Source organism: Labrys sp. (in: a-proteobacteria) (genome assembly GCF_047605565.1).
Taxonomy (GTDB): Bacteria; Pseudomonadota; Alphaproteobacteria; order Rhizobiales; family Labraceae; genus Labrys; species Labrys neptuniae.
Window position 1 is genome coordinate 1 of the sequence record NZ_JASGFM010000043.1, and the last position, 56,169, is coordinate 56,169.

A 56,169-nucleotide genomic window follows, 5' to 3' on the forward strand; every position below is an offset into this window, starting at 1 on the left:
TGTCGGTCCGTTCGGCAAACTGCCTGAAGAACGACAACATCGTCTATATCGGCGATCTGATCCAGAAGACGGAAGCGGAAATGCTCCGTACGCCGAACTTCGGCCGCAAGTCCTTGAACGAGATCAAGGAAGTGCTGGCTCAGATGGGTCTTCATCTGGGCATGGAAGTGCCCGGCTGGCCGCCGGAAAACATCGAAGAGCTCGCCAAGCGCTTCGAAGAACATTATTGATCTGGCGCATCGCGCTGCCAAACTTGAAGGAACAGGGCAATGCGTCACGGCAAGGCTCACCGCAAATTCAACCGTACCGCCGAACACCGCAAGGCGATGTTCGAGAACATGGCGGCTTCGCTCATCAAGCATGAGCAGATCGTCACCACGCTTCCCAAGGCCAAGGACCTGCGTCCGATCGTCGAGAAGCTGGTTACCCTCGGCAAGCGTGGCGACCTGCATGCCCGCCGCCAGGCCATTGCGACGCTTCAGGACGAGACCATCGTCCGGAAGCTCTTCGACGTGCTGGCGACCCGCTACAAGGACCGCCAGGGTGGCTACACCCGCGTGCTGAAGGCCGGCTTCCGCCATGGCGATTCCGCGCCGATCGGCGTGATCGAGTTCGTCGATCGCGACGTCTCGGCCAAGGGCCAGGACTCCGGTCCGGTCGCCGAGGACCAGGCCGAAGCGGCCTGATCGTTCGATCGCGGATCCAGAATTTGAAGGGGCGGTGCGCAAGCGCCGCCCCTTTTTCGTTTTTGCAAGGCAGACTGGAAGTCCGCGCTCCAGACGACCACATTTGTACCATTGGCTTTGCGCATGATCTGGTCCAGAAGGGTCTGCGAAACCGATCAAGCCGTACCACTCGGAGTTCATCCATGCGTCGACTGTCCTATGCCGCTTTCGTGCTTCTGGCGGGCCTCGTGCCGGCGCAAGCCCAGGATAGCGTCGTTCCCGAAAGCGCGGCACAGGTGAAGCTGTCCTTCGCCCCGGTCGTGAAGAGCGTCACGGCGGCGGTGGTCAACGTCTATGCCCAGCATGTCGAGAAGGCGCAGGCCAATCCGATGTTCAACGATCCCTTCTTCCGCCAGTTCTTCGGCGGCGGAGCGGCACCGCGCGAGCGGGTGGAGCGCTCGCTCGGCTCGGGCGTGATCGTCGCCAAGGACGGCATGATCGTCACCAATTATCACGTGATCGCCAATGCCACGCAGGTCCGTGTCGCCCTGTCCGACAAACGGGAATTCGATGCGGACATCATCCTCAAGGACCAGCGCGCCGACCTCGCCGTGCTCCGCCTCAAGGGGGTGAAGGGTGACCTCGCCACCCTCGATTTCGCCGATTCCGACAAGGTGCAGGTGGGAGATCTGGTGCTCGCCGTCGGCGACCCCTTCGGCGTCGGCCAGACGGTGACTTCAGGCATCGTGTCGGCGCTGGCGCGCAGCCAGGTCGGCCAGTCGGACTTCCAGTCCTTCATCCAGACCGATGCCGCCATCAATCCGGGTAATTCCGGTGGCGCGCTGGTCGATCTCAACGGCAAGCTGGTGGGCATCAACACGGCGATCGTCTCGCGTTCGGGCGGCAATATCGGCATCGGCTTTGCAATCCCCGCCGCCATGGTCAAGGTGGTGGTGGCCTCTGCGCAGGCCGGTTCCGACCGGGTCTTGCGCCCCTGGATCGGCGCCAGCATGCAGAGCGTTTCGTCCGAGATCGCCGAGTCGCTATCGATGGAGCGGCCGAGCGGCGCCCTGGTGACCGAGGTCGCCAAGAACGGGCCGGCAGCCGAGGGGGGCCTGCAGACCGGCGATGTCGTGCTGGCCGTCGACGGCGCTGCCGTTTCCGATCCCGACGAGTTTGGCTATCGCTTCGCGACCAAGCCCCTGGGGGGCGAGGCGCAGCTCGATGTGCTGCGCAAGGGCGAGCGGCTCAAGGTTTCGGTCAAGCTTGCGGCTGCGCCCGAGACCACGCCGCGGGACGAGACCGTGCTGCAGGGCCGCTCGCCGCTCAGCGGCGCCACGGTCGCCAATCTCTCGCCGGCCATGGCTGAGACCCTGGGCATGCCGCTCGACACCAACGGCGTGGTGGTCACCAATGTCGAGGACGACAGCGCCGCGGCCAATTTCGGCTTTCAGAAGAAGGACGTGATCCAGGTCATCAACGGCCAGAAGGTCGATGATGCAAAGGCGTTGGACGCCTTGGTGCAGGAACCGCGACGGTTGTGGCGCATCACCATCGTCAGGGATGGCCAGCAAATCTCGACGATCCTGGGGGGATGATGTCGGACCTGTTTGCGGCAGCGGGACTGGAGAAGGGCGCGCCACGGCCGCTGGCCGACAGGATGCGCCCCAAGCACCTCTCCGAGGTGGCGGGGCAGGATCATCTCGTCGGTGCCGAGGGCGCGCTTACGCGTCTGCTGGCGTCGGGCTCGGTCGGCAGCCTGATCTTCTGGGGCCCGCCCGGCACCGGCAAGACCACGGTGGCACGCCTGCTGGCCGGCGAGACCGATCTCGCCTTCGAACAGATCTCGGCGATCTTCACCGGCGTCGCCGACCTGAAGAAGGTGTTCGAGGCGGCGCGCTCGCGGCGGATGATGGGGCGCGGCACGCTGCTTTTCGTCGACGAGATCCATCGCTTCAACCGGGCCCAGCAGGATGGCTTCCTGCCGGTGATGGAGGACGGCACCGTGACGCTGGTGGGCGCCACCACCGAAAACCCATCCTTCGAGCTCAACGCGGCCTTGCTGTCGCGGGCCCGGGTGATGGTGTTCAATGCCCTGGATGAGGCGGCGATCTTGAGTCTCCTCGCCCATGCCGAGGAAGTCGAGGGCAGGAAGCTGCCTCTCGACGAGGAAGCGAGGGCGGTGCTGGTGCGCATGGCCGACGGTGACGGCAGGGCCAGCTTGACCCTGGCCGAGGAAGCCTGGCGCGCGGCCAAGCCCGGCGAGGTCTTCACAGCGGCCAAGCTGCAGCAGGTGCTGCAGCGCCGGGCCCCGATCTATGACAAGTCGGCCGATGGCCACTACAATCTGATCTCGGCCCTGCACAAATCGGTGCGCGGTTCCGATCCCGACGCGGCGCTCTATTATCTCGCGCGCATGTTCGATGCCGGCGAGGATCCGCTGTTCATTGCGCGGCGGGTGGTGCGCATGGCGGTGGAGGATATCGGCCTCGCCGATCCGCAGGCGCTGGTGATCGCCAATGCCGCCAAGGATGCCTATGATTTCCTCGGCAGCCCGGAGGGCGAACTCGCCATCGCCCAGGCCGTGATCTATGTGGCGACGGCCCCGAAGTCGAATGCCGCCTACAATGCCTACAAGGCGGCGATGCGCCTTGCCAAGGAGGGGGGCTCGCTGATGCCGCCCAAGATCATCCTCAACGCGCCGACCAAGCTGATGCAGGCCGAGAGCTACGGCCAGGGCTATCGCTACGACCATGACGAGCCCGAAGCCTTTTCGGGCCAGAACTATTTCCCGGATGCTTTGGGGCGGCGCCAGTTCTACGAGCCGGTCGAGCGCGGCTTCGAGCGCGAGATCCGCAAGCGGCTGGAGTATTGGGACAAGATCCGGCGGGAGCGGGGGGAAGGCTAGCCTTCCTGGGCCGCAGGCGCCCCGCCGGCACCTTCCTCTCCTCAACACGCGACGTTTCCAAGGGCAGGCGAGACACCTGCGATCCCGGATCGGTCGCTCAGTCTGCCAATTCTGCTACTTCCTCTTCACCTTCATAGAGGTGTTGCGCTTCAAGCAAGGCTTCGTCGAGTCGTCGGCCGGCCAGATAACCTGCCAGGCCGGCGCCCTTTGCCATGCCCGGCAGCAGGCGCGGGCAGGCCTCGCTGGCGCCGATCACCGTCTGGACAGGGAAGACGCCGGCCCAGACCGGATGGCCGTAATCCTCCTCGTCGTCACCGACGCCGGCGGCGCGCACCTTGGCCGAGGCCTCCTCGATGCGCATGCCGATCACCGTGGTTGCTTTCGATTCCTGCGCATGGGTCTGGCGCAGTTCCGCAGCTCGGCCGGGAAAAAAGCGATCGACCACACCGAGCAGCGCCTTCGCCTTCTCATCCGGATCGTCGATCATGCGGGCGGTGCCGAAGCAGATCGCCGAGCGGTAATTGGCCGAATGATTGAAGCCGCTGCGTGCGAGCACCAAGCCGTCGAGATGCGAGACCGTCAGGCAGACCGGCGTACCGCCTTTGAGATTGCGCAGCATGCGGCTGGCCGAGGAGCCGTGCCAATAGAGCCAATCGCCCGCGCGCCAGTGAATGGTGGGGGTGCAATAGGGCTGCCCATCGATGACATAGGCGACATGGCACAGGAGACCGGCATCGAGCACGGCATAGACGGCCTCATGATCATAACGGCCACGATCGTGCCGCCGCTTCAATCGATTGCGCCCGGTGACGGCGAAACGCTCCTTTGTTGCTTCCTGTTCTTTCATGGTGCCTTGCTTTCAACGATGAACATGCGCAGGGTGCGTCATCGTATTGGTTCAGGAAAGATCCAATTTGGCTAAAAAAATTCGAACCAATTTGCCGGATTGGTCGACCCTGATGCCCGTCTTGCCGGGGCGGGGCCCGCGCAGGCGCGAGCTCTATATTGCCATGCGTAGACTAATCGAGACCGGACTGGCACGACCGGGCGCCAAGCTGCCGACGACGCGTGACCTCGCCAAGCGCCTCGGCCTGTCGCGAGCCGCTGCCGTTGCCGCCTTCGAGATGCTCGTTGCCGACGGCTTCGTCGAGGCACGCATCGGAGCGGGTACCTTCGTGGCGGCACAGGTACCGAAAGTCTCGGAGCGAGCTGCCAGCCAGCCTGGGCAGGTTTCAGCCTCGCCGGCCCTGCCTTGCGAACTGGGCGTGGCCAGCATCGACGGCAAGACCATGCGTGTCTTTCGCGGCTTGCTCTCGCGAAATCTCGCCCAGCCGGGACCGGAACATTTTCGCTATGGTGATCCGCGCGGCGGGAACAAGTTGCGGGAAGCCATTGCGGCCTATCTGCGGGCGGCGCGGGGCGTGCGTTGCGATGCCGAGCAGATCGTCGTCACCACCGGCACCATGCATGGGCTCGATCTCGTCGTGCGCACCGTTTTCAAGCCGGGTGACGTCGCCTGGATCGAGGATCCGTGCTATCCGCTGGCCAGGGCCACGCTGGAAGCCGCGGGCGCCAAGCTGATTGGCGTGCCCGTCGACGGGGAGGGGATCGACGCCGCCGGAGGCGAGAATCTCGGGGGCGGCGGGCGGCTCGTCTACGTCACACCCTCGCATCAGTTTCCGCTCGGCGTCACCATGACCATGCGCCGCCGCCTGGCTCTGATCGACTGGGCTGATCGCAACGATGCCTGGATCATCGAAGACGACTATGACAGCGAATTCCGCTTCTCGGGCCCGCCGCTCACCGCCTTGCAGGGTATGGATGGCGCCGGTCGGGTCGTCTATCTCGGCACGTTCTCCAAGGTCCTGTTCCCGGGCATCCGTATCGGCTATGCGGTGCTGCCGGAGGCCTTGCTCGACAGGGTGCTGCGCCTGAGGACCCTGTCCGACAGGCAGCCACCTAGCCTCGTGCAGGGGGCCGCGGCCGATTTCCTCAACGATGGCCATTTCGCAGCCCATCTGCGCCGGGCCCGGCGGCGCGTGCAGGCCGCGCGGGACGAGTTCGTTACGGCACTCCGCGATCACTGCGATGGTATGCTCGACTTTGCCGTGCCGGAGCATGGGCTTCATCTGGTGGCGGCTTTGGCTGCTTCGGCCGGTGATCGCGATCTGGTCCGCAGCCTGCTTGCCGAAGGCGTCGGGGCGCGGGCCTTGTCGCCGATGTATGTGGATGCGCCGGCTCGTCAGGGCCTCGTGCTCGGCTTCTCGGGATTTGAGCCGGACGTCCTGACGAGTGCCGCGAGGCGCATTGGCGATGTGCTGGGCGACGTCCTCAAGGCCGGTGCGCCGATCCGTTCATAGACGATCGGGCTCTTGCCCCGCCTGCGGCAAGCCATCAGCAATCTCGTAATAGTCGCCCTTCTGATTCACGCAGATATGCTTGATCAGTTTGAGGCCGGTCGGTTCGTTGAGCGTTCCCGCTGCAATGGAGATGTGGTCGCTGCCCTTGCCGTCCCAGAAGATCTGGGCGCCGCATTTGGAGCAGAAACCGCGACGCGCCGTCGGCGACGATCGATACCAGCGCAGCTTGTTGGTCGGCGCGATTTCGAGATCAGCAGGGTCACAGGCCGCATAGGCCCCGAAATGGCTGTGCAGCCGCCGGCACAGGATGCAGTGGCAAGCCCAGACGTCACGCACGGCGCCACGGATGGTATAGCGCACCGATCCGCACAGGCAGCCGCCTGTCGCTCGTATGGGACGTTCCTGGCTCGTCGGCATCGTCAACTTTCCTTTGGTGTCGCTCGTCGTCAGATCTGAGGCGGCAGGGGCGCGCTATTCTCAACACCCGCTTTGCGGATCTCGCCCGCCCTCCTGGGGCAAGCCATCGGCAAGTTCGTAATAATCGCCCTTCTGGTTCACGCAGACATGCTTGACCAGCCTGAGCCTTGTGGGTTCGTCAATGCTCGAAGCCATGATGGAAACATGACTGCGTCCGCTGCCGAACGAAAAAAGCTGCGCTCCACATTTGGAGCAGAAGCCGCGCCGGGCCATTGGCGACGCGCGATGCCAGCGCAGCCGCGTGGAAGGCAGGATCTCGAGATCGGCGGCATCGCAGGCCGTATAGGCGCAGCAATGGCCGTGTAGACGCCGGCATATCAGACAATGGCAGGCCTTCACGTCCGCCAGCGCGCCGCGCACGACATACCGTATCGACCCGCACAGGCAGCCGCCGCTGGCGCGTATCGCCCTGTCGTCGCTTTGCTTCATTGCAGCCTCCTTGAAAATTCAAAAAATAGGACTACATTTCCGGAACTATGGTTCTATTCAGGAGGCGACCATGTTTGGCTGGATCAAGGACATTCTCGGAGATTTGCTTGCGGAGCGCCAGCGCCGTGCCAATATCGAGTACTTCGATGGGCTGAGTGACCGGGTATTGCGGGATATCGGTATCGAGAGAAGCGATATTGAAAAAATTTTCGACCGGGCCGATCCTTTCTGGCAAAGGCGGCGGCGTTCTCTCGCCGATTCCTGGACGGTCCTGAAGCATTTTGGAGGCGCACGAAAACACAATGGCGCTGGCGGATATGGCGTTTGACGATGCGGCGCGGTGCTTGGCTGAGCTCGGCCACCCGCACAGGCTTCAGATTTTCCAGCTGCTGATCAAGGCTGGGGATGATGGCCTTGCCGTCGGCGACATCCAGAGGGAACTCGGTATTCCCAAATCGACCCTGGCCCATCATATCGCGCAATTATTGGCCGTGGGCCTGATGACGCAAGAGCGGCAGGGCCGGGTACAGCGCTGCCGCATCGCCGCCAGTAAGGCCAGCGCCTTCGTGAATTTCTTCGTGGCCGATTGCTGTGAAGGATTGCCGGGCATCGAGGGCCTGGAAGCCGGAGCCTAGCTGCACTGCGGCTCACCCGGGTATCGTTCAGCTTTGCTGGCTTGACACGGCAATCCAGCGCTTGGCCGGTTGCACAGGGGGCTTCTGGATAGCCGGATCGAGTTCGGTTACGGCAGGTCGGAACCTTTCTCCCGCGGGTGCCGGACGCAATGGGACGATGTCCTAATCCGGCGCCAACTGGCAATTGGGGCCAACCCACTTGTTGATCGACGTGTCGAGTTCGGCGTCCATGTTGGCGGCGCTGCAGACGGGATAACGCTCATCGCCCTGTCGGCGCATACTTAGGTCTCTGTAGCGCTGAACGACGGTATCGTGATCCGGGGGCTGGTCGCGCTGTTGCCGCAGCGACAGTTGCATCATGCAATTGGCGAAAGCATCCGTACCTTCTTGAAAGCCAAACCCTGCGCATTGGGCCCTGTGTTTTGATGTCTGACCAGCATTTCCTTGGTTAGTCGTGCTGCCGAGCGCGAATGCAGCAAGCGTCAACAGCGGAAGACATGTCACAATGCGCATTCGGTACATTCTTTCATCAGATCAGCTTTTGAAAAGGGATTGTGCCAATGCGCGCCATATTTAGCAACGACATGCGCGGCGCCGTTCCGGTCCGCTGCCCATGCAAGTCGGCCCAGCTGAGCGTTCGGCTGGCAAGCAACGCGCCTTTGGGAGATTTACGGCAGACAGGGGCGCTGCGCTGCTTTATAGGGACGCAATCCCTTAATCACGTGTCGGAACCTTGATGTCCTTTCTGGTCGAAACCCGTATCGTCACCGCCGATGAGGACGGCATGCGTCTCGACCGTTGGTTCAAGACGCATTTCCCGGACCTCGCCTTCGGCCATTTGCAGAAATTGCTGCGCTCCGGCCAGATCCGGGTCGATGGCGCGCGCGCCAAGACCAATGACCGCCTCGCCAAGGATCAGTCCATCCGGGTACCGCCGCTGCCGCGTTCCGATCCGGCGATCACCAGCGTCAAGCGCTCGGCGCAGAGCCAGAAGGACGCCGATTTCATCCGCTCCCTGATCCTGCACGAGGACAGGGACGTGCTGGTGATCAACAAGCCGCATGGCCTGTCCGTGCAGGGCGGCTCCGGCACCGAGCGTCATGTCGACGGCATGCTGGCCGCCCTGGCCGGGCCGGATGGCGAAAAGCCTCGCCTGGTCCATCGCCTCGATCGCGACACCTCCGGCGTGCTTGTGCTGGCCAAGACGCGCAAGGCGGCCTCCGATCTCGGCGCCATCTTCCGCACCCGCTCGGCCCGCAAGATCTATTGGGCGCTGGTCAAGGGCGTGCCCGCACCCAAGCAGGGCCGCATCTCCTTGTTCCTGTCCAAGCAGCTCGGCATGGACGGGGAGAAGGTGCGCGTGATGAAGCATGGCGACGAGGAGGCCGTGCATTCGATCACCTATTATTCGCTGGTCGACCGGGCTGCTAATTCGGTGTCCTGGCTCTCGCTCAAGCCGGTGACCGGCCGCACCCATCAGCTGCGCGCGCACACCGCCCATATCGGCCATCCCATTATTGGCGACCCGAAATATGGGGAAGCCATGGAGAACGTGCCGGAGGAACTGCCGAAGAAGCTGCACCTCCATGCGCGCCGCATCACGCTGCCGCATCCGCGCGGCGGCACGCTTGACGTCACTGCGCCCCTGCCGCCGCATATGAAGCAGAGCTTCGAGATTCTGGGCTTCGATACATCGGCCTATGATCCCATCGTCGACGCTCCGGAGGATTGAGACGTGAAACTTGTCCTGTTCGACGTTGACGGCACGCTGCTCGACAGCCAGCATCTGATCCATGCCTGCCTGGTCGAGACCTTCAAGGGCATGGGGCGCCCGCCGCTGCCGCGTGCGGAGATGCTCAGCATCGTCGGGCTCTCGCTGGTGCCGGCAATCCAGCGCCTGTTCGGCGACGACACCAGTGCCGACGACATCGAAAAGGCTGCCGGCTTCTATCGCGAAGCCTTCCTCGCCCGCGTCAACGATCCTGCCTTCGCGCCGCCGCTGTTTCCGGGCGCGGCGGAGGCGGTGGCCGAGCTGCGCCGGCGCGATGATGTGATCCTGGGCCTTGCGACCGGCAAGTCACGCCGTGGCGTCGACCGCATCCTTGAGAGTTTCGGTTGGGAAGGGCTGTTCGCCACCATCCAGACCGCTGACACCGCGCCGTCCAAGCCCGATCCCGGCATGGTCGTGCAGGGAGCCGGCGAAGTGGGCCTGCGTCCCGAGGATGCCATCATGATCGGCGACACCAGCTTCGACATCCTGATGGGGCGTAGCGCCGGCGCGCGCACCATCGGCGTTTCCTGGGGCAATCACCCGGTTTCAGACCTCACCGAGGCGGGAGCGGACCATATCATCGACGACTTCGGCCAATTGCTGCCGTTGGTCGAAGCTTTCAAGGTGGCCGAGTCGCAATGAGCGATCGTGATTTTTACGGCGACTGGTTCCGCGATGGCGCCACGCCCGATCCTATGCATGCCGCCCAGAAGGGCATGAAGCCCGAACTGCCTAAGCGCTTCTACAGCGAGGCGAACGTGGTCGAGCAGGACGGGCAGCATGCCGTGGCGCTCGATGGGCGCGTCGCCCACACGCCTGCCAAGTCCCTGCTGGCCTTTTCCAAGCCTGAAATGGCCGCGGCGGCCGCAGCGGAGTGGAACGGGCAGGGGAGCCATATCGACCCCTTCTCCATGCCGATCACCCGCATCGCCAATTCCGCCATCGACGGGGTGCGCACCTCGCGGCAGGCCGTGATCGACGAGATCTCCAAATATGGCGGCTCGGATCTCCTATGTTATCGGGTGGATCAACCAGAGGAATTGGTTCGTCGCCAGAACGAGGCCTGGGATCCCGTGCTGGCCTGGGCGGCCGACCGTCTGGGCGCGAGGCTTATCGTCACGCATGGCATCCAGCACAAGCAGCAGCCTCCGGAAGCGTTGGCAGCCATTGCCAAGGCTGTTGCCTGTTATGATGAATTCGGGTTGTCCAGTCTCCATGCCATAACCACGCTGACCGGTTCTGTCATTCTGGCGCTGGCAGTGGCCGAAGGCTATCTGGAGCCCGAGGCCGCCTGGGCCGCGGCCCATGTCGACGAAGACTATCAGGCCCAGCTCTGGGGCCAGGACGAAGAGGCGCAACAGCGTCGAGCCTGGCGCTGGCGCGAAATGGAAGCCGCCTCGCGCCTGCTGGCATTGGGACGGTAATCCTGGGACCGCCGGCATCCTGCCGGCTCTTCCTTTCCTGCAAGCGCAGCGGTTCCAAGAGGCCGGCAGGATGCCGGCGGTCCCAGGAAGTCCTAGCCCGCCATGCGCTTTTCACACGCTGCCAGCAGGGTGCAGAGCGCCACGGCGTCGGCGGCCAGCTTCACCTCGGCGAGGCTCGGATAGGTCGGTGCGATACGCAAGGTCCGGTCCTCGGGGTCCTTGCCATAGGGATGCGTGGAACCAGCCGGGGTAAGCGCCAGGCCGGCCGCCTTGGCGAGGGCGACCACGCGGGAGCCCGTGCCCTCCATCACGTCCAGGATGATGAAATAGCCGCCGGCAGGCCTGGTCCAGCGTGCGAAGCCGTGGCTGGCGAGCCGACGCTCGAAAGCCTCCTCCACCGCCGCGAATTTCGGGGCGATCAAGGCGCGGTGCTTTTCCATATGGGCATGAATGCCGTCGAGGTCGCGCAGGAAGCGGACATGGCGCAATTGGTTGAGCTTGTCGGGCCCGATCGTACGCCTGCTCGCATTGTCGAGATACCAGCGCACATTGGCGGGCGAGGCGGCGATGAAGGCGAGGCCCGCACCGGCTATGGTGACCTTCGAGGTCGAGGCGAACACGATCGGCCTGTCGGGATGGCCCGCCGCTGCACAGGCCTCCAGGATGTTGGCAAGATGCGGCCTGGTCTCGCCGAGATGGTGCAGGGCATAGGCATTGTCCCACAGGATGCGGAAGTCGGCGGCACCCGTCTTCATGCGCGCCAGGCGTTCGACCACGGCATCCGAATAGGTTTCGCCGCTCGGATTGGAATATTGCGGCACGCACCAGATCGCCTTGACCTTCGGGTCGGCAGCCAGGCGCTCGACTTCGTCCATGTCGGGGCCTTCGCCGGTGAGCGGCACCGGGATGAGCTTGATGCCGAAGGATTCACTCAGGGCGAAATGCCGATCATAGCCCGGTACCGGGCAGAGGATGGCGATCTCCTCTTCCTTGCTCCAGGGCTTCGTTCCCCCGGGGACGCCGCGCAGCAGCGCATAGACATGGACGTCATGCATCAGCGCCAGGCTGGAATTATTGCCGACGATGACCTGGGCGGCGGGTGCGCCGAGCACCGGGGCAAACAGGTTGCGTACCTCGGCCAGGCCCTGTAGGCCGCCATAGTTGCGGGTATCCTCGCCGGCCTCGCTGAGGTGGTCGCGATTGCCGGGCAAAGCGAGCATGCCTTCGGCGAGGTCGAGCTGCTCGGGCGCTGGCTTGCCGCGCGTCATGTCGAGGGAGAGCTTGCGGTCTTTCAAGGCCTCATATTCGCGCGTCAGTTCGCCATGGAGGGCAGCGAGGGCATCGGGGCGCAGTTCGGCCAGGCTCGACATGGCAATTTCCTGTTGAGGACGATGATGAACGTCGCACTACAGCGCAATGGCACCCGAGTCGAGCCTTTGCATCGATGGTCGGCACCAAATCACCGGCCATAGAGATATTGCGGCAGCCAGAGCGTCAGGCCGGGCCACAGATACATCAGCACCATGCAGACGATGACGATCAGCATGTAAGGCATCATGCCGGCGAAGATCTGGTTGATCGTCACATGCGACGGCGCCACGCCCTTGAGATAGAAGGCCGACATCGCGACAGGGGGCGACAGGAAGGCGGCCTGCAGGTTCACGAAGACGATGACGCCCCACAGGATCGGATCGATCTCGAAATGCTTCAGCAACGGCAGGAAGATCGGCACGAAGATGATGATGATCTCGGTCCACTCCAGGGGCCAGCCGAGCAGGAAGATGATGGCCTGCGACAGGATCATGAACTGCAGGGGCGTCAGGTTGAGCGACAGCACCCATTGCTCGATCAGGGCCTGGCCGCCGAGAATGGCGAAGACGGCAGAGAAGACGGCCGAGCCGATGAAGAGCCAGCACACCATCGCCGTGGTCTTGGCGGTGAGGAACACGGCCTCCTTGGTGCGTTTCCAGTTGAGCGTGCGGGCGCTGAAAGCGAGCAGGAAGGCACCGGCCGCCCCCACGGCCGCCGATTCGGTAGCGGTGGTGATGCCGAACAGAATCACCGCCAGCACCAGCACGGTCAGGATGGCGAGGGGCATCACCGATGAGGTGAGCAACTTGATGACCTCGAGCCGTTCCGGCCCCATGGCACGGTAATAGCGTGCCAGGATCACCGCAGCCATGGCGGCGATGATGCCGAAGGTCACGAAGAAGGCGGTCGCGGGTCCGCCCTGGACCGGGGCGGCCTGGCCACTGGAGTCCGGTGTGCCGAGCGGCTCTGGGCTTCCCAACGGCTCTGGGCCTCCCAGCGGTTCGGGCCCGCCGAGCTGTTCGGGCGCCGAGCCCAATTGCTCGAGGCCGGCTGCGGCACTGGCTTCGGTGCCGGCCTGGCCGTGGATGACCACATACCACCACACCAGGACAAGCGTGCCGGCGACCAAAGCGAGGGGTACCAGCGTGGCCGCGAAATTCTTGAGGATCTGCCAATAGGTCAGCCGGCCGGTTTCGGTGTCCAGGGCCAAGGCGCGCCGGGGCGAGAACAGGGCTCGCAGCAGGCCCGCCGGCATGTTCCGCGTGTAGAGGGCCTGGAAACGCGGCATCCAGGCCGGGACCGGCACCTTGGTCTGGTCAGCCGGCAAGGTCGGGGCGATGCGCGGATTGAGGAGCGCCCAACCGACGATGTAGATCAGATAGAGGAAGGCGAGGAAGAAGCCTGGAAACATCGCGGCGGCATAGAGCTTGACCACCGACTGGCCGGCGACCGCAGCATAGACGATGATCATCACCGAGGGCGGGATGAGGATGCCGAGCGTGCCGCCGGCGGTGATCACGCCGGAAGCGAGCCTGACGTCGTAGCCAGCGCGCAGCATCGGATTGAGGGCGATCACCCCCATCAGCACCACCACCGCTCCGACCAGGCCGCTGGCAATGCCCCAGAAGGTGCAGACGATCAGCGTCGTCACCGCCAGCGCCGCCGGCAGGCGCCGGAAGGAGAGCTGGATGGAATAGAACATCTTGTCGACCAGCGCGCCGCGCTCCATCACATAGCCCATCAGCACGAAGAGCGGGATGGAGATCAGGACGTCATTGGTCATGGCGCCGTAGCTGCGCTGGACCATCAGGTCGAAGACACGGTTGTCCATCCAGTGCTGGGCGGGGTCGTAATAGGCGTAGAAGCCGAAGAAGATGCCGAGCCCCATCAGGGTGAAGGCTGTCGGAAAGCCCATCATGATCACCACCACGATGAGGCCGAGCATGAGAAGGCCGAGTGCGGGATCGCTCATCAGGGTTGCTCTCCGCCCGGTTTCTCTCCGCCCGGTTTTTCTCCGCCCATGCCGCGCTGGCGCGCCGCCTCATCGATGCGCTGCATGGCGGCGATGGCCGCCTCGCGCTCCTTGGCATCGACATATTGGCTGTTCTCGAGCTGTTCGCCGACGACGTCGATCTCGTTGACGTCCTTGAGCCGCTCCGGCCATTGCCCGTTCCTGAGGCACAGAACGCAGCGCGTGATCTCGGCCAGGCCCTGCAGCATGACCAGGGCACCGGCGATCGGGATCACCGTCTTGAAGTGATAGATCGGCGGCCCGTCGGCGGTGACGCTCGAATGCTCGCCGATGCGCCAGGACGCGGCGGCATAGTCATAGCCGGCGTAGACCAGGGCCGCGATGCCGGGCAGGAAGAAGACGAGATAGAGCACGAGGTCGAAGCTCGCCTGGGTGCGCGGGCGCATGGAGCTGTAGAGGAAGTCGCCGCGGACATGGGCGTTCTGCGCCAGGGCATAAGCGCCGGCCAGCATGAACAACGAGCCGTAAAGCATATTGCTGGCGTCATAAATCCAGGCGGTCGGCTGGTTCAGGATGTACCGCTTGAAGACCTCGGCGCACACCAGCAGCATCAGGGCGATGATCAGCCAGGCCGCTGCCTTGCCGACCCAGGTGCTGATTGCGTCGATCCCGTGAAGTAAACGCTGAGTATGCATGCGACTGTCCGGCCGGAGGGGAAACGGAGGAGCCGATGCGGCTTGGCTGCCGCGTCGATGAACGGGGACCGGTCGACGGTACAGGTGCTTGGCGTAATGGCGAAAGCAATTGCGCGACCTTTCGACCGCCATTACGAAAAGCCTGGATGCCCGGGTCAAGCCCGGGCATGACTAAGGCAGGCGCCTCGATCCCTGAGAGCCGCGCCAGGCATGTGCCCGCAGAAGCGTCAGATCTTCTTTGCGGCGCCATTGGCCCCGAAATAGTGATCGAAGGCCATGCGCCGATTGACCACCGTATCCTGCTCCCAGCGCGCAGCGCGTTTGGCGAAGGCGATCTGCGAATCCAGGATCTCCTTGAACAGGGGATTGTCGGCCGCCTTCTTCTTCACCACCTCGTCATAGACTTCGAGCTGCTTCTTCAGAAGCGCTTCGGGCGTCTTGTAGAACTTGACGCCGTTCTTGGACTGCAACTCGGCATAATCCTGGGAATAGCGGTCGATCGCTTTCCACTGCATGTCCTGGGAGGCGGCCTCCGTGGCATTGGCGATGATGGCCTTCAGCTTGTCGGGCAGGGCGTCATATTTGGTCTTGTTGAAAAGGATTTCGAACTGCTCGGCATTCTGGTGATAGCTCTGCAGCATGCACACCTTCGAGACGTCGGCGAAGCCCAGGGCACGATCGGAGGAGGCATTGTTGAATTCGGCGGCGTCGAGCAGGCCGCGGTCCATCGCCGAGACGATCTCGCCGCCGGGCAAGGCATTCACGGCCGCGCCCATGCCGGAGAACACGTCGATGGAGATGCCGACGGTGCGGAATTTCAGGCCGCTGAGATCCTCCGGCTTGCCGACAGGCTTCTTGAACCAGCCGAGCGGCTGCGTCGGCATGGCGCCATAGGGCAGGGAGACGACATTGGCGCCGATCGAGGCATAGAGTTTTTCGAGCAGCTCCTTGCCACCACCATATTTATGCCATGCCATCAGCATGTTGGCGTCCATGCCGAAAGCAGGACCTGAGCCCCACAGGGCCAAGGCGGTCTGCTTGCCGTAGTGATAGACCATCACGCCATGGCCGCCGTCGAGCGTTCCCTTCGACACGGCGTCCAGCAGGCCGAAAGCCGGAACCACGGCGCCAGCCGGCAAGACCTCGATCTTGAGTTCGCCGCCAGTCATGTCATTGACCTTCTTGGCGTAGTCCTGAGCGAATTCGTGAAAGATATCCTTGGCCGGCCACGTGCTCTGCCAGCGCATGCTGGTAGGGGTCTGCGCCCGCGCGATGGATGGGGCCGCAATGGCGACGGCCGCGACGGCAGCGGCCTCGCCGAGGAATTTACGGCGGGACGATTGTCCTTCGCCGGTCGTCCGAATCTTGGTCATACGATCCTCCCTGGATGCAGGCCTTCGAAAGATCCGGACAGTCGGATGCGTTCATTGTTGTCGTTTTGAACGGCTCTCCATTCCGAATACGCGCCGACGGATGGGAAGCCGGCGCCAAAGGCTTGCTCAGACTATTGCACGACGATTTGTCGTCGCCAACTGGAGCTCACGTCTCGACAGGGCGATGATTTCATGTGGGCGAATGCAACTGTGCTCCGTAGACCGCCAATTCCGGGAGGTTGGACATCGCCGCTACCAGCAAAGGCGCTTCGATGTAGCTGATTACAAATTGTTAATCTTCTCATATGGCGTCGGACGTTGCGGAAGCAGGTGGTGAGCCGGATAGTTCGCGCAGGGCTCCCAGGATTTCCTTGAGCCCGCGATGCAGGGGTTTGTCGCGCCGGACGATGATGGCGAGCACGCGCGACAGGGGCGGGGAGAGCGGCTGTACGGTCAAGGCGCCGGAGGCCGCGTCGCCGTGAACGGCGATGCCCGGCAGGATCGAGCAGCCAAGGCCCGCCCTTACCAGTTCCTTGATCGCTTCGACGCTGCCGAGCGACATCACGGGACGCGGTGACAGGCCGGCTTGCGCGAACCATTCATCGGTGAGGCGCCGCGTATTGCCGCCGGGTTCGAACAGCAGTAGCGGCAATTCGGCGAGGGTGACAGGAGAAGCTGGCACAGGCAGTTGGGTCTGCGGCGGCGCGATGACCATGAAAGGGTCCTCCAGAACCGGCTCGAGCTCGAGCGAGCGGCTCGAGACGGGCATGGTAACCAAGGCAAGGTCGAGCCTGTTGTCCTCGACTGCACGGGCGATCTCGCCGGTATTGCCGGTGGTGATGACGATCTCCAGTCGGGGATGACGTCGCCGCAGGCGCTGGAGCAGGGACGGCAGCAGGAAGATGCAGGCTGTCGCGCCGGTGCCGATGCGCACCGTCCCCATCACCCCTTCGCTCTGGCGAGCCACCGCTTCGAGCGCGGCCTGCACGGCGGCATCGATGCGGGCGGCATGCAGCAGCAATTCCGTGCCGGCTGCAGTCGGCCTCGCCTTGCGGCCGACGCGTTCGATCAGCATCGTACCGAGGCGCCGCTCCAGCTGGCGGACCTGCAGGCTGACGGCGGGTTGCGTCAGGTTCAGCCGATCGGCTGCCGCCGAGAAACTGCCGAGTTCGACGACATCGGCGAAGGTTTTGAGGTGATCGAGGTTGAGCCGGTCCATATCGAAGTCGTTCTCATGTCAAAGATTTTCTTATACTTAGCATGATTTTCCAAAGCTTCCTTTATCCGAGACGGAGGAAGACAATACGGCGGGTTTCACGAGCCAGAGAGAAGATAGGATGGCAAGACGCCTGTCGCTTCAGGCAGCGTGCGTAGCAGCCGTCCGGGAAGGCGGGCGCTATCTCGCTTTGTCTCCCCGGTCACGCCTGCATCAGCGGGCCGCTCTGCGCGAGCTCGACGATCGACTGCTTGCGGATATCGGCCTTACCAGACTGGAAGCGCTGGTTGGGCTGCCGGTGGCGGGGACGGGCGATCCTGCTATGAAGAAATGCAATCAGGCGACGGCAATGACAGCGAATCGAATGGATCCAACCGCCAATGCAGCGGCCGTTCTCGTGCGGGACGCCCGTGAGAAGGACATGACAGCGGTGCAGCCAATCTATGCCCGCCACGTCTTGCAGGGGCTGGCAAGCTTCGAGGAGGTGCCGCCGAGCCTGGAGGAGTTGGTTGCGCGCCGCCATGGCGTCCTGGCCCAGGGACTGCCTTATCTCGTGGCCGAGATGGAGGGGCGCGTGGTCGGCTATAGCTACGCCACGGCCTACAGGCCGCGGCCGGCTTATCGCTACACCGTCGAGGATTCCGTCTATGTCGCCCCTGACATGGGCGGGCGGGGCATTGGCCGCCTCCTGCTCGAGGAACTGATCGCCCGCTGCGAGGCTGGCCCCTGGCGCCAGATGCTGGCCGTGATCGGCAATAGCGGCAATGCCGGATCGATTGCCTTGCACCGGCGCCTGGGGTTTTCGGAGGTGGGAGTCTTGACGTCGGTCGGCTTCAAGTTCGGGCGCTGGGTCGATACCGTGCTGATGCAGCGTCCGCTCGGAATCGGGAACGGCGGGTTACCCTTCGACGGCGAGGCCAGGCGGTGATTCCCCGCCACACCGTGCTCTGCCTCGGCCTGTTCCAGTTCGTGGCCTGGGGCGCGACCTATTATCTGGTCGGCGGCTTTGGTGAGCGGATGGCAGCCGACCTTGGCTGGTCGCGCGACATCGTCTATGGCGGCTTCGCCCTCGCTTTGTTGGTGATGGGGCTGGTTTCGCCGCTGTGCGGACGGCTGATCGATCGGCATGGCGGTCGCGGCATGATGGCGACCGGATCGGTGTTCGCATCCTTGGCCTGTGTCGGGCTCGCCTTCAGCCATTCTCTGCCGGCCTACTTCGCCGCCTGGCTCGTCCTGGGCGTTGCCATGCGCTTGACGCTCTATGATGCCGCCTTTGCCGCTCTGGCGCGGGCCGGTGGAGCCGAGGCGCGCCGGGCGATGGCGCAGATCACGCTGCCGGGCGGGTTGTCTTCCACTGCCTTCTGGCCATTGGGGACGGCGCTGGCCGACAGCCTAGGCTGGCGAGGAGCCGTGCTCGTCTATGCCGGCCTGATGCTGGCGACGGTGCCGCTTGCCTTGACACTGCCTGCCGTCCGGCGCCCTGTTGGGCCGGTGCCCGATGTCGACACGTCCCGGCAGAGGGCTGACCGGCCTGGTTCGGAGCTCCTGCTCGCCGGTGTGCTCTACGCGCTGATCACCACGATCATGAATTTTCTGAACGCCGGCATGTCCTCCCACATGATCGCCATCCTGGCGGGGCTCGGCCTCGCTCAGGCCTCGGCGGTCTGGGTCGCCACCCTGCGGGGCATCGGCCAGTCCTGCGCCAGGCTGGCCGAGATCCTGTTTGGCACGCGCCTGCATCCGCTCGCGCTCAATCTGCTTGCATGCTCCCTGCTGCCGCTTTCCTTCGCCGCCGGATTTGCCGGTGGCTATTCACTCACGGCGGCCATGCTGTTCGCACTCGGCTATGGCGCCGGCAACGGCCTCGCAACGATCACACGCGGCACGGTCCCGCTCGTCCTGTTCGACCATCGCGCCTATGGGGCTGTCACCGGCCGCCTTCTCGCCCCCAGCTTCGTCGTCTCGGCCGGGGCGCCGGTCATCTATGCCCGTGCGATCGACTGGTGGGGTCCCGAGGGAGCGCTTGCTTTCTCGCTGGCGCTGGCCGCCGTCACTCTGGCTGCGGCTCTCCTGCTCAAGTTGCGTTTTGCGCCGGCGAGCGCCGGTTCCTGTGGAATTTCCCCGGGGAATGGCCGAGCACGGTGAAATCCGGGCGATATCGCTGTATGGAACAAGGCGCGGCAGGTTCCAACAAGAGCCGCGGGAAGCGCCCTTCATGAAGCATATCCTGGCCGAACTCGACACGCGCCGCACCCAGGCCCTGCTGGGCGGCGGCGAAAAGCGCATTGCCGCGCAGCACGCCAAGGGCAAACTCACCGCACGCGAACGCCTGGAACTGTTGCTCGATGCTGGCTCCTTCGAGGAATTCGATGCCTTCGTCGAGCACCGCGCCGTCGATTTCGGTATGGATCGCACCCACATCGCCGGCGATGGCGTCGTCACCGGCTGGGGCACGGTGAATGGCCGCAAAGTCTTCGTCTTCGCCAAGGATTTCACGGTGTTCGGCGGCTCGCTGTCGGAGACCCACGCCAACAAGATCAACAAGATCCAGGACATGGCGCTGAAGAATCGGGCGCCGATCATCGGCCTGTTCGATGCCGGCGGTGCCCGCATCCAGGAAGGCGTGGCAGCGCTGGGAGGCTATGGCGAGGTCTTCCGGCGCAACGTGCTGGCCTCCGGCGTGATCCCGCAGATTTCGCTGATCATGGGGCCTTGCGCGGGCGGGGACGTCTATTCGCCGGCCATGACCGACTTCATCTTCATGGTGAAGGACACCAGCTACATGTTCGTCACTGGCCCCGACGTCACCAAGACGGTCACCAACGAGACGGTGACGGCCGAGGAACTCGGCGGCGCATCCGTGCATGCCGTACGCTCCTCCGTAGCGGATGGCGCCTATGAGAACGATGTCGAGGCTCTGCTGCAGATGCGCCGGCTCATCGATTTCCTGCCGGCCAACAATTGCGAGGGACCGCCGGAGATCCCGTCCTTCGACGATATCGAACGGCTCGAGCCTTCGCTCGACACGCTGGTGCCGGACAATCCCAACAAGCCCTATGACATGAAGGAACTCGTCACCAAGCTGGCGGACGAGGGGGACTTCTTCGAGATCCAGTCGACGTTCGCACGCAACATCATCACGGGCTTTGCGCGCATTGCGGGGCGCACCATCGGCATCGTCGCCAACCAGCCGATGGTGCTGGCCGGCGTGCTCGATTCCGATGCCAGCCGCAAGGGCGCGCGCTTCGTGCGCTTCTGCAACGCCTTCGAGATCCCGATCGTCACCCTTGTCGATGTTCCCGGCTTCCTGCCCGGCACAGCGCAGGAATATGGCGGCCTGATCAAGCATGGCGCCAAGCTGCTGTTCGCCTATTCGCAGGCTACGGTACCGCTGGTGACGGTGATCACCCGCAAGGCCTATGGCGGTGCCTATGACGTCATGGCCTCCAAACATGTCGGGGCCGACGTCAACTATGCCTGGCCGACGGCCCAGATCGCGGTAATGGGGGCCAAGGGCGCCGTGGAGATCATCTTCCGCCAGGACATGGATGACCCGGAAAAGATCGCCAAGCACGTCAAGGGCTACGAAGACCGATTTCTTTCGCCCTTCGTCGCCGCCGAGCGCGGCTATATCGACGAAGTGGTCCAGCCGTCCCAGACACGCAAGCGCGTGGCACGGGCCCTTGCCATGCTGCGTAACAAGCATGTCGAGGCTCCCCGCAAGAAGCACGACAACATCCCGCTATAGTGAGGCGGCCCTATCGGTTATTCTGCTTGCCGTAGGGGAAAATGACAAAACATGGTGAATCCCGCGCGCAGCGTTTCCCGCAGGCCTGCCCTGCGAAGCGCGCCTCGCAGGGCAGGCCTGCGGCAGCGGCATGGCTGAACCCTGAAAAGGGTTTGATATCAGATAGATATCGGGTGTAACGGATCGGCCTCTTTACATCGGCTCTATCGTCGACCCCTTGGTGGCCGCCAAGCCAGAAGCTGTGAATGATCGGATTTCGGCCCGACATTGCCACAGGATTGTGGCGAACCGCACATTCTTTGGCCATGTGCGGCCCTTAGGGTGAGACTCATTAACGCCACTTTGAGTGGTCCAGGCTCAAATTGGCATCATGAGGCGCCGCGAGTTTGGCGCAAACCAAGGCAAGGCACGACACTATGGTGACGTCACCTATCGCAACTCTGATTCAACCCGCCCTGGAGCGCGGTTCGATCGAGGATTCCGAAGTCCAGCAAATGCGTCAGCGTTGGCAGGACGGCGTGCAGCTCCAGGCCGCCGATGCCGACGCACTCTTTGCGCTTCAGGGCGTACTGGCCGGGCGCAACAAGGGTTTCAACGCCCTCTTCGAGGAAATGCTGACGGCTTTCGTCCTGGATCGCAACGAGCCAAAGGGCAGTATTTCCAAGGAGCAGGGAGCCTGGGTGCTTTCGATGCTCGATGGCGGCGAGGGACTGGTGGCCAATGCCGCCGAGCTCGGCCTGCTGATCCACCTGGTCGAACAGGCCGACAGCGTACCGGATGATCTCGCCAGCTTCGCATTGCACCAGATCCAGCATGCCGCGATGACCGGTGAGGGACCGGCCGCCAAGGGCCGCATCCATTTCTCCCGCGTGATCGATACGCAGGACATCGCCAACATGGCCCGCCTCTTCCAGGTCGAGAAGGGCGCCAAGCGTCGTATCGTCTCGCGCCAGGAAGCCGAGATGCTGTTCGACATGGCCGAAGGCTGCAACAGCGAGGACCCGGCCTGGGACGGGCTGTTTGCCGAGACCATTCAGGCCCATCTGCTGGCGACCAACCAGCCGAGCAATACGGGCGGCCGTTCGCTGGCTACGCCCGTCGTTCTGGCCGATCGCGATAGTGCCTGGCTGAACCGGCGCATCCAGCACGATGGTCGGGTGAGCCGCGCCGAGCGGGCCCTGCTGGCCCTGGTCGACCCGCGCCAGATGGCAGCGACCAACAATTGGGAGCAGTCGATCAGCCAGATGATCTGATTGGCTCGATCCACTCGAATCCATCTCATCGAATGCCGGCCCTTGGGCCGGCATTCTGCTTTTTCGGCAAGGTGTTGGCTGCCATGGATGAATCTCGGCATCAGCCTGTTCATCCCAAATCTTATCGCCTCGTCTTATCTGCCCGCCAATTTGCGCAGGGCGGCGCGCGCCTGCTCGTTGAAGCTTGAAGTGATCGGGCCGTCATAATAGCCCCGGGCCTTGAGCTTGAGCAGCATCTCGGAATGGAAGCGTGGCGACCAGGCCTTGGCGTTGGTCAGCAGCTCGTTGAGTTCGAACTCGGAACCGCGCTCCAGGGCCTTGAAGGCATAGTCGGCGGCTTCCATCGGATTCTTCGCCGTGCCCCGTCCGTTGTTGTAGTAGGAGGCGAGGCTGGCCAGGCTGTTGGTGTCACCGAGATCGGCAGCCTTCTGGTACCAGCGCAGGGCCTCGGCATAGTCCCGCTTCACGCCCTTGCCGCCTTCGTAGAGCAGGGCGATGTTGGCATGGCTTTCCACGTCGCCGCGGTCGGCGCCCTGGCGATACCAGCGCATGGCCTCGGTATAGTCCCGGGATACACCGAGCCCGAGTTCGTAGAGATAGCCGATACTCACATAGGAATTGGCATAGCCGCCATCGGCGGCCTTGCGGAACCAGCGCAAGGCTTCGGCATAATCGCGCGGTACGCCGCTGCCCTCGCGATAGAGGAAGGCGAGATTGTGTGCCGCGGCAAGGCTGCCGGCGGCGAAGGCCTGCTGATAGGTGGCGAAGGCCTCGGCGTGGCGCTTGGCGGCATCGAGGGCGCGCCCATACTGGAAGAGCAGCCGCCTGGTGCCGGGATATTGATGCAGGGCGTCGTTGCAGGCCGCGACGGCCCGGGCGGCATCGATCTGCCCGAACAGCACGCCGGCACCGACCCGGTCCGGATCCAGCGGGCCGGCGGCCAGCCTGTCGCATTCGGTTTCAGGCGGCGGGGCCGCCGGTCTCACCGGGGTGACGGCAGCTGCCTGCTTCTGGCCGGCGGCGGGATCCGACGCCGTCTGCGGGACGACAGGAGGCGCCGTCTTTGTCGTCGCCGGCACCGACAGCTCCTTGATGCGTTTGTCGGCCAGTTCGCCGAAGAAGGTGTTGGCGTAGCGCTTGCGGAAAGTCTCGAGTTCACCGACATCCGTGCTGCCCCGTAGCGCTGGCCAGACCTGTGCAGCCTCCCCGAAGAGCGGATCCGTCGCGGGAGAAGCACCGGCCGAGGCCGGTGCTTCCATCAGGGACAGGACGCCACCGCCGAGCGATCCGTTGACGAAAGGCTGCTGCTGGTTCCCGGTATCGGACATGACATCGTCGCGCACATTACCGAGCATGATGCGGACATCGATGCCGGGTTCGACGATGCGCTTGATCAGCGAGGCAGTGAAGGGACTGTTCAGACCGTCGCCGTCGGCGGCCACGGTGCCGGCGGCGGCTGAATAGGCAATCAGGGTGTTCGTGCCGGCTGGCTCGACGCGGGCCAGACCGCGCGAGACTGCTCGATTGGCGTTGCTGCGGCTCATGCGTGGCAGAAAGGGATTGTTGCGGCAGGCATCCAGGATCACCAGCTTGAGGCGAGAGGCTCCTTCGATCGAGCGCAGAACCCTGTCGAGGGTCACGGCTTCGTCCTCGACGTCCCGGTCGGTCGCGAGGCGGGCGTCCACCGGCAGGAGATAATTGACGCCGTTGAGTTCCATGCCGTGGCCTGAATAATAGATCACCGCCACGTCCGCCGTGGTGGCCTGCGTTTCGAAGGCTCGCAATGCCTGCACCATGCCCTGGCGGGTCAGATCGTTTTCAGGCTGGATGATGGTGAAGCCGGCCTGGCTCAATGCTGCCTTCATGCCGCTGACGTCATTGGGCGGATTGGTCAGCATCACGGCATTCTGATAGCGGGCATTGCCGATCAGCAGGGCAACGCGCTTGTCGGCATGGGCCACGCCGGCTGAGCCCCACAGGCCGACGAATATCGCGACCGACAGCACGGCCCTGATATGGACGATCCTCATGCGCATGTGGTCCCCACCACCCCTGAAGCCAGTCCGGATCTTAGCAAAGGGGCAGGGGGCGTAAAGCGAGGAGGGAACAGCGTTGTGGCGGGAATCCTCAGAGGCCCCGCGATCAGCGGTGCACGCCGCCTGAATCTCCCCGCGGGCTTATTGCGTGCGGCCGCAATCTATGAGACGCCCTAGAGAAGGGCAGCGGGCCCTAAAAAGGCATTCTGGGTGATTGCTGGCATGTTTTCCAAAGTTCTGATCGCCAATCGCGGGGAAATCGCCTGCCGCATCATCAAGACGGCACGGCGGATGGGAATCGCAACGGTTGCCGTCTATTCCGATGCCGATCGCGACGCCCTGCATGTCGAGATGGCCGATGAAGCCGTCCATATCGGCCCGCCACCCGCCGCCCAATCCTATCTCCAGATCGAGAAGATCATCGAGGCCTGCCGCAAGACCGGCGCCGACGCGGTGCATCCCGGCTATGGCTTCCTGTCGGAGCGGGAGGCCTTCGCCACGGCACTCAAGGAAGCCGGCATCATCTTCGTCGGTCCCAATCCGCATGCCATCGCTGCGATGGGGGACAAGATCGAATCCAAGAAGGCGGCTGCAGCAGCGGGCGTTTCCACCGTGCCGGGGCATCTCGGCATCATCGAGGATGGCCGGGCCGCCATCCGCATCGCCGAGGAGATCGGGTATCCGGTGATGATCAAGGCCTCTGCTGGTGGTGGCGGCAAGGGCATGCGCATCGCCTACTCGTCGGCCGAAGTCGAAGAAGGTTTCCGCCTGGCGCGTTCGGAGGCCAAGGCGAGCTTCGGCGACGACCGCGTCTTCATCGAAAAATTCATCGTCGAGCCGCGTCATATCGAGATCCAGGTGCTCGGCGACAAGCATGGCAACGTCATCCATCTTGGCGAGCGCGAATGCTCGATCCAGCGCCGCAACCAGAAGGTGATCGAGGAAGCACCCTCGCCATTGCTGGACGCCGAGACGCGGTCCTTGATGGGGGCCCAGGCCGTCGCGCTCGCCAAGGCGGTCAATTATGATTCCGCCGGCACCGTGGAATTCGTGGCCGGGCAGGACAAGAGCTTCTACTTCCTGGAGATGAACACCCGCCTTCAGGTCGAGCATCCCGTGACCGAACTGGTGACCGGCATCGATCTCGTCGAGCAGATGTTTCGGGTTGCCGCCGGTGAAAAACTGGCCTTGAAGCAGTCCGATATCAAGCTGTCGGGCTGGGCGGTGGAATCGCGCGTCTATGCCGAGGATCCCCTGCGCAATTTCCTGCCCTCGATCGGCCGGCTGACCCAGTATCGCCCGCCGGCCGAGCGGCGCGAGAAGGGCGTTACGGTGCGCAACGACACCGGCGTGTTCGAGGGGGGCGAGATCTCGCTCCACTACGACCCGATGATCGCCAAGCTTTGCACCCATGCTCCGACGCGCGCCGGTGCTATCGCCGCCATGTCGGACGCGCTCGACAGCTTTGCCATCGAAGGTATCCGCCACAATATTCCTTTCCTTGCGGCTCTCATGCAGCATGAGCGCTGGCAGGAGGGGCGGTTGTCGACCGCCTTCATCGCCGAGGAATTTCCGGGCGGTTTTTCGGTCAGCCCGCCCCAGGGTGCAGTCGCCGACCGGTTGGCGGCGGTCGCGACCGCGATCGACCATATCCAGAACCAGCGCAAGCGCGGCATCAGCGGGCAGATGGTCGGCAAGCCGGTGGTGTTCGAGCGCCGTCGCGTGGCTGTTCTCGGCGATACCTCCTTCACCGTCGAGGTCGACGAAGCGCGCGGAGAGATGCAGGTGACCTTCCTCTCGCCGGAGGGAGCGCCGGAACGCCTGGTGACGCTGACCTCCGATTGGAAGCCCGGACAGCCGGTATGGTCGGGCCGCATCCATGGCGAGCCGGTGTCCATGCTGGTGCACGCCATTGCCAACGGCGTGGTGCTAGCCCATCGCGGTGCCGCCGCCGACATTCGCATCTACACCCAGCGCGAAGCCGAGCTCGCCCGCCTGATGCCGGTCAAGAGCAGCGCGGCACTCACGACTGCCTTGCTGTGTCCGATGCCCGGGCTGGTCCGGGCCATCGAGGTCACGGAGGGGCAGGAGGTCAAGGCCGGGGAGGCGCTCTGCGTCGTCGAGGCGATGAAGATGGAGAACGTCCTGCGTGCCGAGCGTGACGCGACCGTCAAGAAGATCCGCGTCAAGCCGGGCGATACGCTGGCCGTCGATGCGGTGATCATGGATTTCGCCTGAGAGCCAGGTCGTCGAATTGCAAGGGGAGTGGGTTTGAGCGTCTGGGACCAGTTCTTCAGCTGGGGCGCGCTCCCCGGCCATATCGCCTATGCCATCATCGCCATCTCCTACCTCCTGACCAACATCTTCTGGCTGAGGCTTGCTGCGGTAGTCGGCATCGCCCTGGAGGTTGTCTATTTCCTGTTCAGCGGCTCGGCCGTCTGGCCCTCGATCGCCTGGGACAGCGCCTTCATCCTGATCAATCTGGTACAGCTCGGCATTCTCCTGCGCGACCGTCTCAGCCTGAAGCTCTCGGCCGACGAACAGGCCTTCATCAAGCCCATCGTCGGAGACCTCGACAAGGCGCAGATCGCCCAGCTTCTGCGGACAGCGGAATGGCGCACTCTGGAGCCTGGCTCGATCGTGACCACCGAGGCCGATCCGGTGCATGAGCTCACTTTCATCTGTGAAGGGCAGACGGAAGTGCGCGTACGCGACCAGCTCGTTGCCCATGTCGGCGCCGGGGCCTTCGTCGGGGACGTGTCCTTTGCCACCGGCGTGCCGGCGACCGCCACGGTGGTCACGGAAAATGCCGTGCGGGTGCTGGCTTTCGACCAGGACAAGCTCAAGGCACTGTGCAAACGGGATGAGCAGATCGCACATGCCCTCTACCGGCGGATAGGCGGCGGCCTGGCCGACAAGATGCGGGTGGCAACCGGCCGGCTCTGAAGCTCTTTGCGATCCGGCCGAATCAAAACTTCGAAACGCGACGTTAACCCGCGGATGTTACAAGCATATCCAGCTTGGGTTCATTGCGTTGTCAGGACAATGCTGTCAGTCGTCATCCTGCGTTTGCTGCTTTCACCGTCCGGCGCGATCGATCGCGTTGCCTTCACCACCGGTGTGGTGCTGCTGGCTGCGCTCGCCGTCGGGGGGCATCATGCCCTGCAGGGCTGGAGCGGTCCTTATGGCCTGGGCTCCTTTACGTTTGTGGCTGCCATCGCCTGGTCCGCCATCTGTCTCTCACGCAAGCGCCTCCATGATTTCGGCTGGTCCGGCCTGGTGATTCCAGCCTTTCTGGGTCTCTATCTGCTGGCGGTCGCCATTGCGATCTTCGTTCTCGACCGGGGGGCCTTGGCGTCCTGGCAGCAGGCCCTGGCGACATTCAGCTTGTTCAGCGGTCCCATGGTCGGCTGGCTGATCGCATTGGCGATCATTCCCGGAAGCGGGCTCGCCTCCAGCACGAGAACGAGCTGGTAGCCGCGAGGTCAGCTCCGGCCTGGAGCAAAGCCCGCACAAGTGTGAACGCTTATTTGCTTCCAACTCCTTGTTCCCAAGCCAATCCTAAGGATTGGCTAAGGCGTCTTTGCGATTCTTAGTGATTCACCAAACCGCAAAATATTTTAGGCGCATGATCCCAGTGCCTTGGCGGCATTTCCCGAATCGGTTTCTGCACGCGGCAGGTGCGTCTGCCCGAAGATCGGCTCGAAGGTCCGGCGCAAGGCAAGATCGACATCCTCCAGCGTCACCGGCAGGCCGAGATCGACCAGGCTGGTCACGCCATGGTCGCGGACGCCGCAGGGAACGATACCGGAGAAATGCTCGAGATCGGGCTCCACATTGATGGCGATGCCGTGGAAGGAGACCCAGCGCTTGAGGCGGATGCCGATAGCCGCGATCTTGTCTTCGGCGCCTTCGCCGCGCTCCGGGCGCCTCACCCAGACGCCGACCCGGTCCTCGCGGCGCTCGCCTCGCACGTGAAAGGACCAGAGCGTTTCGATCAGCCAGGCCTCCAGTGCCGTCACCAACCGCCTCACGTCCTGCCGGCGGCGCTTGAGATCGAGCATGACATAGGCCACGCGCTGGCCGGGACCGTGATAGGTATATTGCCCGCCTCGCCCGGTCTGGTGCACCGGGAAACGATCGGGAGCAACCAGATCCTCTCGCCGGGCCGAGGTGCCGGCGGTGTAGAGGGGCGGGTGTTCGAGCAGCCAGACGCATTCGTCGGCCGTCCCGTCCGCGATCGCTGTTGCCCTGGCCTCCATGGCCGCAATGGTTTGCTCATAGGGACTGAGGCCCGCAATCACCTGCCACTCCACCGGCGGAGAATCGCGTCCGGGCAGGAAACTGTGGTCGAGGGCATTGCGGCTGGTCACTGGATCGGTTCCAATCGGGGAAACAAGCCCTTCATATCGGCGGATTTCGGGGCTTCGACAAGGGCTTGCATGCTAAGTGAAGGAAAAGCGTGAATTGCCCTTGCTGCCCTGTGATCGATCTGTTAGACGATGCGCCGCTTCACATGGCAGCGCGTTCTTCGAGCCGGCCCTGTGCAGCAACCGCGGTCATGGCGGAATTGGTAGACGCGCTACCTTGAGGTGGTAGTTGGGAGACCAGTGGAGGTTCGAGTCCTCTTGACCGCACCAAATTCGAGCTTGGCTCCAAAGGCGATCCGGAAACGGATCGCCTTTTTGGTTTGTCGATGGCTATTGCGACAATGGGCGCCGGACCTTGCCGACCGGTCTGCCCTGGCCCGCGAGGATGCGCTCGGTCTGGGAGAACCAGCCAGCGGGAGCCGGTGTCGTTTCGAGCGCGCCGGGGCCGGGCACCATATGCACGATCCGGAATCCGCGTTTCTTCAACTCCTGCAGAAATTGCGGCAGCATGGCCACGGTGCGGGGTTGGATGTCGTGCAGAAGCACAATGCCGCCCTTGTTCTTCTCGAGCCGCCCCAGAACCAGCTTGAGCTCCTCCTGAGGCGTCTCAGGTTCCCAATCGCTGGCCCACAGATCGGCCCCGAACACCACCATGTCCAGCGAGGCGAGCCATTGGTCGAGGGCAGGGCTGTCGGCGAAGCCCGGAAAGCGGAAGAAGGGCTGGTGCGGGCGCTCGCTGGCTGCGCCCCATACCGCCTTGTCGACGGCACGATAGCCGTTCTCGATATCGGCGCGAGCCCGCTCGAATGGCAGGCGCCGCAGCACTGGGTGAGTCATCGTATGATAGGCGACCGTATGTCCCTCCTTTGCGACCCTGGCGGCCAGGGCGGGAGCAGCAGCGGCGTTGCGGCCGATCATGAAGAAGGTGGCCTTCACGCATTGGCTTGAAAGAGCATCCAGGATCTTTTCCGTGCGCCCTGGCATCGGCCCGTCGTCGAAGGTCAGTACCACCTCTCCAGGGGCAAGCCGCAGGGTCTGGGGATAGGTCTTGAAACCCACTGCGCCGCCGCCGACGGTGCCGACGGGCAGCGTACGGGACACGCCCAGGGCCTCGGGCGGGCAGCCGGCGAGGCTGGGTGCAGTCAGGGCGCAGGCGAGGGCGGCAGCTAGGGCCAGGACTTTCATGATAGGATTTGACCGGTAATGGGGGATGATTCGCCTGATAGGCGTGTTTTCGGGCCGAGTCTTCAAAGATTTTTGTCGACAGTGAGGAGCGGTTAAGCTTCTCTCTCTACCCTGTGTTCCAGTCGTTGAAGTGCCGGATGTAACGGCCATTCATAATGGGTTTCACAATGCGATCGCTGTCGTGCTTCATGCGCCATGGGCTCATCGCAGCAGGTGTGCTGGTTCTCAGTGCCTGCTCGACCGTTCAGCAAGCCTATCCCGAGGCGAACAGGTTTCCGGTGCACGGCATTGATGTCTCGAAGTATCAGGGTGTCATCGACTGGAATGCTGCCGCTCGCGGAGGCGTACGCTTCGCCTATCTGAAGGCGACGGAAGGCGGCGATCGCGTCGACGACAAGTTCAAGGCCAATTGGGAAGGAGCCCGCGCCGCGGGCATACCGACCGGTGCCTATCATTTCTATTATTTCTGCCGGCCGGTGGAGGACCAGGTCGCCTGGTTCAAGACCCATGTGCCGCCGGCAAGCGATGCCCTGCCGCCGGTTCTCGACATGGAGTGGAACCACCTCTCGCCGACCTGCAAGCTGCGTCCGCCTGCCCAGAAGATCCATGCCGACATGGCGGTGTTCCTGCGCGAGATGGAGCGCTTCTATGGCAAGAAGCCGATCATCTACACCACGGTGGACTTCCACCGCGAAATCCTGACCGGCGAACTGGAGAGCTATCCCTTCTGGGTGCGCTCGGTGAAGGGCCATCCTTCCGGGCGCTACGGCAAGCGTTCCTGGGCCTTCTGGCAATATACCGCCACCGGTTCGGTGCCCGGCGTCCAGGGGCAGGTCGACCGCAACGCCTTTGCCGGTTCCGAGCAGCAATGGCAGGACTTCCTGGCCCAGAACGTCGCCACCGGCAGTATTGCCGCCAATTGAGCTTCAATACCGTTGAAAGCGCCGGTGACGCCTCGCCTCAGTCGATCCGCACCGGTCCGAGCCGGTAGACGCCCTTGAAATCGTCGGGATCGGCTGGCGCACCCTTGCGATAGATCACCAGCCGGCCTTCCTTGGCCAAGCGCACGACGATGCGGCGAAGCGGCTGCATCAACGGTCCCCACTGATCGGCGGCCTTGCCCGCGATTTCTTGCGCGATGTCGGCGGGCGCCATCGTCTTGCCGGCCGGCAGGGCTGCGATCAGACGCAGTGCCGTCTGTTCCAGGAGGTCCTTGTCTACCATTGAACTCGCGATCTGGATGGGGAGAGCGCCTAGTGCCCGCCATGAAAATGTAGAGCGGTTTCCATTCCTTGAAACGAAAACCGCTCTCTGCATTTGAAACGCAGACCCCGTTTCACTTGGAGGTCGTTTCTTGCTTAGGGCGACCTTGTTCAGCAGCCGGTTGTACCCGGCGGGCAATCATGGACCGGGCCGGCGCCTGCTGGCGCGCTGGGGGGCGGCGATGGGCTTTCGACCCGAGGCGCGCTGGGCGTTGGCGAGGGGCTCCCGATTCGAGGGGCCGGAGCTGACCAGCCAGGACGAGACAAGCCGGGCGTGCCACCGACGTTGGAGGTGACCGGTGGCCTTGAACCGGGAGGGGCATTCCGCCAGCTGAAATCGCCGCCCGGAGCCGGGCCGGGCCCGGGGCCTGTACCCGCACCTGGCTCTCCTGGATTGGGCCGGCCGGGGCGCGCTCTGCCAGGATAGCGATCGCGGCGGTCGCGACGGTGATCGCCGTAATAGTTGCCGCCATAGTAGCCGGGATCGCTGTAATAGGGCCGATCGGAACCACCGCCTCCCGGTACGGCGCAACTGGCCAGGGGAAGGGTGAGCAGGCCGGCAAGCAAGACCATCTTCTTCATGGGCACGACTCTCAGATACATTGCAGTTCGTGGATGGGACAATGAAGGCGCTGCCGCCGGCTTGCAACCGGATGTTTGGCACCCGGGTCGTCAAACTGCAGGCCCCTACGGCATGTTGACGGAGGCAAATCTCCGTTTGCGCGCCCGCGCAGGAGGCGGCATGGTGCGGCCCGTGTTGGAGTGCACCCCTTGAAACTGATCATCGGCAACAAGAATTATTCCTCCTGGTCCATGCGTCCGTGGCTGGCGGCAAAGTCGGCCGGCATGCACTTCGAGGAGCAGATCATCTGGCTGCGCCATCCCGAAACCTCGGCGATGATCAAGGCGACCTCGGCGGCCGGCAAGGTGCCGATCCTGATCCATGGCGACATTATGGTGCACGAATCCATCGCCATCCTCGAATATCTGGCCGAGATCGCCCCACAGCTCTGGCCTGAGGATCGCGAGAGCCGGGCTCACGCCCGTGCCATCAGCGCCGAGATCCATGCCGGTTTCCTGCCTCTGCGCCGCAATTGTCCGATGAACATCAAGCGCCGGCCCAAGGCCATCGCTCTCGACGACGAGACCCTGGCGAGTGTGGAAAGGGTGGTCGATCTCATCATCGATTGCCGCACGCGTTTCGGCGGTGGTGGCGATTTCCTGTTCGGTGCGCATTTCAACAATGCCGATGCGATGTGGGCACCGGTGGTGAACCGCTTGCACGCCTACGACATCAAGGTGCCAGCCGCTGTACGCCGCTACATGGACGCGGTGATGGCGACGCCGATGTGGCGGGAGTGGGAAGCGGCAGCCCTCGAGGAAACCGAAACGATCGTCGATATTGATTCAGTGTGATGAGCCTCAACCTGATCAAGCTATGTGTCGGCGCCGAATCGATCGCCGACCTCGAGGAATGGATCGCCCTGCGCCTGCGCCTGGCGGGTGAACAGATCCACACCACGCGCATGATGCCGAAGAACCGCGAGGCGATTCTCGACGGCGGCTCGCTCTATTGGGTGATCAAGGGCATTGTCTCGTGCCGCCAGCGCATCACGGATTTGCGCGCGCGCCGTGACGAGGACGGCATCTCGCGTTGCGACATCGTGCTCGATCCGGCGGTCGTCGCCGTCGATCCCCGCCCGCGCGGTCCGTTCCAGGGCTGGCGCTATCTCAGCGCGGCCGATGCGCCGCCCGATCTCGCCATGGCCGGCTCGGCTGATGCCGACCTGCCCATCGAGCTCCAGCGCGAGTTGCGCACCATCGGCCTCGTGTAGCTCTCGGGCCGTCCAGGACGGCTGCGAGAATGCTGCAAGGCGCGTTCACGCTATAGTCACACTCCATGCGTCATTATGGCACGCAATCGCCGGGTACCTGAACATTGTTGGTTATCAAGCGTTAACCATGACGTGTGCAGGATGGCACTTCGAAGTTTCACCGCTCTGGCATCATGGCCGTAAGTTGAGTGGATGGAGGACGCCATGTTGATCGCAAGTACAGAAGGGCAGGGCTGGTGCTACGAAGTCATCGCGCAGTCTGACGGCTTTCTCGTCCAGGCTCGCGATCTCGATACCGGCGAAGTTTCCCTGAACGAAACCACGTTGTTCCGGACCTCGCCGGTGGCGCTGGCCTATGCCGATATGGCGGCTGCTGCCGACCGCTTCGCCGCCTCGAGGCTCGAAGAGGTCGAGGACTGGCAGGTTCTCGCCGATGATTATCACCACGAACTGGATCGTTTCACCACCATTCGTGATCGCTTGTCCGATGATGGCGTGGGTGGCGACTTGCTTCGTTGCAGCCGGGCGGGCTCGCTGCGCGATCAGGCTTATCGGCTGCATTAAGGCATTTTCCAGAAAAGCCGATAGGCTTTTCGATTGAGAAAATGCCTCTGAATAGGAAAACGTACGCCCGGTCAGGCGCTGGCCTTGCCGCCTTCGACCAGGGTGAGATGGCCATAACGCCGGGTACCTGTAGGCAGGGCCGTACGTCGCTGAACGCGCGCGGTTGCCGGGATCTCTTCCACCGAGACGATATCGAAACGCGAAATGGGATGCAGGCCGATCCAATAGGGGGCCTCGCCTGGCGTCAGGCTGCCGAGGATACGCGAATTGGCCTTGCCGCGATGGTGGAGTGGCAGGAGCAGCAATTCCAGATCGAGATGATGGCCTTGCAGCGTGCTGCCGCTCAGCGTAATCACCCGTGCCGTCAGGTCCGACGATACTGCCATTACCAGTTCCGCTAGGCCAGTTCGATCGGTCCAGCGATCGAGCAGGGAGGCACCGCGCAGTTCCTGGCCGAGCAGGGCGCACATCCGGGTTCCGGCCAGGCGGAACGGAAAGCTGCGGTTCTTGTCGATCTCCACGATGAAGGTATCGCCCAGCACGCGGCGGATGGCGCCCGGATCGATGTCGACACGTTCGGGAGCTGGCCGTTGACCACGCAACTGGTCCCAGTAGCCGTAGAGATCGCGTGTCGCTGTATTCTTCATTGGTCAGCCGCCCCCAGAGCAGCGTTCGGCTGAACGCCTTTTGCTCTAACTCTCTGTTTCCAAGCCAACCCGACGGATTGGCTAGAGCGTCCCGTGGTTCACGGCGTATCTGCCGGATCACAAGGCGCCGGTGGCATGTTCCGATTGAGGTCGGCCCGTGCCCGTGCTTCAGCGATGCGAGCGACCTTCGTTCGAACGCCGCCTCCTGCCCGTCATAGGTGGGCGAGGAGGTGACGATAGCACCGGCATGGGAGCGGACGGCAGGGGGGAGGATGGTTACCGCCTGGAAACGAATTATTAATGTTAACAAAAGGTTAATGAAGCCGAATCGATGTTAAGAATGATCGGGCGGATGACCACAGTTTGCTTCCTGCTTCAGGAGATATGTCTTTGTCATTGAAATCGCGCGGCAATATCGATCCGCCGGCGGCCTTCAACGTGCCGGCGGTCGTGCTGCTGCTCACGGGCCTCATTGTCCTCGTTCACATTGCCCGGGCGGTGATACCCGGAAGTTGGAGCGCCTGGCTGGTCGGGGTCTTCGCCTTCACGCCCCTGCGCTACGATCCCTCGATCGGGGAGAGCATTGCATGGCCCGGCGGACATCTTGCCGATATTGCCGGCTTCCTGACCTGTTTCTTTCTTCAGTCCGATCCAGGCACGCTGATGATCAATGGTGCGGCCTTGCTGATCCTGGGTGCTGCGGTAGCCTGGCGTTTCGGTACCTGGCGCTTTCTGGCCTTCACCGCCCTGTGTACCGTTGCAGGCTCGTTCGCCTGCCTGCTGTTCTATTGGGGCAGTGCTGCCGCCATGGTGGGCGCAGGTGGCGGCCTGTCGGGCCTGTTCGCGGCTTCGATCCATTTTCTCTTCAAGGGCGGATCGGCGATGGCGGCGTTTCGGGTCGCCGGCGGTGCAGCCTTTCGCAAGCCGGCCTGGACCTTAAGGGACGCTCTGGCGGACCAGAACGTACGCATCTGGCTCGCCGTCTTCGCCTTCATCACGGCCTGGAATGCCGTCAGCCCGCTGATCCTCACCACGTCGCAGGTGATGCCCGGCTGGCCGGGTAACATAGGCGGCTTCCTGGCTGGCCTGCTCCTGTTTCGCTTCTTCGACCGCCAGCCACGATTGCGCCGGGTCGTCTGAAACTTAGAGCAAAACGACTTTTCTCCGATCGTTATTTTGCTCTAACCCCTTGTTTCGACGCGTTTTCTTAATCAAAAAGTCTATCAACTTTTCTGGAAAACACTTTAAATCAGCTCATCGCCTGCCCTTCGACCGCGCTCCAGACGGCCAGGGCTTGCCGCGTCTGCGCGACATCGTGGACGCGCACCGCATCGGCGCCGCGCTGCGCGGCGGAGAGAGCGGCGGAAACCGATCCGGCTACGCGCTCCGAGGCCGGCCCATGGCGGTCGACGCCGCGGATGAAGATCTTGCGGGAAGCCCCGATCAGCACGGGAAAGCCGAGGGCACGCAATTGCGGGGTGGCGTCGAGCAGGGCCAAATTGTGTTCCATCGTCTTGCCGAAGCCGATGCCGGGGTCGAGCCACAGGCGTGAGGCGGCGATGCCATCCTTGATGGCGCGCTCGCATTTGAAGCTCAGCTCGGCGCAGACATCCTTCACCACGTCTGCATAAACAGGATTGATCTGCATGCTCTGCGGATCGCCCTGCATATGCATGAGCACCACGGGGGCATCATGATCGGCGACGGCCCGGCGGCTGGCTGGATCGTCCAGGGCCGTGACGTCGTTGATCATGGTGGCGCCCGCGGCGAGTGCGCGGGCCATGATCTCGGCGTGGCGAGTATCGATGGAGATCAGGCGGTAGCGTCGTTTGGCCTCCTCGGCGAGGGCCTCGATCACGGGGCCGACGCGCTGCCATTCGGTTTCGATGTCGACGGGGGAGGCCCCCGGACGCGTCGACTCGCCACCGATGTCGAGAATGTCGGCGCCTTCCTCCATCAACTGGCGGGCATGGGCGATGGCCGTCGCGGCATTGTCATAGCGTCCGCCGTCGGAGAAGGAATCGGGCGTGACGTTGACGATGCCCATCAGCAGCGGCACCGTCCTGAGCGCTCGCACATGGGCTCGATCACTGCGCGCCAGCATCAGGCTGACGGTTTCCCCATTGACGGGATGACGCCAGCTCGGGGCGATGTCGGCAAGCGGTGCGAGGACGAAGGCCCGCTCATGCATGCGCGGATGCGGCACCACGAGGTCCGGCGTGTCGATGATGTCGCTGCCATAGCCGATCAGGTCGAGATCCAGCGTGCGGGCGGCATTGCGTTCGCTGCGTTCGCGCCCGAACTGCAATTCGACGTCGAGCAGGACGGAAAGAATCTGGTGGGGCGTGAGGGTGCTCTCGATGGCGATGACCTGGTTGGCATACCAGGGCTGGTCCGAGCGCGGCACTGGCTCGGTCAGGAACAGGCGCGAACGCGCGGAAATCGTCAATCCACGGGCCGCCAGGGCGGATACCGCCCGGCGCAGGGTTTCCCGGGGAGCTCCTTCGGAGGATGGAAGATTGGCACCGAGGGCGACGTAGATCATGGAAACACTGCTCACTGGATGGGAAGGGCTATGTCCAGGCGCGCGCCGGTGTCGTGGTCGATGCGCGCCAGGAGGGCATTGAAGAGACGGTTGATGGACAAGGCTGCCTCGGGAGGCGGGACCAGGCTCCGATTGCCCAGCGCCGTGACCGGACGGATCAAACGAACGGAATTGGTGAGGAACAGAGCTTCGCTGCGCTCGAGCAAGGCCGGTGTGAGGCTGGCCTCGCTGACCTCCAGGCCAAGGGTCTTCGCTTCCTCCAGCACCAGTTCGCGCATGATGCCGTCAAGGCAGCCATCGGCGCAGGGAGGAGTGACGAACCGGCCATCGATGATGGCAAAGAGATTGGCGATTGTGGATGAAACGGCATTGCCGTCGAGATTGCGGATCAGGGCATCGTCGGCGCCGGCCTCGGCGGCCCGGCGCGCGGCCAGGATATTTTCCAGGTAGTTGAGGGATTTCAGGCGAGCGAGCGGCGAGAGCTGGTTGCGCGGCAGGCCGGCTTCGACGAGACGCGCAGGCTGGCCGACAAGGCCGGGGCTCCAGGGTTGGGCCGTCACCAGTATGGTAGGGGAATTGCTTGGCGCTTGATCGCTCGGCGGCGGCCATAGGCCCCTGGCAGCCTGTCCGCGCGTCACCGTCGTGCGCACGATGGCATGGCGTTCGCCCAACTCTGTCAGCAGGCCGTCAAGCGCTTCTTTCAGCCGGTTGGGGTCGACATCGATGCCGATGGCCGCAGCATGCCGGATGAGTCGGGCGCGGTGGCGCTCTTCTGCAAGAGGGCGTCCCTTGAAGCAGCTCATGGTGTCGAATACGCCATCCCCGAGCTGGAAGCCGCGATCGAGGGCATTGACCAGCGGGGCGCCGGCATTGCCGTCCGCCAGGAGACGATGAAGAAAGAAGCTCACTGCACGCGATCCAGGAACGCGCGGATGATCTGGTGTCCCTGTGGCGTCAGGATCGACTCCGGATGGAACTGCACGCCGAAAGTGGGATGCTGGCGATGGGTAAGTGCCATGATCTCGCCCTCGTCGCTGCGCGCCGTGACCTCCAGCGGGCCATCCTCGTCGATCTCGACGATCAGCGAATGGTAGCGTGCCGCTTCGAAGGGCTGCGGCAGCCCGGCGAACAGGCCGCCGCCCCGATGTTCGATGCGCGAGGCGCGGCCATGCATGGGCGTACGAGCATGGGCTGTGCGCCCACCGAAGACTTCGCCGATGCACTGGTGGCCGAGGCAGATGCCGAGGATGGGCAGTTTGCCGGAAAAGAGCCTGATCAGGTCGAGCGAAGCGCCGGCATCGCGCGGCGCCTTCGGACCAGGCGAAAACACCAGGGCCTTGACGCCGAGGCGGATGACGTCATCGGCGCTCACGGCGTCATTGCGGACGACATGGGTCCTCGCACCGGCCTCCTCGAAATAACGGGAGACGTTGAAGACGAAGGAATCGTAATTGTCGACGATCAGGATCATGCCGCTTCCTCCGCGCGGGCGGGATCCTCGAAGGCCGCAATGAGCCGCTCGGCCTTGGCTAGGGTCTCGTCATATTCGGCAAAGGGATCGGAGAGCAGCGTGATGCCGCCCCCGGCCCGGACCGAGAGGTCCTTGCCGTCATAGCTGAGCGTACGGATGGCGATGTTCAGGTCGGCTGCGCCATCGAAGCCGATCCAGCCGATGGCGCCGCAATAGGCGCCGCGCGGCTCACGTTCGAGTTCTCCGATGATTTCCATGGCGCGGATCTTCGGTGCCCCGGTGATCGAGCCACCGGGGAAGGTGGCGGCGATCAGGTCGGTGACATCGAGCCCCTGCTTGAGGCGACCCGTCACCGCCGAGGTCAGATGGTGCACCGAGGCATAGGTTTCGATGCCGCACAACAGGGGAACCTCGACGCTGCCCGCATCGCAGACGCGCGACAGGTCGTTGCGCAGGAGGTCGACGATCATGATGTTCTCGGCCCGGTCCTTTTCGCTGCGGGCGAGCGACTGGGCGATGGCGATATCCATGGCAGGGTGGGTGCAGCGGCGCTTGGTGCCCTTGATCGGCCGGGCCTCGACCCTGCCGGCGTCCAGGCGCAGAAAACGCTCGGGCGAGGTAGAGGCGATGAAGCCGGTGCCGTCGACCAGCAGGGCGGCGAAAGGTGCCGGATTGGACCGCCGCAGGGCGAGATAGGTTGCCAGCGGATCGGCGCCGTCCTGGGGCGTGGCGCTGAAGCGATGGGAGAGATTGGCCTGGAAGATGTCGCCGTCGCGGATATAGCCGACCACGCGTGCGACCTCGGCTTCGTATTCGCTCCGGCTGCGGCTGTCGCGCCAGGTCAATGCACGTGGCGCCGATGCCCGGTGGGGCTGGGCCTCGAGCCCCTCGACGAGCCGCTCGATGCCCGCCTGGTTCGGCGCGATGGCGAAGGCTCGCTTCTCGATGGTATCGAAGGCAAGGAGGTGGTCGTAGAACGGCAGATCGATCTGGGGAACGCCTGGCGCGGCTGGTGGAACCGATGGTCCGAAACGCTCGAACAGATGGCCCGCTTCATAAGTGAAACTGCCGATGGCGCCGCCGCTGAAGGGGGGCGCTCCCGGCAGGGGTGGCCGGGCGTATTGCCGCAGCAGATGACGCAAGGCCTCCATGGGGCTGCCGTCGATGGCGGCATCGTTCCAGCGCGCAACACCGTCGACGACCTGGAACCGGCCGAAAGGGGAGGCGGCCAGATAGGACCACCGCCCCAGCGTTTCATGAGGCATGGCACTGTCGAGCAGGGCCAGTCGCGGCTGGCTGGCCATGGCGGCCGCGGCTTCTAGGGGATCGAACCAGGGTATCTCAACAATGATCATGGCAGCTCAAGCACAATCCTGGTCCGGCAGAAACATACCGGCCAGCTCGTGTGATGCGGACAGACCGCTTCAATGTTCGGCGATTGGAGCGTCGGGCGGCTTCCCTGTCAGCCGGCCGGAACTCATCACGCAGGGGCTTGCATCCAGGATGGGCCCAAGCGTCCCGCACCTCTCAGCCCTGTGGAGATACGTGGAACATCGCATATCTATGTAGCGCTTTTTTTTGCCTTTGTCGTGCCTCTGTTTGCGCCGGAATAGAGCATATGCACGACAAGCCCCGCACAAAGGCCCCAGAAGGCGGCACCGATGCCGTAGAGACTGAAGCCTGAGGCCGTGACCAGGAAGGTTGCAAGCGCCGGCAGACGCTGGCTTTCTTCCTGGACGGCACCGAGCAGGGAGGCTCCGAAAGCGCTCACCAGCGCCAGTCCCGCCGCCGCTTCGATCAGGATCGGGGAGGAGGCTGTGACCAGGCCGGCGGCGATCGCCGACAGCAACGAGAAGATCGCTGCATAGAACAATCCGGCGACTACCGCCGCAATGTAGCGCCGCTCGGGTCGGATATGGGCGTCCGGACCGGCACAGAGGGCGGCGGTGATGGCGGCGAGGTTGATGGTGGGAGCGCCCAGCAGCGAGGAGAGGGCCGACATGCCTCCGGTCACGAGGAAGGCGGGCCGTGTCGATACCTGATAGCCATAGGCGGCCAGCACGGTCAGGCCTGGAATGTTCTGCGAGGCCATGGTGACGATGAAGAGCGGCAGCCCGATCGAAATCAGTGTTTGCCAATCGAAGCTTGGAGTCACGAACTCAAGCGACGGGAGAGCCAGCGGCAGTGAACTTGCCTGGCCGTCGAAGGCCATAGCGCCCAAGGCGACAGCGAGCGCTGCGGGCGCGGCCCACAGGCGGTAGAAGCGCCCGACCACCAGCCAGGTCAGCACCACGGGGATGGCGAATTTCGGAACTTGGCCGATCGCGATGACCGGGGCAAGGCAAAGCTTGAACAGGATGCCGGCCAGCATCGCTCCCGCGATGGGACGGGGAATACGGGTAATCAGCTTGCCGAGGGGGGACCACAAGCCAGCCACCATGATCAGCACGCCGGTGAACAGAAAGGCGCCCACGGCGGCGGGATAGCCCCCGGCCGGCGCTGCAAGGCCCGCCAGGAGGGCCATGCCGGGCGTCGACCAGGCCGTTGAGACCGGCATGCGGGTCGCGAGGCTGAGACCGGCGCCGCACAGGCCCATGGTCACGCACAAAGCGGCAAGGCCCGAAGCGATCTGCCCCGGCGAGGCGCCCACGGCGCTCATGCCGTTGATGACGACCGCCACCGAACTGGTATAGCCGACCACAGCGGTGAGGACGCCCATGCCGACCGACTGGCCGCTGAGATCTGCAAGGAAGGAACGCATGGCAGGGAAACCGGAATTCTCTGAGAGGCGGAGCGGCAGGGCGCGAGATGGCCTTATTCAGCCGTTGCCAAGAAATGCGCAAGCCACATCTCGGATCAACAGCGGCGTCGAGCCCAGCCGGCCTGGATATCGTGTTGGTCCTGGCCGGAAACGCAGATATCCCAGCTCCTATCGTGTTTCCCGGATCTGCCGGCGTGTCGGGTTGCACCTCGACACCAAAAGAAAACGGGCGGAAGATCCGCCCGTTGATCGTTTGCCCATTCAGGACTTCTTGCTGTCGTCCCTGCTTCGTCCCAGCAGGCTCGCCATTTCCTCCTCGAGGCTGGCGAAGGGGTCTTCGACCTCGACGGGGGCCGGCGTGGTCGTCGGCGCCGGGGGGGGCGTCGGAGCGGGGGCTGCTGTCGGTGCCGGCGTCGGCGCTGCCGTGGCGGCCGGCGCGGCTGTCGTGCTCCCCACAGGCGCCGGCGGCGTGGTGGCCGGGCGTGTCGGCGTCGTCAGCCTTTCACCAACCCGGAAGGGTTCCGTACGCGTCGGTTCGGCCTGGGGACGTGGCGCCGGCGTGCCCAGCGAGGGCTCGATGCGACCGCCGGGAGTCGGTGAAGTCTCGCCGGCCGGGCGCGGATCGGCGGAAAAGCGAGGCTCGACCCGAAGGTCCGGCGCCTGGCGCGGGGCCGGCGTCGGAGCGGGTGTCGACTCGGGGCGGCGCCATTCCGGCAAGCGCAGATCCGGCAGGCGAATCTCAGGCAGCGTCAGGCGCGTGGTGGTGGTTGGTGCCGGCGGTTCGCGCGTTTCGGGCGCGGGCTCGAGATCGAGCCCTTCCGCAACTTCGAAATCGAGATCAGCCTTGGGTTTGGGAGCGGCCGTCGTCTGTGCAGCAGGGGCAGCAGAGACGGTCGGTTTTGGCGCCGGCGTGGTTGCAGGCTGATCGCCGGCCAGAAGCTCTTCGAAATGCGCGGTATCGATGGTGGCGCGGGGCTCCTCAGCCGCAGGCACCGCCGGTGCGACGGGAACTGGCGTCGCCGTGGCCGCCGGCCGGCCGAAATTCGGCAAACGCGACGTGGCACGCTGGAAGAAGCCCGGTTCACGCGGGGGCACCACGCTCGGACGCGTAGCGGAGGTCGTCGAAGGCATCGGGGCCGTGGTCGCGGCGGCAGGAGAGGTCCTGCTCACCGGTGTTGTGGCCGGTGTTGGAACTGGCGTATCGATCTTGGCGACAGGCGGGGGCTCGACGGGAGCCGGACGGACGAAATCTTCCTCGACCTGCCGCGGCGGGACGGCGACGGCGGCCGTACGCTCCTGGACGGGAGGCGGTGTTGCACCGGGCGAAGCCGGGCGTGCAGCCTGGCCGGCCGGGCGGGCGCGTAGGATGCTGGATTCGACGACGACGTCGTTCGGGCCGCCGATCATGATCAGGTGTTCGACATTGTCGCGCCGCACCAGCACGAGCTGGCGGGTGCCGACGCCATAGGAATCAACCACGCCGAGCCGCGACTGCCGTCCGCCTTTGGCGCCGCCGACCTGAGGACGGTTGATGGCGCGCCAGATGAACATCAAGACGACGCCCACCACCAACAGCAGGCCAGCCAAGGTGAACAACTGCGCGGGCAGCCAAGAGTTCAACGAATCCATCGATATAATTCCTTAGATCTGGTCCGGTGCCGATAGGGGATGGCAGCCTGATGCGACCAGTACTCTTTCCGGGCTGGTTTCTTAGAAGACGGTTAACGTGCAAGAATCAACAGCAAAGTCGCTAAACTGAGGCTTGTCCCTTGGATTTGGCTAAAAAACCAGAGAAATGCCGCAAAAGAGGCGGATTTTTCTTCCCTCTCGGCTGTTTCGTCTGGGATGCACCATGGCCCGGCACACCTTTGGATGGTGCTAAATCGCCGCAAAGGGCCAGGATATTTTTGGTCAACGAGGTTAACACATTTTGAAATGTGAACTGCTAAGCCAAACTGACCATTATGCGGTTCGCCGGGGCGAATCGCCCTTTGACGATGCGCGGTGGGGTTGAACATGGCTGAAGGCGAGGAGGCGGCGGCACGCGGCGCCGCGGTCGATCGCAGCGAACGGCCCAGCGGCATCTTCTGGGTGCTGGCGCTTGCCGCGGTGATCATCCTCATCGCCGTAGGGGTGTCGCTGCTGCCCTATGATTGGGGTAAGGTCGCCAGTTTCGGCATCCTGGCCGTCTTTGCCATCGTCGGCATGATCGCCATGTTCGCCTGGGCCATGGGAATCGCGCATTTCGGCCAGTCTTCGATCGCGCGCAACGATCTCACCAAACTGATTGCCGACGATTCGCCGGAAGGCATCCTCGTCACCAACAAGGACGGCCGCATCATCTATGCCAACGAGGCCTATCTGGCCCTGACAGGCGCGATGGGCGAACAGGATATCCGCACGGTGGAGCGGGCTTTCACCGGGGACCCCGACGTTTCCGAGGCGACCTATCGCTTGGCGCAAGCCGCTCGGGCCGGGCAGCGCCTCGCCGAGGAATTTCGCATCGCCTCGGCTCCACCTTCCGGAACGGCCTCCTGGTACCGTGTGCGCGTGCGTCCGATCGCGCGTCCGTCCGGCGCGGGCGAGACGGTCTGGACGGTTGCCGACATCACGCGCGAGCGCGAGCGCCAGGAAAACGTCTTCCAGGAACTGCAGCACGCCATCGACTATCTCGACCACGCGCCGGCCGGTTTCTTCTCCGCCGATCCCTCGGGCGAGATCGTCTATCTCAACGCCACGCTCGCCGGCTGGCTCGACTATGACCTTGCCCAGTTCGGCACGGGTGGTTTGACGCTGGCCGACATCGCCCCCGGCAATGCCGGCGCCTTGGTGGTGACGCAGGCCAGCGAACCGGGCAGCGTGCGCACCGAGATCTTCGACATCGACTTGCGGCGCCGCAACGGCACCATCATGCCCGTGCGCCTGTTCCACAAGATCGCCTTCGCCGCCGACGGCCAGCCCGGCCCGTCGCGCACTCTGGTGATCTATCGCGGCCCGGGCGGCGACGTCTCCGAAGGTCTGCGGGCGGCGGAAGTGCGGTTTGCCCGCTTCTTCAACAATTCGCCTTTGGCCATTGCCACCATTGACGAAAATGCCCGGATCGTGCGCACCAATGCAGCGTTCATGCGGCTGTTCAAGGAGTCTCTCAACGGCGATGCGCCGGGCCATTCCCTGCTTGAGGCCGTCATCGAGCGAGACCGCGAGGGGCTGAGCAAACTGACCCGCCTCGCCATGGCCGGCCGGGGCGACATCGAACCGGCCGAGGCTTCCCTGGTCGGCCAGGGCAGCCGCTCCGCCCGCTTCTGGTTCGCGCCCGTCGACCGCGGCGAGAACGAGAAGGAAGCGGCGATCGTCTACATGATCGACACCACCGAACAGCGCACGCTGCAGGAGCAGTTCACCCAGAGCCAGAAGATGAACGCTGTCGGCCAGCTTGCCGGCGGCGTGGCGCACGATTTCAACAACGTGCTCGGCGTGATCATGCTGGCCGCCGATTCCCTGCTCGGCAGCCACAAGCCCGGTGATCCCGCCTTCCAGGACATCATGGCGATCAAGAGCAACGCCAACCGCGCCGCCAATCTGGTGCGCCAGTTGCTTGCCTTCTCGCGCCGGCAGACCCTGCGCCCGCAGGTGCTGAACCTCAACGACGCGATGTCCGACCTGTCGATGCTGCTGCGCCGCCTGCTCGGGGAGAAGGTCGCGCTGGAGGTCGTGCATGGCCGTGACCTCTGGCCGGTGAAGGTGGACGTCAACCAGTTCGAACAGGTGGTGATGAACCTCACCGTCAATGCGCGCGATGCCATGGCCGATGGCGGCAAGGTGATCATCCGCACGCGCAACGTGCCGATCTCGGAAGCGAGCGCCCTCGACCGCAGCGAGCTGCCGCCGGCCGACTATGTCACCGTCGAGGTCGAGGACAATGGCAGCGGCATTCCACCCGCTGTGCTCGACAAGATCTTCGAGCCCTTCTTCACCACCAAGGATGTCGGCAAGGGCACCGGCCTCGGGCTTTCGACTGTATACGGCATCGTCAAGCAGACAGGCGGCTCCATTCTCGTCCATTCGGTGGAGGGCAAGGGCACGATCTTCCAGATCTTCTTGCCGCGGCTGGTCGAGCCGGCGAAGGCCGCAATCGTCGAGGCCGAGAGTGCTCCGGACCAGGCGGGTTCGGCGCCGGCCAAGGCCAAGGAGATGACCGATCTCACCGGGCGCGGCCGCATCCTGCTGGTCGAGGACGAGGAAGCTCTGCGCGCGCTCTCCGCCCGCACCTTGGCGGCGCGCGGCTTCGAGGTGATCGAGGCCGGCTCCGGCATCGAGGCCCTGCAGATCATCGACGAGGGCGAGAGCGAGATCGATCTCGTCGTCTCCGACGTGGTGATGCCGGAAATGGACGGGCCGACCCTGCTCAAGGAGATGCGCAAGCGCCAGTCGAAGACGCGGATCATCTTCGTCTCCGGCTATGCCGAGGAAGCCTTCGCCAAGAACATGCCGGAGGGCGAGGAGTTCGCCTTCCTGCCCAAGCCCTTCTCGATGAAGCAATTGGTCGAGGCCGTAAAGTCCAACATGAAGCCGTAGAGCCGCGGTCGCAGTGACGGCTCCATGGCTGGCGGTGCATGCGGTGTCGGCAGTGCCCCGCTTCCTGGCTTGCACTGTCGGGCTCGCCGTGCCAGCGTGAAGCATTGGTCCAGCTGTCGTTTTCGGTGTTATTTCATTGTTTTTTCAGATGAAAATTTGGACCGTCGCCGGCGTGGCGCTGCTCGGCGCGATGACGGTGCCGGTGGAGGCCAGGGACAAGGCTCCGGTGAACTGCGACCTGGGGGGCACCCGGATCCGCTCCTTGCCCGATCCGGCGACAGGGCGATCCTACGACATCGAAGTCACCCTGCCCGAGGATTATGAGGCCAAGCCCGCCAGGCGCTATCCGGTGCTCTATTATGCCGATGGCGGGCATCTTTCCGACGGCTCCACTTGCCTGACGAAGGAGCCGCGGCGACAGGAAGCGCTTAGACTGGTGAGAGCGCTCCATCGCGAAGGCAAGCTGAGCGAGGAGCCGATTCTGGTCGGTCTTTCCTACGCCAAGGGCGAAGGCTTTGCCGCCAGTCGGGCGCGCGACTACACGCCGATGGCCGACAAACCCGGCTATGGCGGGGCCGAGGCCTATCAACTTTATCTCAAGCAGACCGTCATTGCCTTCATCGAGAAGACCTATCGCGCCGACGTGCAGCGCCGCCTCTATTGGGGACATTCCTATGGCGGGCTCCTCGGCGCCCGCGTCCTGCTGACCGAGCCCGGCCTCTTCCAGTCCTACATTCTCGGCAGCCCTTCCTTCTGGTTTGCCGATCATGCCATCCTGGCGATGGCAGCCAAATATGCCAAGGCGAACCGCGATCTGAAGGCCAACGTCCTGATCTATGTCGGTGGTGACGAAATTCGCCGCTACGATCCGGGCCGGCGCGGCGACACCCAGGACATGGTCGGCGACGTCAGGACGTTCGAAAAACAGCTCAAATCGCGCGGTTTTCCAGGCCTTACCATTCGCTCGCTGGTGGTGCCCGGCAGGAACCACCGTACCACCATTCCGCCGGGCTTTTCCTGGGCCGTTACTTCGGCTCTCGGCGGCAGGGCGGTGCAGTCTCGTTAGGGATTGCCGGCAGCGCGTATACGAACGATTTTGTTGAGTGGATGGCAGCCATTCTTATCGATCGCGTCTCAACCGCCTTCGAGACCCCGGCCCATGGCGCTGACCACCAGCGCGATCTGCTCGCGCAGATAGGGCAGGGGCAACTGCACCAGCTTGCCCTCCAGACCGAGCAGTACCATGCCATGGGCGGCCGAGAAGAGGGAGCGGGCGAGCAGGGCCCGTTCGTCTCTAGCGAGGCCGGGCTGGAGCACGGCGAGCGGGGTTTCCAGATGCTGGAACAGCGCATCCTGCTGGCGCAAATGGTCTTCCGGCAGGTCCTGGCCGTCCGGCAAGCGGAAGTCGAACAGGGCATGCCAGCGCCCGCCATGCTCGGCGGCAAAGTCGAGATAACCGTTGGCGAGCGCGATCAAGGTGCGATTGGCGATGGCGCGAGGGCTGCCTCCTTCGGCGGCGGCAGCTTCTGCTTCTCGGCCGAGCATGGCGCTGAGCAGAGCGAAGCTGCGGGCATTCACCGCCAGGACGAGGGCGGCGAGATCGGGAAAGACCGTATAGATGGCGCCGAGGGCGCAGCCTACCTCTTCGGCGAGGGCCCGCGCCTTCAAGGCCGTATGGCCCTGCGTGACAATGGTTTTCTCCGCCGCTTCGATCAGCTTCTCGCGTAATTCTTCCCGCCTTGCACTTGCCTTGGCCATGCCTGGCAACTCCTCTCTGAACATTGTTCAAAATTTATCTTGAACGCCGTTCACGGTTAGGTTAACGTCCGAGTTGTGAACATTGTTCATAACACGGAGAGCGTGATGTTCAAGACCATCGTGACCTTGTTCCGCGGTGCGGCCGCAGAAGCGGAGGACAATCTCGTCGACCGCAATGCCGTGCGGATACTGGACCAGCAGATTCGGGATGCTCGGGCCGGCCTCGAACAGGGAAGGCGCGCCTTGGCGGTGGCCATCACCCAGGACAAGGCCGAGGCGCGGCGGCTCGGCGAGGTGCGCCGGCGCATTGCCGATCTCGACGATCGCGCGATCGAGGCCCTGCGCGGCGGCCGTGACGACCTGGCGGGCGAGGCCGCTGGTGAGATCGCCAATCTTGAGAACGATGCCGCGACGATTGCCGCCGCCCGGGCGACATTCGCCGAAGAGGCGGGACGGCTGCGCACGAAGCTTGCGGCAGCCGAGCGCCGCTTTCTCGAAATCGAACGAGGCAGGCGCATCACTGCAGCCGCTGAGACGGTGAATAAGCTCAAGTCCGGCTTCGCCGCCGCCGCGCCCGGTACGGCTCTCGCCGATGCCGAAAAGACGCTGGCCCGCCTCAGGCACCGGCAGGCCCATCAGGACGATGTGGAGGTTGAACTCGAGGCCCTCGACGCCGAGGCGCGCTCGGCGGCAACGGCCGAGAAGCTCGAAGCGGCAGGGTTCGGTCCCACGACGCGGACGACGGCCGAGGACGTGCTGGCGCGGCTGCAAGCGCGAGCGGCGCAGGCGGCCTGAGCCAGCATCCTTTCAACTCCTGCCTTTCAATTCTTGGAAAATCGAGACAATGCCATGGAACAGCCGAACCTGATCAAGCACTCCAATGCCTGGATGACCTTCACCTATGCCGCCTTCGCGGGCGCTGCCGGCATGGTCGGCCTCGGCATCCTGTTCATCCCGGTCGACATCTGGATCAAGGCCTACTTGGCCATGGGCACGGTGATGCTGATCCAGACCTGCGTGACGCTGACCAAGACCCTGCGCGACCAGCAGGAGGCCGGCCGGCTGCACAACCGCATCGAGGACGCCAAGACCGAGCAGTTGCTGATGCGCATGGATCGCGCCAAGGATTGAGGGAATTCCGGGGGCGCGGGCGTCTCGGGCGCTCTTTGAATGCGATGCGAGAAGGAGGAGGGAACGGGCAAAATACTCATAGGGGCGAACCTAAGGCGAGAGCTGCGACGCCAAACGCTCCTTCGCCCCGTTCTCACGGGGAGAAGGTAAAGATGAGGGGCAGCGCAAACCTTGAAAAACCGGGCATTGCGGAGCCCCTCACCTCTATCCTCTCCCCGTAAGAACGGGGCGAGGGGGCTCGGACGTGGAGCATAATCTCCAGCTCGGTCATCTCGCCCGACCCTCAAGTTGGCGTCTATGGGCAGGGTGCCCTCTGTGCCCGGAAGGCCTCAGCGTCCCTTGCCGACCTCGCTCAGATCGTAGGACGTCGTCTGGTAGATCTCGTTGATCCAGTTGCCGAACAGGAGATGGGCGTGGCTGCGCCAGAAATTGCGCGGCGGGAAGGACGGGTCGTCATAGGGGAAGTAGTTCTTCGGCAGCTTGATCGGCACGCCTGCGTCGACATCGCGAAAATATTCATCGGCCAGCGAGGTCGATTCATATTCGACATGGTTGAACAGATAGAGCCGGTTGCCTTGTTGCTCGTGAATGAGACAAACGCCGGTTTCGTCCGAATCCATCAGGATCTCCAGCTCGGCGTTCTTGCGCACGTCCTCGCCGCGCACCTCCGTCCAGCGCGAGACGGGGACGTGGAAGTCGTCCGAAAAGCCGTTGAGATAGATCGAGGAAGGCTTGCGGTTGTGGTGCTGGTAGACGCCGAAGGCCTTCTCCGTGAGCTCATATTTGGGAATGCGATGGAAATGCCAGATGGCCGCCATCGCCCCCCAGCACACGTTCAGCGTGGAATGCACGTTGGTCGTGGTCCAGTCGAGGATCTGCTCGAGCTCCTTCCAATAGGTCACCTCCTCGAAGGGGAGGGTCTCCACCGGTGCGCCGGTGATGATGAAGCCGTCGAACTTGCGCTCGCGTACTTCTTCCCAGGTTTCGTAGAAGGCGAGCAGATGCTCTTCCGAGGTGTTCTTGGCGCGATGGCCGCCGACCCGCACCAGCGAAAGTTCGACCTGCAGCGGCGTGGCCCCGACCAGGCGCGCCATCTGCAATTCGGTGCGGATCTTGTTGGGCATCAAATTGAGCAGGCCTATCTGCAGCGGGCGGATGTCCTGCCGGATGGCGGCGGTTTCCGTCATCACCCGCACCCCTTCGCTGACCAGGGTGGAGAAGGCGGGCAAGGTATCCGGAATCTTGATAGGCATGTTGCACTCGATCGACGTTGGGCCTGCCGGAACAATGCCGCAGGCCCACGGATGGAATGCATCCAGCGGCCCTTTAGCGAGTTGTTTAACGTGGCTGCAAGCCGGCCGGCCAAATCACCACGGGAGAAGAGTTAATCCTGCGGTGATTGGAAATCAATGGTGTTCCTGGGAGCGCGGGCGTCCTCGCCCGCTCTTGCCGTCCTGAGGGCGAAGCGCTTCCAAGGGCGGGCGAGGATGCCCGCGCTCCCAGGTCTATTCCGCCGCCTCCTTGACGCCGGGCACATAGTTGAGCACCGGCGAAAGCCAGCGCTCGACCTCTTCCACGCTCATGCCCTTGCGGGCCGCATAGTCCTCGACCTGGTCCTGCTCGATCTTCGATACCCCGAAATAATAGGCATCGGGATGGGCGAAATAGAGCCCGGACACCGAGGCGCCCGGCCACATCGCATAGCTTTCGGTCAGCTGCACGCCGATGCGAGCCTCGGCGTCGAGCAGGCGGAACAGCGTGCCCTTCTCGGTATGGTCGGGCTGGGCGGGATAGCCGGGGGCAGGGCGGATACCGCGATACGGCTCGCCGATCAGTTCGTCGGGGGCCAGGTTCTCGTCGGCCGCATAGCCCCAGAACTCCTTGCGCACGCGCTCATGCATGCGTTCGGCGAAGGCCTCGGCGAAGCGATCGGCCAGGGCCTTGACCAGGATCGAGCCATAGTCGTCATTGGCACGTTCGAAGCGATGGGCGATCGCTTCCTCTTCCATGCCGGCGGTAACCACGAAGCCGCCGAGATAGTCGCCCTGGCCGCTGGTTGCAGGCGCGACGAAATCGGAGAGGGCGACGTTGGCCCGGCCGTCGCGCTTGGTGAGCTGCTGGCGCAAGGTGTGCAGGCTGGCGAGTTTCCGGCCGCGGCCCTCGTCCGTATACAGATGTATATCGTCGCCGACGGCATTGGCCGGCCAGAAGCCGATCACGGCCTTGGGGTGGAACCACTTCTCTTCGATGATGCGGGCGAGCATGGCCTGGGCATCGTCGAAGAGCTGGCGAGCGGCCGCACCCTGCTTCTCGTCGGAGAGGATGGCGGGATAGCGCCCCTTGAGCTCCCAGGTCTGGAAGAAGGGTGTCCAGTCGATATAGCGCGCCAGCTCGGCGAGGTCGTAATTCTCGAACACGCGCGTGCCGAGGAAGCCCGGCCTGGGGGCGACGAAGCCGGTCCAGTCCACCTTGTGGGCGTTGGCCCTGGCCTTGGCGAGCGGCAGGCGCAGTTTGTCGGCCTCGCTGCGGGCATGGGCGGCCGCGACCTTGGCATATTCGGCCTGGACGGTCTCGACATAGCCTGGCTTGATCGTCGGCGAGAGCAGGCTGGAGACCACACCGACGGCTCGGCTCGCATCCGTCACATAGACGGCCTGGCCACGGTCATAGCGCGGATGCACCTTCACGGCGGTGTGGACGCGGCTGGTGGTGGCTCCCCCGATCAGCAAGGGAATGTCGAAGCCCTCGCGCTCCATCTCCGCGGCGACATGCACCATTTCATCGAGCGAGGGCGTGATCAGGCCGGAGAGGCCGATGATGTCGACCTTCTCCTGGCGCGCGACTTCGAGGATCTTGGCAGAAGGGACCATCACGCCGAGATCGATGATCTCGTAATTGTTGCAGGCGAGCACGACGCCGACGATGTTCTTGCCGATGTCGTGCACGTCGCCCTTCACGGTGGCCATCAGCACCTTGCCGGCGCTCTGGCGGACCTGCCCGCCATTGGCCGCCTTCTCCGCTTCCATATAGGGCAGCAGCACTGCCACGGCCTGCTTCATCACGCGGGCCGACTTGACCACCTGGGGCAGGAACATCTTGCCCGAGCCGAACAGGTCGCCCACCACGTTCATGCCGGCCATCAGCGGGCCTTCGATGACGTGCAGCGGGCGCTCTGCCGCCAGCCGGGCTTCCTCGGTGTCCTCGTTGATATAGTCGGTGATGCCGTTGACGAGGGCATGTTCGAGGCGCTTTTCCACCGACCAGCTCCGCCAGGCGAGATCCTGGACCTTGGCCTCCTTCGGGCCTGCGCCACGGAAGCGTTCGGCTAGCGCCAGCAGGCGCTCCGTCGCGTCGTCCAGGCGATTGAGCACCACGTCCTCGCAGGCCTCGCGCAACTCCGCATCGATGGATTCATAGACGGCAAGCTGGCCGGCATTGACGATGCCCATATCCATGCCGGCCTGGATGGCATGGTAGAGGAACACGGCGTGCATGGCTTCGCGCACGGGTTCGTTGCCGCGGAAGGAGAAGGAGAGATTGGAGACGCCGCCCGAAATATGGGCGTGGGGCAGGGTTTCCCTGATCTGCCGCGTCGCCTCGATGAAGGCGACACCATAGCCGTTATGCTCCTCGATGCCGGTGGCGACGGCGAAGATGTTGGGATCGAAGACGATGTCCTCGGGCGGGAAACCGGCTTCCTGCGTCAGCAGCTTGTAGGCCCTGGTGCAGATCTGGACCTTGCGTTCCAGCGTATCGGCCTGTCCCTGTTCGTCGAAGGCCATCACCACCACGGCCGCGCCATAGGCACGCACCAGGCGGGCGTGATGAAGGAAGGCTTCCTCGCCTTCCTTCATGGAGATCGAATTGACCAGTGGCTTGCCCTGGACGCATTTCAGGCCGGCCTCGATGATCGAGAATTTCGAGGAATCGATCATCACCGGCACGCGGGCGATGTCCGGTTCGGCCGCGATCAGGTTGAGGAATTCGACCATGGCCTTTTCGGAATCGATCAGGCCTTCGTCCATGTTGATGTCGATGACCTGGGCGCCATTGGCCACCTGGTCGCGGGCGATATCGAGGGCGGTGGCGTAGTCGCCGGCGGTGATGAGCTTGCGGAACTTGGCGGAGCCGGTGACGTTGGTGCGCTCGCCGACATTCACGAAGGGGATGGTGGTGTCGAGCGTGAAGGGTTCCAGGCCCGACAGCTTCATCCTGGGCTCAGCTTCGGGAATGGCGCGCGGCTTGTGGCGACCCACGGCCTCGGCAATGGCGCGGATATGCTCCGGCGTCGAGCCGCAGCAGCCGCCGACGATGTTGACCAGGCCGTCGCGGGCAAACCCCTCGATCTGCGCCGCCATCGCTTCCGGGCTCTCGTCATACTGGCCGAACTCGTTGGGCAGGCCGGCATTGGGATAGGCGCAGACGAAAGTTTCGGCGACGGTGGAGATCTCGTCGAGATGCGCCCGCATCGCATTGGCACCGAGCGCGCAGTTGAGGCCGATCGTGAAGGGGCGGGCATGCCGCACCGAATGCCAGAACGCCGTCGGCGTCTGCCCGCTGAGGGTACGGCCCGAGAGATCCGTGATGGTACCCGAGATCATCACGGGCAGGCGCACATCCTTTTCGCCGAACACTTCCTCGCAGGCGAAGATCGCCGCCTTGGCGTTGAGCGTGTCGAAAATGGTTTCGATCAGGATGATGTCGGCACCGCCGTCGATGAGGCCGCGGATCTGCTCGGCATAGGCGATGCGGAGATCGTCGAAGCTGATGGCGCGATAGCCGGGATTGTTGACGTCGGGCGAGATCGAGGCGGTGCGGTTGGTCGGGCCGAGCGCTCCGGCGACGAAGCGCCGGCGCCCGTCCTGCTGCTGCGCCTTGATCGCGGCACGGCGGGCAAGGCGCGCACCGTCGCGGTTGAGGTCGTAGACCGCCTCCTGCATGCCGTAATCGGCCTGGGCGATCGAGGTGGAGGAGAAGGTGTTCGTCTCCAATATGTCGGCCCCGGCCATGGCATAGGCGTAGTGGATCGCTTCGATCGCCGCAGGCTGGGTGAGGGTGAGGAGGTCGTTGTTGCCCTTGAGGTGGCAGTCACAGCCGACGAAGCGCTCGCCCCGGAAATGGTCCTCCTCGAAGCCGAGCCCCTGGATCTGCGTGCCCATGGCGCCATCGAGGATCAGGATGCGCTCCCGCGCGGCGGCGGTAAGGGCGGCAAGGATCTCCGCGCCCCGATCGGTCTGGGCAGGCGCGGCGAACAGGGCTTCGACCGGAGCGCTCATAACGAGCTCCTATAACGGAATTACGATATCAAGATATCCTTATATGATAGCGCCGAGAAAGGCGAGGTCAAGGTGAACTGTCCTGGAAGCGTCGGTTTTCTGTCTGGGATTGCGGGATGGATAGGAAGGTCAGACAGGAGTCCACGGCTCTGGTGCAGACAATGCTGGTGTCGTACCCGGTTAGAAAGACGGGCCTGTCATCCCCGGCGAGCGAAGCGAGGGAAGGGGATCCAGGGGCTGTGAGCGACATGCCTCGGCCCTGGATTCCCTTCCCACCGCCTGCGGCGGCGCCGGGAATGACAGCACCTCTTCTATCTAGCATAAAGCAAGCGCTATAATGTCCGGCATCATGCGGGAAACGCCTCGGCTGGGACCGTGGACGTCTCGTCCGCTTCTTCAGGCATCCACCCGCAAACGCCGCCGACCCCGTCGCCGGCCGGCATGATCGCGCACCTCGTCGAGCAGGCTGCTCAGATGCGGCAGCAGCGGATTGTCCGATGTCGAGGCCTCGTGCAGCAGGACTTTCAAATCGGCGGCTTCCCTGGCCAGGTCCGCGCCGTCTTCACGGCTGAGGATCCAGGCCAGCAGGAGGGTACGGGCCCGCTCCTCGGGCATGACGGGGCCATCAGCCCGTGTGGCCCGCAGGATGGAGTGCACGATGGCGGCGTCGACATCGACGGTGTTCTGCGCGGCGATCGTCATCTCAGGCCTCGATCTCGACGCGGCCGAGCGGCCTGGTGCAGCAAGCCAGCACCAGGCCGGCGGCGATTTCCTCCTCGCGAATGCCGCCCTGATGGGTCATCGCGGTCTCTCCCGACAGGCATTGCACCTTGCAGGTGCCGCAGAGCCCCATGGTGCAGCCGGTCGGAATGTTGAGGCCGGCGCCACGGGCGAGTTGGAGAATGGTGTCGCGGCTGGAGGCCGGCACCTCGATGCCGGATTTGGTGAAGGCCACGCTGGCTTCGCCGGCAAGGGCCTCGTCCGCACCGACTTCCTCCATTGGCGTTTCGGCTGGCTGAAAGCTCTCTTCATGATAGCGGCGCATGTCGTAGCCATTGGCTTCGAGCATGTCCTTGACCGCTGCCATGAAGGGTGCGGGGCCGCAGCAGAATACTTCGCGCTCGCGGAAATCCGGTGCGATCAGGCGTAGGGCCGGGGCGTTGAGCCGACCCTGGAAGCCGGTCCAGGCTTCATGGGCCTCGGTCTCTTCCACGATCCAGGCGAGGCGGAGGCGCTGCATGCGTCCGGCCATGCGTTCCAGTTCCTGGCGGAAGATGATCTCGCCCGGCCGGCGTGCGCAGTTGACGAAAGCGATATCGGTGGCGCCGCCGTGGTCTTCGGCAAAACGGGTCATCGACATCATCGGCGTGATGCCCGAGCCGGCCGAGATGAAGAGGTATTTTTCGGCCGGATGACGAGAGAAGCTGAACTGTCCGAGCGGGCCGTAGGCCTTCAAGCGCGTGCCGGGTTTGAGGTTATCAAGCATCCAGCGCGTGCCGATGCTGGAGGCCTGCGCCTTGGCGGTGACGCTGATCGAAAGCGGGCGGGAAGGGCTCGACGACAGCGTATAGGTGCGCAGCACCGGCCCGGCCTCGGCGGGGATCTCCAGCGTGATGAACTGGCCGGGCTCGTAGCGGAACCAGCCCTGTTCGGCGGCGCGGAAGGTGAAGGTCGCGACATCGCGGCCCTCATGGATGATCGAAACGCATTCGAGTGCCTGGCTCTGATCGTTCCAGGGCGGCGTTTCGTCGATATGCCTGAATTTCGCCAGGGCTGCGGAGGGCGTCGGCATGGTGTCTACCCCTGTATATATCGGTTTTGCTAACACCCTCCCCTGGAGCGGGAGGGGCGACGCGAAGCGTCGGGGTGGGGTGTTTTCGTCGGCTGCTGTGTTTCTCACCCCACCCCGGACTTCGTCCGACCCTCCCCCTCCAGGGGAGGGTGAAAGGGCCTCAGGCCACGCTGCGCAGGCGGACGCCGTCATTACCCAGCGCCGCTTCCATGGCGTTGCGATACCATTCGACGAACTGCATCACGCCGCCCTCGTGTTCGGGGGCGTAGGGGCCGGGTGTGTAGACGGGCGAGGAGACGCCGAGCTGGTTCTCCTCGACGATCTGGCGATCCTGGTCGTTGGTCATCTGCCAGACATGGGTGAGTTCATCGAGGTCGTAGTCGACCCCCTCGACCGCATCCTTGTGCACCAGCCATTTGGTGGTGACTTGGGTTTCCTTCGGCCCGATCGGGAGCACGCGGAAGCTGACGGCATGGTCGCCCAGCACGTGGTTCCAGGTGGTGGGATAGTGAAAGAGCAGGAGGGCGCCGATATTGCCTTCCTCGATCGTCGGGCTGAGGGGGCGCTGCACGGCCGGCTTGCCGGACATCGTATAGCTGGCGGCATTGCGCAGCAGCGGCATGCGCGCCATGCGGAACTGGCCGTCATCGGAAATGCTGAAGGTGCTGGGCAGGCCGGCTTCCTCGCAACGCCGCCAATGCTGGCCGATGAGCGGATCCTTGTC

At 64.0% G+C, this 56,169-nt stretch carries 52 protein-coding genes, 1 tRNA gene, 1 pseudogene and 1 riboswitch (1 of these 55 only partly in view); of the genes and pseudogenes, 28 read left to right on the top strand and 26 right to left on the bottom strand.

Translation table 11 applies throughout. The features are described from left to right. The 4 genes from QM672_RS27145 to QM672_RS27160 all read left to right on the top strand — a co-directional run. A partial coding sequence (locus QM672_RS27145) for a DNA-directed RNA polymerase subunit alpha C-terminal domain-containing protein (RefSeq protein WP_415086367.1) occupies positions 1-230 on the top strand: 230 nt, incomplete at its 5' end. A 39-nt stretch (positions 231-269) separates the two neighbouring features. Continuing rightward, positions 270-686, top strand: a complete 417-nt coding sequence (gene rplQ / locus QM672_RS27150) for a 50S ribosomal protein L17 (RefSeq protein ID WP_068292128.1) — start codon at positions 270-272, stop codon at positions 684-686. Between the two features lie 182 nt (positions 687-868). After that, positions 869-2,263, top strand: a complete 1,395-nt coding sequence (locus QM672_RS27155) for a Do family serine endopeptidase (protein ID WP_311934458.1) — start codon at positions 869-871, stop codon at positions 2,261-2,263. Continuing rightward, positions 2,263-3,573: a replication-associated recombination protein A gene (locus QM672_RS27160; RefSeq protein WP_415086432.1), complete on the top strand. Its 1,311-nt coding sequence runs from the start codon at positions 2,263-2,265 to the stop codon at positions 3,571-3,573. The genes QM672_RS27155 and QM672_RS27160 overlap by 1 nt, the downstream gene beginning before the upstream one ends. A 97-nt stretch (positions 3,574-3,670) precedes the next feature. Here QM672_RS27160 and QM672_RS27165 read toward each other — a convergent pair whose 3' ends face one another. Further along, positions 3,671-4,420 (bottom strand): pyridoxamine 5'-phosphate oxidase family protein, encoded by a 750-nt coding sequence (locus tag QM672_RS27165; protein WP_367625744.1) that lies wholly within the window; start codon positions 4,418-4,420, stop codon positions 3,671-3,673. A gap of 112 nt (positions 4,421-4,532) precedes the next feature. Between QM672_RS27165 and QM672_RS27170 the strand changes: the two genes are divergently transcribed. Continuing rightward, positions 4,533-5,933 carry a PLP-dependent aminotransferase family protein gene (locus tag QM672_RS27170; RefSeq protein WP_367625745.1) on the top strand — a complete coding sequence of 467 codons (1,401 nt, stop codon included), beginning with the start codon at positions 4,533-4,535 and terminating at the stop codon, positions 5,931-5,933. Here QM672_RS27170 and QM672_RS27175 read toward each other — a convergent pair. Both QM672_RS27175 and QM672_RS27180 read right to left on the bottom strand, forming a co-directional pair. Further along, on the bottom strand, positions 5,928-6,350 hold the full coding sequence (locus QM672_RS27175; RefSeq protein WP_311934464.1) for a GFA family protein: 423 nt from the start codon (positions 6,348-6,350) through the stop codon (positions 5,928-5,930). The two genes, QM672_RS27170 and QM672_RS27175, sit on opposite strands and share 6 nt — an antisense overlap. A gap of 60 nt (positions 6,351-6,410) precedes the next feature. Then, positions 6,411-6,839, bottom strand: coding sequence for a GFA family protein (locus QM672_RS27180; RefSeq protein ID WP_415086371.1), 429 nt, complete (start codon positions 6,837-6,839; stop codon positions 6,411-6,413). Between the two features lie 70 nt (positions 6,840-6,909). Here QM672_RS27180 and QM672_RS27185 point away from each other — a divergent pair, with 70 nt between their 5' ends. After that, entirely contained in the window at positions 6,910-7,167 is a 258-nt protein-coding gene (locus tag QM672_RS27185) for a DUF1127 domain-containing protein (protein WP_311934466.1), read from the top strand. Continuing rightward, complete coding sequence (locus tag QM672_RS27190) at positions 7,142-7,474, top strand: ArsR/SmtB family transcription factor (RefSeq protein WP_415086374.1); 333 nt, start codon at positions 7,142-7,144, stop codon at positions 7,472-7,474. The genes QM672_RS27185 and QM672_RS27190 overlap by 26 nt, the downstream gene beginning before the upstream one ends. A gap of 162 nt (positions 7,475-7,636) precedes the next feature. On the opposite strand, the gene QM672_RS27195 is transcribed toward QM672_RS27190, so the two are convergent. Further along, on the bottom strand, positions 7,637-7,987 hold the full coding sequence (locus QM672_RS27195) for a hypothetical protein (protein WP_415086376.1): 351 nt from the start codon (positions 7,985-7,987) through the stop codon (positions 7,637-7,639). Positions 7,988-8,210: 223 nt separating this feature from the next. Between QM672_RS27195 and QM672_RS27200 the strand changes: the two genes are divergently transcribed. The 3 genes from QM672_RS27200 to QM672_RS27210 are packed head-to-tail and all read left to right on the top strand — an operon-like array spanning position 8,211 to position 10,669. Then, entirely contained in the window at positions 8,211-9,206 is a 996-nt protein-coding gene (locus QM672_RS27200; protein ID WP_367625749.1) for an RluA family pseudouridine synthase, read from the top strand. Positions 9,207-9,209: 3 nt separating this feature from the next. Then, positions 9,210-9,887: an HAD-IA family hydrolase gene (locus QM672_RS27205; RefSeq protein WP_415086378.1), complete on the top strand. Its 678-nt coding sequence runs from the start codon at positions 9,210-9,212 to the stop codon at positions 9,885-9,887. Next, a complete protein-coding gene (locus QM672_RS27210; RefSeq protein ID WP_415086380.1) occupies positions 9,884-10,669 on the top strand; it encodes an ATP12 family chaperone protein in 786 nt (261 codons plus the stop codon). Before QM672_RS27205 ends, QM672_RS27210 begins: the two co-directional genes overlap by 4 nt. Before the next feature lie 92 nt (positions 10,670-10,761). Here QM672_RS27210 and QM672_RS27215 read toward each other — a convergent pair whose 3' ends face one another. The 5 genes from QM672_RS27215 to QM672_RS27235 form a co-directional block, all read right to left on the bottom strand. After that, positions 10,762-12,039 carry an aminotransferase gene (locus QM672_RS27215; protein WP_367626852.1) on the bottom strand — a complete coding sequence of 426 codons (1,278 nt, stop codon included), beginning with the start codon at positions 12,037-12,039 and terminating at the stop codon, positions 10,762-10,764. An 89-nt stretch (positions 12,040-12,128) separates the two neighbouring features. Further along, positions 12,129-13,952 carry a TRAP transporter large permease gene (locus QM672_RS27220; RefSeq protein ID WP_415086382.1) on the bottom strand — a complete coding sequence of 608 codons (1,824 nt, stop codon included), beginning with the start codon at positions 13,950-13,952 and terminating at the stop codon, positions 12,129-12,131. Continuing rightward, the gene (locus QM672_RS27225) at positions 13,952-14,647 is read right to left on the bottom strand and encodes a TRAP transporter small permease subunit (protein WP_311934474.1); all 696 of its coding nucleotides are present in this window, start codon (positions 14,645-14,647) and stop codon (positions 13,952-13,954) included. The genes QM672_RS27220 and QM672_RS27225 overlap by 1 nt, the downstream gene beginning before the upstream one ends. A gap of 227 nt (positions 14,648-14,874) precedes the next feature. After that, positions 14,875-16,020, bottom strand: coding sequence for a TRAP transporter substrate-binding protein (locus QM672_RS27230; protein ID WP_376717642.1), 1,146 nt, complete (start codon positions 16,018-16,020; stop codon positions 14,875-14,877). 301 nt (positions 16,021-16,321) lie between these two features. Next, positions 16,322-17,239, bottom strand: coding sequence for a LysR family transcriptional regulator (locus tag QM672_RS27235; protein WP_415086385.1), 918 nt, complete (start codon positions 17,237-17,239; stop codon positions 16,322-16,324). Positions 17,240-17,357: 118 nt separating this feature from the next. Between QM672_RS27235 and QM672_RS27240 the strand changes: the two are divergent. From QM672_RS27240 to QM672_RS27260, 5 genes and pseudogenes are all read left to right on the top strand, one after another. Next, a pseudogene (locus QM672_RS27240) lies at positions 17,358-17,483 on the top strand (hypothetical protein); the annotation flags it as partial. A 102-nt stretch (positions 17,484-17,585) separates the two neighbouring features. Then, on the top strand, positions 17,586-18,164 hold the full coding sequence (locus QM672_RS27245; RefSeq protein ID WP_367626855.1) for a GNAT family N-acetyltransferase: 579 nt from the start codon (positions 17,586-17,588) through the stop codon (positions 18,162-18,164). Next, entirely contained in the window at positions 18,161-19,381 is a 1,221-nt protein-coding gene (locus QM672_RS27250; RefSeq protein WP_311934478.1) for an MFS transporter, read from the top strand. Before QM672_RS27245 ends, QM672_RS27250 begins: the two co-directional genes overlap by 4 nt. Positions 19,382-19,451: 70 nt before the next feature. After that, positions 19,452-20,984: an acyl-CoA carboxylase subunit beta gene (locus QM672_RS27255; protein WP_311934480.1), complete on the top strand. Its 1,533-nt coding sequence runs from the start codon at positions 19,452-19,454 to the stop codon at positions 20,982-20,984. Positions 20,985-21,400: 416 nt separating this feature from the next. Continuing rightward, entirely contained in the window at positions 21,401-22,237 is an 837-nt protein-coding gene (locus tag QM672_RS27260; protein WP_311938623.1) for a hypothetical protein, read from the top strand. Positions 22,238-22,371: 134 nt separating this feature from the next. On the opposite strand, the gene QM672_RS27265 is transcribed toward QM672_RS27260, so the two are convergent. Beyond that, positions 22,372-24,273, bottom strand: a complete 1,902-nt coding sequence (locus tag QM672_RS27265) for a caspase family protein (protein WP_415086389.1) — start codon at positions 24,271-24,273, stop codon at positions 22,372-22,374. 222 nt (positions 24,274-24,495) lie between these two features. Between QM672_RS27265 and QM672_RS27270 the strand changes: the two genes are divergently transcribed. The 3 genes from QM672_RS27270 (at position 24,496) to QM672_RS27280 (ending at position 27,750) form a co-directional block, all read left to right on the top strand. Then, positions 24,496-26,511: an acetyl-CoA carboxylase biotin carboxylase subunit gene (locus QM672_RS27270; protein WP_367626846.1), complete on the top strand. Its 2,016-nt coding sequence runs from the start codon at positions 24,496-24,498 to the stop codon at positions 26,509-26,511. A 33-nt stretch (positions 26,512-26,544) separates the two neighbouring features. Then, entirely contained in the window at positions 26,545-27,219 is a 675-nt protein-coding gene (locus tag QM672_RS27275; RefSeq protein ID WP_394309639.1) for a Crp/Fnr family transcriptional regulator, read from the top strand. 99 nt (positions 27,220-27,318) lie between these two features. Then, positions 27,319-27,750: a hypothetical protein gene (locus tag QM672_RS27280; RefSeq protein ID WP_311938631.1), complete on the top strand. Its 432-nt coding sequence runs from the start codon at positions 27,319-27,321 to the stop codon at positions 27,748-27,750. 143 nt (positions 27,751-27,893) lie between these two features. On the opposite strand, the gene lipB is transcribed toward QM672_RS27280, so the two are convergent. Then, positions 27,894-28,646: a lipoyl(octanoyl) transferase LipB gene (lipB, locus tag QM672_RS27285; protein WP_311938633.1), complete on the bottom strand. Its 753-nt coding sequence runs from the start codon at positions 28,644-28,646 to the stop codon at positions 27,894-27,896. 182 nt (positions 28,647-28,828) lie between these two features. Here lipB and QM672_RS27290 point away from each other — a divergent pair. Continuing rightward, positions 28,829-28,913, top strand: a tRNA-Leu gene (locus QM672_RS27290). A gap of 60 nt (positions 28,914-28,973) precedes the next feature. Here the strand turns inward: QM672_RS27290 and QM672_RS27295 are convergent. Beyond that, complete coding sequence (locus QM672_RS27295) at positions 28,974-29,828, bottom strand: polysaccharide deacetylase family protein (protein ID WP_415086393.1); 855 nt, start codon at positions 29,826-29,828, stop codon at positions 28,974-28,976. Positions 29,829-29,995: 167 nt separating this feature from the next. On the opposite strand from QM672_RS27295, the gene QM672_RS27300 reads away from it, so the two are divergent. Further along, a complete protein-coding gene (locus tag QM672_RS27300; protein ID WP_311938637.1) occupies positions 29,996-30,751 on the top strand; it encodes a GH25 family lysozyme in 756 nt (251 codons plus the stop codon). Positions 30,752-30,788: 37 nt separating this feature from the next. Here the strand turns inward: QM672_RS27300 and QM672_RS27305 are convergent, their stop codons facing one another. Further along, complete coding sequence (locus QM672_RS27305) at positions 30,789-31,052, bottom strand: DUF3253 domain-containing protein (protein ID WP_367626843.1); 264 nt, start codon at positions 31,050-31,052, stop codon at positions 30,789-30,791. A gap of 800 nt (positions 31,053-31,852) precedes the next feature. On the opposite strand from QM672_RS27305, the gene QM672_RS27310 reads away from it, so the two are divergent. The 3 genes from QM672_RS27310 (at position 31,853) to QM672_RS27320 (ending at position 33,489) form a co-directional block, all read left to right on the top strand. Next, on the top strand, positions 31,853-32,506 hold the full coding sequence (locus QM672_RS27310) for a glutathione S-transferase (RefSeq protein WP_415086395.1): 654 nt from the start codon (positions 31,853-31,855) through the stop codon (positions 32,504-32,506). After that, the gene (locus QM672_RS27315; protein ID WP_367626841.1) at positions 32,506-32,925 is read left to right on the top strand and encodes a DUF1489 family protein; all 420 of its coding nucleotides are present in this window, start codon (positions 32,506-32,508) and stop codon (positions 32,923-32,925) included. The genes QM672_RS27310 and QM672_RS27315 overlap by 1 nt, the downstream gene beginning before the upstream one ends. Positions 32,926-33,129: 204 nt before the next feature. Further along, the gene (locus QM672_RS27320; RefSeq protein WP_311938645.1) at positions 33,130-33,489 is read left to right on the top strand and encodes a hypothetical protein; all 360 of its coding nucleotides are present in this window, start codon (positions 33,130-33,132) and stop codon (positions 33,487-33,489) included. A gap of 71 nt (positions 33,490-33,560) precedes the next feature. Here the strand turns inward: QM672_RS27320 and QM672_RS27325 are convergent, their stop codons facing one another. Further along, a complete protein-coding gene (locus tag QM672_RS27325) occupies positions 33,561-34,136 on the bottom strand; it encodes a PAS domain-containing protein (RefSeq protein WP_415086398.1) in 576 nt (191 codons plus the stop codon). Between the two features lie 390 nt (positions 34,137-34,526). On the opposite strand from QM672_RS27325, the gene QM672_RS27330 reads away from it, so the two are divergent. Next, positions 34,527-35,276 carry a rhomboid family intramembrane serine protease gene (locus QM672_RS27330; protein ID WP_367626839.1) on the top strand — a complete coding sequence of 250 codons (750 nt, stop codon included), beginning with the start codon at positions 34,527-34,529 and terminating at the stop codon, positions 35,274-35,276. A gap of 109 nt (positions 35,277-35,385) precedes the next feature. On the opposite strand, the gene folP is transcribed toward QM672_RS27330, so the two are convergent. From folP to QM672_RS27360, 6 genes are all read right to left on the bottom strand, one after another. Next, positions 35,386-36,681, bottom strand: a complete 1,296-nt coding sequence (gene folP, locus QM672_RS27335) for a dihydropteroate synthase (RefSeq protein ID WP_415086400.1) — start codon at positions 36,679-36,681, stop codon at positions 35,386-35,388. A gap of 11 nt (positions 36,682-36,692) precedes the next feature. After that, entirely contained in the window at positions 36,693-37,589 is an 897-nt protein-coding gene (locus tag QM672_RS27340; protein WP_415086402.1) for an aminotransferase class IV, read from the bottom strand. Then, complete coding sequence (locus QM672_RS27345) at positions 37,586-38,152, bottom strand: anthranilate synthase component II (RefSeq protein ID WP_415086404.1); 567 nt, start codon at positions 38,150-38,152, stop codon at positions 37,586-37,588. The genes QM672_RS27340 and QM672_RS27345 overlap by 4 nt, the downstream gene beginning before the upstream one ends. Beyond that, the gene (gene pabB, locus QM672_RS27350; RefSeq protein WP_415086406.1) at positions 38,149-39,507 is read right to left on the bottom strand and encodes an aminodeoxychorismate synthase component I; all 1,359 of its coding nucleotides are present in this window, start codon (positions 39,505-39,507) and stop codon (positions 38,149-38,151) included. The genes QM672_RS27345 and pabB overlap by 4 nt, the downstream gene beginning before the upstream one ends. 206 nt (positions 39,508-39,713) lie before the next feature. Then, complete coding sequence (locus tag QM672_RS27355; RefSeq protein WP_415086408.1) at positions 39,714-40,913, bottom strand: benzoate/H(+) symporter BenE family transporter; 1,200 nt, start codon at positions 40,911-40,913, stop codon at positions 39,714-39,716. A 261-nt stretch (positions 40,914-41,174) separates the two neighbouring features. Next, positions 41,175-42,542, bottom strand: a complete 1,368-nt coding sequence (locus QM672_RS27360) for a hypothetical protein (protein ID WP_415086410.1) — start codon at positions 42,540-42,542, stop codon at positions 41,175-41,177. Between the two features lie 387 nt (positions 42,543-42,929). Between QM672_RS27360 and cckA the strand changes: the two genes are divergently transcribed. Both cckA and QM672_RS27370 read left to right on the top strand, forming a co-directional pair. Beyond that, positions 42,930-45,488, top strand: coding sequence for a cell cycle histidine kinase CckA (gene cckA, locus QM672_RS27365; protein WP_415086412.1), 2,559 nt, complete (start codon positions 42,930-42,932; stop codon positions 45,486-45,488). 148 nt (positions 45,489-45,636) lie between these two features. Continuing rightward, complete coding sequence (locus tag QM672_RS27370) at positions 45,637-46,554, top strand: alpha/beta hydrolase (RefSeq protein WP_415086414.1); 918 nt, start codon at positions 45,637-45,639, stop codon at positions 46,552-46,554. 68 nt (positions 46,555-46,622) lie between these two features. On the opposite strand, the gene QM672_RS27375 is transcribed toward QM672_RS27370, so the two are convergent. Continuing rightward, positions 46,623-47,246 (bottom strand): TetR/AcrR family transcriptional regulator, encoded by a 624-nt coding sequence (locus tag QM672_RS27375; protein WP_311938664.1) that lies wholly within the window; start codon positions 47,244-47,246, stop codon positions 46,623-46,625. A 105-nt stretch (positions 47,247-47,351) separates the two neighbouring features. Between QM672_RS27375 and QM672_RS27380 the strand changes: the two genes are divergently transcribed. Continuing rightward, positions 47,352-48,041 carry a PspA/IM30 family protein gene (locus QM672_RS27380; RefSeq protein ID WP_415086417.1) on the top strand — a complete coding sequence of 230 codons (690 nt, stop codon included), beginning with the start codon at positions 47,352-47,354 and terminating at the stop codon, positions 48,039-48,041. A gap of 54 nt (positions 48,042-48,095) precedes the next feature. Next, entirely contained in the window at positions 48,096-48,377 is a 282-nt protein-coding gene (locus tag QM672_RS27385; RefSeq protein WP_415086418.1) for a YiaA/YiaB family inner membrane protein, read from the top strand. Positions 48,378-48,706: 329 nt separating this feature from the next. Here QM672_RS27385 and metA read toward each other — a convergent pair whose 3' ends face one another. The 5 genes from metA to QM672_RS27410 all read right to left on the bottom strand — a co-directional run. Further along, positions 48,707-49,630, bottom strand: a complete 924-nt coding sequence (gene metA / locus QM672_RS27390; RefSeq protein WP_415086420.1) for a homoserine O-acetyltransferase MetA — start codon at positions 49,628-49,630, stop codon at positions 48,707-48,709. 53 nt (positions 49,631-49,683) lie between these two features. Then, a riboswitch (SAM riboswitch) is annotated at positions 49,684-49,761 on the bottom strand. 121 nt (positions 49,762-49,882) lie between these two features. Next, on the bottom strand, positions 49,883-53,653 hold the full coding sequence (gene metH, locus QM672_RS27395; RefSeq protein ID WP_415086422.1) for a methionine synthase: 3,771 nt from the start codon (positions 53,651-53,653) through the stop codon (positions 49,883-49,885). A 396-nt stretch (positions 53,654-54,049) separates the two neighbouring features. Beyond that, positions 54,050-54,355, bottom strand: a complete 306-nt coding sequence (locus QM672_RS27400) for a hypothetical protein (protein ID WP_415086424.1) — start codon at positions 54,353-54,355, stop codon at positions 54,050-54,052. 1 nt (position 54,356) lies between these two features. Then, complete coding sequence (locus QM672_RS27405) at positions 54,357-55,445, bottom strand: 2Fe-2S iron-sulfur cluster-binding protein (RefSeq protein ID WP_415086426.1); 1,089 nt, start codon at positions 55,443-55,445, stop codon at positions 54,357-54,359. Between the two features lie 160 nt (positions 55,446-55,605). Next, positions 55,606-56,169 carry the end of an aromatic ring-hydroxylating oxygenase subunit alpha gene (locus QM672_RS27410; protein WP_415086428.1) on the bottom strand. Its footprint extends 681 nt past the window's final position, so 564 of the gene's 1,245 nt are visible here — the last part of the coding sequence; its start codon lies beyond the right edge, outside the window — the gene reads right to left on this strand; the stop codon is at positions 55,606-55,608.

What these genes read in the sequence shown, in the direction of transcription:
- QM672_RS27225 (WP_311934474.1), bottom strand. Translation starts at nt 14,647, where the DNA reads ATGCATACTCAGCGTTTACTTCACGGGATCGACGCAATCAGCACCTGG.
- QM672_RS27200 (WP_367625749.1), top strand. Translation starts at nt 8,211, where the DNA reads ATGTCCTTTCTGGTCGAAACCCGTATCGTCACCGCCGATGAGGACGGC.
- QM672_RS27265 (WP_415086389.1), bottom strand. Translation starts at nt 24,273, where the DNA reads ATGCGCATGAGGATCGTCCATATCAGGGCCGTGCTGTCGGTCGCGATA.
- QM672_RS27320 (WP_311938645.1), top strand. Translation starts at nt 33,130, where the DNA reads ATGTTGATCGCAAGTACAGAAGGGCAGGGCTGGTGCTACGAAGTCATC.
- metH (WP_415086422.1), bottom strand. Translation starts at nt 53,653, where the DNA reads ATGAGCGCTCCGGTCGAAGCCCTGTTCGCCGCGCCTGCCCAGACCGAT.
- pabB (WP_415086406.1), bottom strand. Translation starts at nt 39,507, where the DNA reads ATGATCATTGTTGAGATACCCTGGTTCGATCCCCTAGAAGCCGCGGCC.
- QM672_RS27360 (WP_415086410.1), bottom strand. Translation starts at nt 42,542, where the DNA reads ATGGATTCGTTGAACTCTTGGCTGCCCGCGCAGTTGTTCACCTTGGCT.
- QM672_RS27400 (WP_415086424.1), bottom strand. Translation starts at nt 54,355, where the DNA reads ATGACGATCGCCGCGCAGAACACCGTCGATGTCGACGCCGCCATCGTG.
- QM672_RS27295 (WP_415086393.1), bottom strand. Translation starts at nt 29,828, where the DNA reads ATGAAAGTCCTGGCCCTAGCTGCCGCCCTCGCCTGCGCCCTGACTGCA.
- QM672_RS27180 (WP_415086371.1), bottom strand. Translation starts at nt 6,839, where the DNA reads ATGAAGCAAAGCGACGACAGGGCGATACGCGCCAGCGGCGGCTGCCTG.
- QM672_RS27305 (WP_367626843.1), bottom strand. Translation starts at nt 31,052, where the DNA reads ATGGTAGACAAGGACCTCCTGGAACAGACGGCACTGCGTCTGATCGCA.
- rplQ (WP_068292128.1), top strand. Translation starts at nt 270, where the DNA reads ATGCGTCACGGCAAGGCTCACCGCAAATTCAACCGTACCGCCGAACAC.
- metA (WP_415086420.1), bottom strand. Translation starts at nt 49,630, where the DNA reads ATGCCTATCAAGATTCCGGATACCTTGCCCGCCTTCTCCACCCTGGTC.
- QM672_RS27185 (WP_311934466.1), top strand. Translation starts at nt 6,910, where the DNA reads ATGTTTGGCTGGATCAAGGACATTCTCGGAGATTTGCTTGCGGAGCGC.
- QM672_RS27245 (WP_367626855.1), top strand. Translation starts at nt 17,586, where the DNA reads ATGACAGCGAATCGAATGGATCCAACCGCCAATGCAGCGGCCGTTCTC.
- QM672_RS27220 (WP_415086382.1), bottom strand. Translation starts at nt 13,952, where the DNA reads ATGAGCGATCCCGCACTCGGCCTTCTCATGCTCGGCCTCATCGTGGTG.
- QM672_RS27300 (WP_311938637.1), top strand. Translation starts at nt 29,996, where the DNA reads ATGCGATCGCTGTCGTGCTTCATGCGCCATGGGCTCATCGCAGCAGGT.
- QM672_RS27190 (WP_415086374.1), top strand. Translation starts at nt 7,142, where the DNA reads ATGGCGCTGGCGGATATGGCGTTTGACGATGCGGCGCGGTGCTTGGCT.
- QM672_RS27270 (WP_367626846.1), top strand. Translation starts at nt 24,496, where the DNA reads ATGTTTTCCAAAGTTCTGATCGCCAATCGCGGGGAAATCGCCTGCCGC.
- QM672_RS27315 (WP_367626841.1), top strand. Translation starts at nt 32,506, where the DNA reads ATGAGCCTCAACCTGATCAAGCTATGTGTCGGCGCCGAATCGATCGCC.
- QM672_RS27170 (WP_367625745.1), top strand. Translation starts at nt 4,533, where the DNA reads ATGCCCGTCTTGCCGGGGCGGGGCCCGCGCAGGCGCGAGCTCTATATT.
- QM672_RS27370 (WP_415086414.1), top strand. Translation starts at nt 45,637, where the DNA reads ATGAAAATTTGGACCGTCGCCGGCGTGGCGCTGCTCGGCGCGATGACG.
- QM672_RS27175 (WP_311934464.1), bottom strand. Translation starts at nt 6,350, where the DNA reads ATGCCGACGAGCCAGGAACGTCCCATACGAGCGACAGGCGGCTGCCTG.
- QM672_RS27280 (WP_311938631.1), top strand. Translation starts at nt 27,319, where the DNA reads ATGCTGTCAGTCGTCATCCTGCGTTTGCTGCTTTCACCGTCCGGCGCG.
- QM672_RS27160 (WP_415086432.1), top strand. Translation starts at nt 2,263, where the DNA reads ATGTCGGACCTGTTTGCGGCAGCGGGACTGGAGAAGGGCGCGCCACGG.
- QM672_RS27165 (WP_367625744.1), bottom strand. Translation starts at nt 4,420, where the DNA reads ATGAAAGAACAGGAAGCAACAAAGGAGCGTTTCGCCGTCACCGGGCGC.
- QM672_RS27385 (WP_415086418.1), top strand. Translation starts at nt 48,096, where the DNA reads ATGGAACAGCCGAACCTGATCAAGCACTCCAATGCCTGGATGACCTTC.
- QM672_RS27345 (WP_415086404.1), bottom strand. Translation starts at nt 38,152, where the DNA reads ATGATCCTGATCGTCGACAATTACGATTCCTTCGTCTTCAACGTCTCC.
- QM672_RS27210 (WP_415086380.1), top strand. Translation starts at nt 9,884, where the DNA reads ATGAGCGATCGTGATTTTTACGGCGACTGGTTCCGCGATGGCGCCACG.
- QM672_RS27235 (WP_415086385.1), bottom strand. Translation starts at nt 17,239, where the DNA reads ATGGACCGGCTCAACCTCGATCACCTCAAAACCTTCGCCGATGTCGTC.
- QM672_RS27405 (WP_415086426.1), bottom strand. Translation starts at nt 55,445, where the DNA reads ATGCCGACGCCCTCCGCAGCCCTGGCGAAATTCAGGCATATCGACGAA.
- QM672_RS27195 (WP_415086376.1), bottom strand. Translation starts at nt 7,987, where the DNA reads ATGCGCATTGTGACATGTCTTCCGCTGTTGACGCTTGCTGCATTCGCG.
- QM672_RS27380 (WP_415086417.1), top strand. Translation starts at nt 47,352, where the DNA reads ATGTTCAAGACCATCGTGACCTTGTTCCGCGGTGCGGCCGCAGAAGCG.
- QM672_RS27260 (WP_311938623.1), top strand. Translation starts at nt 21,401, where the DNA reads ATGGTGACGTCACCTATCGCAACTCTGATTCAACCCGCCCTGGAGCGC.
- QM672_RS27355 (WP_415086408.1), bottom strand. Translation starts at nt 40,913, where the DNA reads ATGCGTTCCTTCCTTGCAGATCTCAGCGGCCAGTCGGTCGGCATGGGC.
- QM672_RS27230 (WP_376717642.1), bottom strand. Translation starts at nt 16,020, where the DNA reads ATGACCAAGATTCGGACGACCGGCGAAGGACAATCGTCCCGCCGTAAA.
- QM672_RS27325 (WP_415086398.1), bottom strand. Translation starts at nt 34,136, where the DNA reads ATGAAGAATACAGCGACACGCGATCTCTACGGCTACTGGGACCAGTTG.
- folP (WP_415086400.1), bottom strand. Translation starts at nt 36,681, where the DNA reads ATGATCTACGTCGCCCTCGGTGCCAATCTTCCATCCTCCGAAGGAGCT.
- cckA (WP_415086412.1), top strand. Translation starts at nt 42,930, where the DNA reads ATGGCTGAAGGCGAGGAGGCGGCGGCACGCGGCGCCGCGGTCGATCGC.
- QM672_RS27255 (WP_311934480.1), top strand. Translation starts at nt 19,452, where the DNA reads ATGAAGCATATCCTGGCCGAACTCGACACGCGCCGCACCCAGGCCCTG.
- QM672_RS27215 (WP_367626852.1), bottom strand. Translation starts at nt 12,039, where the DNA reads ATGTCGAGCCTGGCCGAACTGCGCCCCGATGCCCTCGCTGCCCTCCAT.
- QM672_RS27375 (WP_311938664.1), bottom strand. Translation starts at nt 47,246, where the DNA reads ATGGCCAAGGCAAGTGCAAGGCGGGAAGAATTACGCGAGAAGCTGATC.
- QM672_RS27155 (WP_311934458.1), top strand. Translation starts at nt 869, where the DNA reads ATGCGTCGACTGTCCTATGCCGCTTTCGTGCTTCTGGCGGGCCTCGTG.